Here is a 57,671-nt window from a genome sequence, read left to right as displayed (position 1 = left end):
TGATGGAATCCTCGCCGGCTATTTGCGGCTGGTGGGCATCATGGAAGAGTTCGGCGCGGATTTGCGTATGCCGCACTCGCGTGCGATGGGCGACGGTCTGTTCGAGTTGCGCCCGCGTGGCGAGGAAGGCATCGGGCGCGTGTTTTACTGCATGCATGTGAACCGGCAGGTCGTCGTTCTGCATTCCTTCGTCAAGAAGACCCAGGAAACACCGCGCAGCGAATTGCGCAAGGCTCGCAAGCGTTTAAAGGAAGTGCAACGTTCGAAGGAGGTACTACGCAATGGCTAAAGTAACTGCGCAACGCGGCAGCCATCCCGACCGGTTCAAGCCGGTCGCTCACACGAAGGCCGACACGGAACGGCTGCTCGCCAAGCCCGATGTGCGCGCCGCGTACGACGCGCTCGAAGACGAATATTCGGCGCTGCGCGTGCTGCTTTCGGCACGCCGCGAGGCGGGACTCACTCAGGCGGAAATCGCCGAACGTATGGGCACGACCGCATCCGCCGTGTCGCGGCTCGAAGCGTCGCTTTCGAGCGAAAAGCATTCGCCGTCGTTCGCAACGCTGCGCAAGTACGCGGCCGCATGCGGCAAGCGGCTCGTGATTTCATTTGCTTGACGGGCTACACGGCGGGCTGCGTAGCGAACTCACAGCGGGCTGATCGCGGACACCCCATCGTGCGGGCGCCGCAGCGCAGTTGACGCGCATGCATACGCGCAAGCCCGCGCCGGCACCCGTCGCCGCGGCGCCGACGCGATCGGCTTGTTTCCCCGCTTACTTCTTCTCCGGCTCCGGGTTCGGCGTGGCCTGCGTGAACGGGAAGGAACTGAACATCGTCTTCGCCTGGTTCTGCATCTGTTCCTGCATCTGCACGAACATGTTCTTCGACTGCTCGATGTAGCTCGTCATCATCCCTTGCATCATCGGCGCCTGCATGTTCATGAACTGCGACCACACCTCGGGGTTCATCGTCTTGCCTTCGTAGAGGCCCTTCGACTGGTCCGCGAGCTTGTTCTGGATGTCGATAAACGCCTGGATATTCTTTTCCAGGTACGTGCCCATCATGCCCTGCATCGCGTGACCATAGAAGCGGATGATCTGCGACAGCATCAGCGACGAGAACATCGGCAAGCCGCCGCTCTCTTCTTCGAGAATGATCTGCAGCAGGATGCTGCGCGTCAGGTCTTCGTTGCTCTTGGCATCGATGACCTTGAATTCCTCCTGGTCCAGCACCAGCTGCTTGACGTCGGTCAGCGTGATGTAGGTGCTGGTCTCCGTATCGTACAGTCGACGGTTCGGATATTTCTTGATGAGTCGTTCGGCTGTTTTCTTTGTAGTAGTGGTCATGTAACGCCTTTGAGCGCCAATGCAGCGCGGAAACGGCGCCTCTCACATGCAACGCAGCACAACACGGCCACGGCCTGCGCAAGACGCCGCCAGACACACCTGAAACCACGGTCCCCGCTCCTGCGAGCGGCAGAACGCATGGATCAGCCCATATGCAGGCCGCCGTTCAACGAGAAGTCGGCGCCTGTTGCGAAGCCGGATTCATCGGAAGCCAGCCACGCGACGATCGAGGCGATTTCCTCCGGCGCGCCGAGGCGGCGCACCGGAATTGTCGCGACGATCTTCTCCAGCACATCGGGGCGAATCGACTTCACCATGTCCGTGCCGATGTAGCCCGGCGAAACGGTATTGACCGTCACACCCTTCGTGGCCACTTCCTGCGCGAGCGACATCGTGAAGCCGTGAATGCCGGCCTTCGCGGTCGAATAGTTCGTTTGACCGAACTGACCTTTCTGGCCATTCACCGACGAAATATTGATAATGCGGCCCCAGCCACGCTCGACCATCCCGTCGATCACCTGCTTCGTGACATTGAAGAGGCTCGTGAGGTTCGTGTCGATCACTGCGGTCCAGTCTTCATGCGTCATCTTGCGGAACACGACGTCGCGCGTAATGCCCGCATTGTTGACGAGCACATCGATCTCGCCGCATTCGGCCTTGCATTTGTCGAACGCAGCCTTGGTCGAATCCCAGTCGCCGACATTGCCTTCCGAGGCGACGAAATCGAAGCCGAGCGCCTTCTGGTCTTCAAGCCATTTCGTGCGGCGCGGCGAGTTCGGGCCACAGCCGGCGATGACCTTGAAGCCCTGTTTGTGCAGGCGCTGGCAGATGCCGGTGCCGATGCCGCCCATGCCGCCCGTTACGTACGCAATTCGCTGTGACATAAATCTGACTCCATTATCGTTTGCGGAAGCGCCGGCCGGCGGCCTCCTTGCATGGCTACTCCCTGCTCGCTACCGGCCCGCCATCGGTCAACCCCGGTCAACCCCGGTCAACCCCCGGTCAACCTCGGTCACCATCGGTCACCATCGGCCTGCCGGCGGGCTGACCGGCAGCGTGACCCGAACGAACCCCTACCCGAACCCAACCGAACCCGATAGCGACCCGCGCCGGCGGCCACGCGTCTCGCGTGCAGCCGCGGGCGCGCACTGCATCAGGGGCGCTCGACGGCGAGCGCCACCCCCATCCCGCCGCCGATGCACAGCGACGCGAGACCGCGCTTTGCATCGCGCTTCTGCATTTCGTGCAGCAGCGTGACAAGCACGCGGCAGCCCGATGCGCCGATCGGATGGCCGATCGCGATCGCGCCGCCGTTCACGTTGATCTTCGACGTGTCCCAGCCCATCTGCTTGTGCACGGCAAGCGCCTGCGCGGCGAAGGCTTCGTTGATTTCCGCGAGGTCGAGGTCATTGATGCTCCAGCCCGCGCGTTCGAGACAGCGGCGCGACGCCGGCACCGGGCCCATACCCATGACCTTCGGGTCGACGCCCGCATTCGCGTAAGCCTTGATCCGCGCGAGCGGCGTCAGGCCGAGCGCCTCGGCCTTCTTCGCCGACATCACGACGACCGCCGCGGCGCCGTCGTTGATGCCCGACGCGTTCGCGGCCGTCACGCTGCCTTCTTTCGAAAATGCGGGCTTGAGCCCCGCGAGCGCTTCGGCCGTCACGCCGTGGCGCACGAACTCGTCGGTCGCGAACGAAAGCGGATCGCCCTTCTTTTGCGGAATCTGGATCGGCACGATTTCGTCGTTGAAACGGCCCGATTTCTGCGCGGCTTCCGCCTTGTTCTGCGAGAGCGCGGCGAACGCGTCCTGCTGCTCGCGCGTGATGCCGTATTCCTTCGCGACGTTTTCGGCAGTCATGCCCATGTGGTACTGGTTGTACACATCCCACAGGCCGTCGTAGATCATGGTGTCGATGAGCTTCGCATCGCCCATGCGGAATCCATCGCGCGAATTCGGCAGCACATGCGGCGCCGCGCTCATGTTTTCCTGGCCGCCCGCCACGACGATCTCCGCATCGCCTGCGATGATCGCGTTGGCCGCAAGCATCACGGCCTTCAGGCCCGAGCCGCACACCTTATTGATTGTCATGCCGGGCACTGCCGTCGGCAGGCCGGCCTTGATCAGCGACTGGCGCGCCGGGTTCTGGCCGGAACCGGCCGCGAGCACCTGGCCCATAATCACTTCGCTGACCTGCTCGGGCTTCACGCCCGCGCGTTCGAGTACCGCGCGAATCACCGTGGCGCCAAGTTCAGGCGCGGGAATTTTCGCGAGCGAACCGCCGAATTTGCCGACGCCCGTGCGGGCCGCCGATACGATCACTACGTCAGTCATTTCGATTTCCTCCGGTACCGCGGCCGCTTATGTCACTAAGTGCCGCATCGTGCCGTCAAGTTAAAGATCCGCTCAGTCGTCTACTGCTTCTTGCGCCTGACGTCGTGTCAGGAGTCTTGCCGCGATCCCGCTGATTCCGTGCCGGCAAGACGCACGTCGCGTCAGGCGAAAACGCACATGCCGCTCAGGCGCTACTCGCGTTGCTGCACATAACGCCCCGGCGCCGGTTCGATGACCGGGAATTCGGCCGAACCGGCCTCGGCGCGCGGCTTCACTTTCTTGCCTGCGTACTGGTCGAGCCAGGTGGTCCATTCGGGCCACCAGCTGCCCGGCGATTCAGTCGAACGTTCGAACCAGTCGCTGGCATTGCCGGGCAAGGTCCTGTCGTCGCCGTTCATGACCCAGTAGCTGCGCTTTTTCTTCGCCGGCGGATTGATCACACCTGCAATATGCCCGGACGCGCCGAGCACGAACTTGAGCGGGCCCGTGAGCAGCGGCACCGACGCATAGGCGGTTTGCCACGGCACGATATGGTCTTCGCGCGACCCATAGATAAACGTCGGCACATCGATGCGCGACAGGTCCACCGGCTCGCCGCACACCTTGAGCCGGTTCGGCTCGCGCAGACTGTTCTCGAGATACGTGTTGCGCAGATACCAGACGTACATCGGACCAGGCAGGCTCGTCGAATCGCTGTTCCAGTACAGCAGATCGAACGGCATCGGCGTGCGGCCCTTCAGGTAGTTGTCGACCACATAGTTCCAGACGAGGTCGTTCGGCCGCAGGAACGAAAACGTGTTCGCGAACTCGAGGCCGCGCATGAGTCCGGGCGGCGTGCCGTTCTTGCCGCCGATGGTCTGCTCGCGCATCTGCACGTGCGCTTCGTCGACGAATACGTCGAGTACGCCCGTATCGCAGAAGTCGAGCATGGCCGTGAGCAAGGTCATCGACGAGGCCGGATGTTCGCCGCGCGCGGCCGCAACCGCGAGCGCGGTGGCGAGCATCGTGCCGCCGACGCAGAAGCCGAGCGTGTTGATCTGCTCGCGCCCGCTGATCTGCCGCACGGTATCGATTGCGGTGAGAACGCCTTCTTCGATGTAGTCGTCCCACGTCTTGTGCGCAATCGACGTATCGGCATTGCGCCACGAAATCAGGAACACCTGATGACCGGCCTGGAGTGCATGCGCGACGAGCGAATTCTCGGGCTGCAAGTCGAGAATGTAGAACTTGTTGATACACGGCGGCACGATCAGGAGCGGCCGCTCGCGCACCGATGCGGCAAGCGGCTTGTACTGAATGAGCTGGAACAGATCGTTCTCGAAGACGACCGAACCTTCGCTCATTGCGAGATTCTTGCCGACGACGAAACTCGACTCGTCGGTCTGCGAGATCTTGCCGCGCTGCATGTCGGCAAGCAGATTCATCACGCCCTGCCGCAGGCTTTCACCGTGACTGTCGAGCAGCGTCTTTTGCGCTTCCGGATTCAGCGCGAGGAAGTTGCTCGGCGATGCGGCCGCCGTCCATTGCTGAACCGCAAAGCGAATGCGTTCGCGCGTTTTCGCATCGGTCTCGAGCGCGTCGACGAGTTCCTGCAGATAACGCGCGTTGAGCAGATACCACGCGGCCATGTAGGCGTAGATCGGCGTCGCCTTCCATGCCTGCGCGCTGAAACGTCGGTCCTTCAGTTCGGGCGCACTCGACGAAGCCTGCGTGGCCTGCTGGAATAACTGCATCGCGTCGCGCGAGTAGTCGGTCTGCAACTGCTGAAGACGTTGCGGCGGAATGGCCGCGGTGGGCAACTTCATGCCAGCAAGCGCGGTGAACGGCTGCATGAACGGCCTGGCCAGGTCGGGGCTAAATGGCTGTTGCGCAGCCTTTGCAAACGGCTCGGCGAACTGGCGGGCAAACTGTTCCGCGAATTGCGGCATGCCGGCGGCGGCCTGCGTGAAATCGGCCCCCCCCGGAGGCATACCGGCAGGCCACGCCGCCGGCATCCAGGGCACATTCGCAGGCATGCCTGCCGTCATACCGGCGGGCATGCCCGGCACCGCAAACGGATTACCGTTTGCAGCGGCCGTTGCGCCGATTGAACGCCATGCGTTCAACCACGCGTCGAATAACTGTTGAACTCCGGCGGCATTCGCGCCCGGCTGCGCTTGCGTGCGATCCGATGAAGTTTGCGTGCGTGAGGACGTCGAGGAGTGTTGAGCTGCCACCATACCTGCTTTTACCGGTGAGTCCTCGCGGACGGTTGAGAGGCAGGTGCCTTCGTGCCTAGGCGGCGAAACGCTCGCGGCCGCTTACGCCCTGTCCCATTGTTGGGGAACATTCTTGCGCCCCATTGCAAGGCATGTCAATGCTTGATCCCGATTTTGCCGCACTGCGATATTTTTTTCATTATCGTTTTCCCCATGTAAGGGAACGTGCGTTCGCAGGCGCCCTACGCACGCCGTTCGAATCCGACAGTTTGCCCGAAATATCAGGGTTTTCCGGGAGTTGGCGGCGCCTTGTCGCGATGTCGCATACTGCCTGCGCTTTCGGACGCAATATCACGCCTGAAGGTTGCCGCAGCGCAGCAAACATACGGCGTCTGCGTGCATTCTCCGGGCTTTTGCTGCAGCAGCAATCGACCGTGTGACGAGCGGTATCCGATGCGCTTGACGGCCGGTCATGAAACCATTGAACGCGCTTCGCGCGATGCGCGACATGGACAAGCCGCGCAGCAAACGGCAAGCCACACGGCACCGCAAATGTTCAATGCGCCAGCCAGATCAGCGCAGCCATACGGCCCGTCACCCGATCGCGTCGGTACGAGTAGTAACGCTCGCGCTGCGTGTATGTGCATTGGTCGCCGCCCGTCACCTGTGAGATGCCGAGTTGCGCGAGCCGCTCGCGCGCGAGCGCCGGCAAATCGGCAAGATATTTGCCCACCATCGCGCTACGCGGCACGAAAGCACGCACGATCGCGTCGCGGCGCGCAGCGGGCGCCGTGTCGACGAATGCGTGTAGCACGTCGTCGCCCACTTCGAACGCGGACGGCCCGATGCATGGCCCGAGGTACGCATGCAAGGCAGACGGTTCGACGCCCGCCAGCGCGGCAACGCGCTCTACGGTGTTCTCGACGACACCCGCGGCCAGCCCGCGCCAGCCTGCATGCGCGGCCCCGACTGCCCGCCCGGCCGGGTCGCACAGCAGGACCGGCATGCAGTCCGCGATCATGACGAGCGATACGGTGCCGGGCCGATCGGTCACGCTGGCGTCGGCGCTGACCGCCGCGCCGCCCGCGCGGGCGTTTTCGAGCACATCGTCAGCACTCACGACTTGCGCGCCGTGTACCTGCTGAAGCCACGCCGGCTCTTCGATGCCTGCAAGCGCACGCAGCCGCGCGCGGTTCTCTTCGACCCGCGTGGGATCGTCGCCCGCGCGCCGGCCAAGGTTGAGGCCGCCGGGCTGCTCGACGCCGTCGCGCCATCTGCCGTATGGCGGCAGGCTCACACCGCCGCTGCGCGTCGTGACGAGCGCGCGAACTTGCGGCGCGACGCGCCAGTCGGGTCGTAGCACATCGGCAAGCGTCAGGTCGGGGACGTTCATCGGCGGTGATCCTTGTTCTTGGGGGGCCTGTGCTTAGAGTGCCCGCTTTTATCGTGCCTGCTGTTTTCGTGCTCCTCGCCGCGGTTCTCGCGAACGGCCTCGCGCGGAGCTCCGATATCGGCATCGCGACGCGTTTCGTTGTGCGCATCGTGCGCATCGTGCGTGCTGGCGGCGTAGCCCTCGCCTGCGTCGTCGGCGTCGCCTTCGTCGTCAGCATCGCCTTCGTCGTCGAAACTGTCGTCGGCGTCGCCATCGGCTTCCATCGCCGCGATGTCGTCATCGGCTTCGTCGGCTTCGTCGGCTTCGTCGGCTTCGTCGGCTTCGTCGGCTTCGTCGGCTTCGTCGGCTTCGTCGGCTTCGTCGGCTTCGTCGGCTTCGAGCGCCGGATCGTAAGCGGTATCGTCGTCGAGATACGCGTCTTCGTCGAAATCGTCCGCTTCTTCGCGGTCGAAGCCGAGCGCTGCACATAACGCCGCGAGATCCTCGGGCACGTCGGCGCGCCATTGCATCGTGCGGCGCGTCTCCGGATGAACGAGCCCGAGGCGCCACGCATGCAGCGCCTGGCGCGCGAAGCCGCCCGGCAGCGGCGTCACCGAGCGCTTGCCGCGCGCGCGCCCGTACACGGGATCGCCGAGCAGCGGGTGGCCCGTATGCGCGCAATGCACGCGAATCTGATGTGTGCGGCCCGTTTCGAGATCGCAGTGGATCGCCGTCACGGGCTGTCGCTCCCACACGACCGTCGCCACGCGCCGGAAGTGCGTGCGCGCCGGTTTGCCCGCCGCACCGGTCACGACCGCCATGCGCGTACGCTCGCGCGGGTCGCGGCCGATCGGCGCGTCGATCGTGCCTTCTTCCGGCATGCCGCCCCAGACGAGCGCGACATAGCGGCGCTTGACCGTGCGCGCCTGCAGCTGGCGCACGAGATCGGTCTGCGCGGCAAGCGTGCGCGCGACGACCATGAGTCCCGAGGTTTCCTTGTCGAGGCGATGCACGATGCCCGCGCGCGGCAGGCCCGCCGCGGCTTCGCCGTAGCGATGCAGGAGGCCGTTGAGCACGGTGCCGCTCCAGTTGCCGGCCGCCGGATGGACGACGAGCCCCGCGGGCTTGTTGATCACGACGATCGTCTCGTCTTCGTAGACGATCTCGAGCGGCACAGGCTCGGGCGTGAAGGCAAGCTGCTCGGGCAGCAGATCGGGCACGAGCGCGATCGTCGCATTGAGCGGCACGGGTTGACGCACCTTCGCCGGCTTGCCGTCGACGTGCACGCGCTGCGCTTCGATCCAGCCTTGCAGCCGGCTGCGCGAGAACTCGGGGAAGACTTTCGCGAGCACCTTGTCGAGCCGTTCGCCCGCGAGTTCGGGCGGCACGGTCACGACGCGCGGCGCTTCGTCCGCTGCCGCGCCGTGTCCGGAAGGGGGAGAAACCGCGCGGGTCGATGCGTCGTTCGCGGCGAGTTCGTCGTCAAGCATATCGGAACTGTCTGACGTGTCGGGCGCCGCAGCGTCGGAGCGCCCTTCGCATCGGCTATAATCTTTGTCGCTATTCCGTGTGCCGGCTGCGGCGCGCGGAGTATGAGAACGGGTCATCGAGACTGGTTACCTGACGTAAAGCGCTTGACGTGAAGCTGGACTGAGAATGCGAGCCTTGAACATGATTACTCAAATGGCCCAATACGCGGAGGCCCGAAGCGTGACGCAACGCGTGGCCAGAAAAGTGGCCCGAACCATCGCGAGCCTGTGTGCGATCGCGCTCGTCGCAGCGTGCCACGGCCTGCCCGAGAAGACCGACGAAACAGCCACGTGGACGAACAACAAATTATATAACGAGGCGCAAGACGCCTTGAGCGGCGGCGACTGGGGCAAGTGCGCGAAGTACTTCGAAGCGCTCGAGGGTCGCGACCCGTTCGGCCATTTCGCGCAGCAAGCGCAGATCAATGTCGCGTATTGCAACTGGAAAGACAGCGAAACGGCCGCCGCCGACCAGGCGATCGACCGCTTTATCCAGCTTCACCCGGATCACCCCGATATCGCCTACGCGTACTACCTGAAGGGCATGATCCACTTCAACGACGACCTGGGCCTGTTCGGCCGGTTCTCGGGCCAGGACATGAGCGAGCGCGATCCGAAGTCGCTGCGCGAGTCGTATGACGCGTTCAAGGTCGTCGTCGACAAGTACCCGAAAAGCAAGTACGCGCCCGACGCCGCCCAGCGCATGCGCTATATCGTGAATGCGCTCGCGTCGCACGAAGTGCATGCGGCCGACTATTACTATCGTCGCGGCGCATATGTGGCTGCGATCAACCGCGCCCAGCTTGCGATCAAGGAATACAAGAACGCGCCGGCCATCGAAGACGCGCTGCATATCATGTGGCTGTCGTATGAGAAGCTCGACCAGCCGCAACTGGCCGACGACACCAAGCGCGTGCTCGCGGGCACTTTCCCCGATAGCCCGTACATCACGGGTCATGCGCGTCCGGGCAAGGAAAAGTCGTGGTGGCAATTCTAAGGCCGTCACGCTGACGCAAACGCGGACTGCCGACGCCATCGCGCGTCGCATGAAAAACGCCACGGCATGCCGTGGCGTTTTCCTTTTGCAGCGTTCGAACAGGCTACGCGATACGGCCTTGCGCCAATCAGTCGCGCTCGAAAAGCGCAATCGATTCAACGTGCGACGTATGCGGGAACATATTCACCACGCCCGCGCCCTTCAGCCGATAGCCGGCTTCATGCACGAGCAGCCCGGCATCGCGCGCGAGCGTCGCCGGATTGCACGAGACATAGACGATGCGCTGCGGCAAGGGGCCCTCACCGCTTTGCGCGATATCGGCGAGCGCCTTCGACACCGCCAGCGCGCCCTCGCGCGGCGGGTCGACCAGGAACTTGTCGAAGTGCCCTAACGCGCGCATATCGTCGGCGCTGACTTCGAACAGATTGCGGGATGCGAACGACGTATGGCCGTCGACACCGTTTTCCTTCGCATTGGCGAGCGCCCGCGCGGTCAGGGTTTCGCTACCTTCGATGCCGACCACTTCGCGCGCCAGTCTCGCGAGCGGCAGCGTGAAGTTGCCGATCCCGCAGAAAAGGTCGAGCACGCGGTCGGTTTTGGCCGGCGCCAGCAGCCGCAACGCGCGGCCCACGAGCACGCGGTTGATCTGGTGATTGACCTGCGTAAAGTCCGTCGGCAGAAACGGCATCCGGATACCGAACTCGGGCAGCGTGTAATCGAGTTGCACGTCGAGCGGATAGAACGGCACAACCGAGTCCGGCCCCTTCGGCTGCAGCCAGAACTGCACGTTATGTGCGTCGGCGAATTCGCGCAGCAGCTGTTCGTCGGCGGCGTTGATCGGCTCGAGCACGCGCAGCACAAGCGCCGTGACCGTCGCGCCGACCGCGAGCTCGATTTGCGGCATGCGATCGCGAATCGACAGGCCTTCAACGAGCCTGCGCAGCGGCACGAGCAGGTCCGACACATGCGGCGGCAGCACTTCGCAGCTCGTCATGTCGGCCACGTAACTGCTCTTGCGTTCGTGGAAACCGACGAGCACGCCGCCCTTCTTCACGACGTTACGCACCGTCAGACGCGCGCGGTAGCGGTAACCCCACGACGGCCCGTGGATCGGGCGGAAAATCGTCTCGGCGCGCAACCTCGCGAGATGCGCGAGGTTGTCTTCGAGTACGCGTTGCTTGACCGCGATCTGCGCGCGCACATCGAGATGCTGCATCGAACAGCCGCCGCAGGTGCCGAAGAACCGGCATTGCGGGCTGGTACGAATCACGCTTTCGCGCAGGATATCGACCGCAACGGCCTGTTCGAAACTCGGCTTCCTTCTATAACTCGAATAGGTAACGCGCTCGCCGGGCAGCGCACCTTCGACGAAGATGACCTTGCCCGGCGTGCCGTCTTCCGTGACGGTACGGCCGACGCCGCGCGCTTCCATGTCGAGCGACTCGATGTCGAGTTCGGGCAGCGCCGCGGGCGGCAGCGGCAGCGCGGTCACGCCCGCTCGCGCGGCCTTGCGTTTTGCCGCCTTGTTCGGCGCGGGGTGTGCCGCGGCGTTCGCCACGTGGTTCGGCGCAGCGCCCGCAGTCGGGCTCGCTTCGGCAGATAAGGCTTCGCGGGGAACGGTTTGAGACACCAGCAACTTCCTGACAGACGGTGAAGTGAAGGCGAGATTGTAGACGAACGGGAACCTCGAACGGAGATTTGACGATGCGACTGATTAGCTGGAATGTCCAGTGGGGACGCAGCGCGAGCGGCGACGTCAGCCTGCCGCGCATGGTGAACGAGGCGAAGCGCCTCGCCGACTTCGACGTGCTCTGCCTGCAGGAGGTGACGCGCGGTTTCAACGTGCTCGCGGGCCATCCGGGCGACGATCAGTTTGCCGAGCTCGCCGACGAGCTGCCCGGCTACACGGTGCTCGATGCGATCGGCGCCGACCTCGCGCCATTGAAGCTCGACGGGCCAGGCGCGCCGCGCCGGCAGTTCGGCAACGCGCTTGCCACGCGGCTGCCGGTCGAACGCGTGATTCGTCATTCCCTGCCGTGGCCGGCCGACGCGGATGCGCCCTCGATGCAGCGCGTCGCGCTCGAAGCCGTGCTGCGCACGCCGCGTGGACCGCTACGCGTGATCGTCACGCATCTCGAGTTTTATTCGCTGCCGCAGCGGCTCGCGCAGGTCGATGCGTTGCGGCATATGCAACAGGAGGCGGCTCAGCATGCCGCACATCCGGCGCCCGCGGAAAACGCAATCGGGCCGTTCGTCGACACCATGCGGCCTGTCAGCGCGATTGTCTGCGGCGATTTCAACAGCGCGTTCGACAGCGACGCGTATCGGCGCATGATCGCGCCGCTCGACGGCAGCCCGTCGTTTATCGATGCATGGACGACACTGCATTCGGGCGCGACACCGCCGCCCACCGCGGGCCTCTACGATACCGGCCAGTGGAAAGACGGGCCGCTCACGTGCGACTTCATCTTCGTCACCGACGATCTGCGCGGCAGGCTGCGCAGTTGCGAGATCGACGGCGCGACGCGCGCGTCCGATCATCAGCCGATCGTGCTGGAGATCGATTGAGCCGGACGGATTGAGCAACGCGTCGCTGCGGCGGTATTCCTGACCGCTCCCGCGCTGTTGCGGTGCGGGAGCGCCGGATCTGAGCGCCCAATCTAGCCGTCGAACGCAGCCAGATACTCGGCCCAGTGCGCGGCCGGCTCCTGCGCGAGCGAGTTCTTCACGAACGCGATCTCGTCAGCGTATTCTTCGGCCGAAAAGCCACCGCGCATCAGCTGAAACCGGCAATACAGCAGATACGTGTTGACCACGTCCGTTTCACAGTAGTTGCGAATCTCCTCGATACGCCCCTGCTGAAACGCCTGCCACACCTGGCCGCCGTCCATCCCGAGCTTGCCCGGAAAGCCGCACAGTTTCGCGAGCGCATCGAGCGGCGCGTTCGCGCGCGCCTGATACATCGCGAGCACGTCCATCAAATCTGTATGACGCGCGTGGTAACGGCTGATGTAGTTATTCCATTTGAACTCGCGGTCGTCTTCGCCGAGGTCCCAGTAACGGCTCGCGGTCACGCCGTTCACGAGCGCGCGATAGTGCAGCACGGGCAGGTCGAAGCCGCCGCCGTTCCATGACACGAGTTGCGGCGTGTACTTTTCGATCACGCGGAAAAACGACTGTACGAGCACGGCTTCGCCGTCGGCGGGCGTGCCGAGAGAGCGCACGCGAAAGCCGTTGTCGTCACGAAACACGCATGAAATGGCCGCGATCCGCTGCAAATGATGCGGCAGGAAATCGCCGCCCGTCTTTTCGCGGCGCGCGGCGAATGCGAAGTCGGCGACCTCGGCATCGGATAACGTGGCGGGCAGATCTTCAAGCCGGCGAATTCCGGCGACATCGGGAATGGTTTCGATGTCGAATACGAGAATCGGAGTCATCAGGTTAGAGAACGGCGTCCTTGCGCACGCCATTGGACGCGAAGAAGCGCTTGAGCCGCACCAGCGCTTCCTGCTGGATCTGCCGCACACGTTCGCGCGTCAGGCCCATTTCGTCGGCGAGTTCCTCGAGCGTGGCCGGCTCGATATGATTCAGGCCGAAACGGCGCTCGATCACATGCCGGTGCTTGTCGGACAACCGCGCAAGCCATGCGCGTGTAAGCGTTTCCAGCTCACGATGCTGCACTTCGGCGTCGGGCGACTGGCTCTGGTCGTCGGACAACAGATCGAGCAGACTGCTGGCCGGGTCGAGGTCGAGCGGCGCATCGAGCGATGCAGTGTGCTCGTTCAGCGCGAGGATATCGGTCACTTCATCGCTGGTTTTGCCGGTCAGATACGCGATGTCGTCGATGCTCGCGTCGCGGCGGTCCGCCGCTTCGCCCGAATTCATCGAGTTCTTTTCCAGATGGCGCTTCGCGCGCAGCACCTGGTTCAGTTCGCGAATGACGTGCACGGGCAGCCGCACCGTGCGCGCCTGATTCATGATCGCGCGCTCAATGCTCTGGCGAATCCACCACGTGGCGTAAGTCGAAAAACGGAAGCCGCGCGTCGGGTCGAACTTCTCGATGGCGTGCATCAGGCCGAGGTTGCCCTCCTCGATCAGATCGAGCAGCGGCACGCCGCGGTTCAGATACCCCTTCGCTATGCTCACCACGAGCCGCAGGTTGCGCTCGATCATGACCTGGCGCGCCTCGAACTCGCCGGCCTTCGCGAGGCGCGAAAAACGCTGCTCTTCCTCGACCGTCAGGAGCGGCTTGACGCTGATCCGGTTCAGATAGTGCTGGATCGTGTCCGCGGTCAGCTCGGCCTGCAGCAGCGCGCGGAAGTCGTCGGCGTCCGATGGGGAATCGGTTGCGCCTTCGCGCGCGTCGGAACCGCCCTCACCGTCGTCGCCCGAACGGCGGTCGTCGGAATCGCTGGCCCCGTTGTCGAGGTCGTCGATGCTGTCGTCATCCTGATCCGAAGCGCCCGTGTCTTCCACCGATACATGCGTGGCACGGCTGATCGTCTCAGTCTCGGCTTGCGGTGGTTGGCGCTTCGATTTCGGCATGGTCGTAATCGCTTATTGCGGCGGCAAATACTTCAGTGGGTCGACAGGCTTGCCCTGCCGGCGAACCTCGAAATGCAACATCACACGGTCCGAATCGCTGTTGCCCATCTGGGCGATCGTCTGCCCCTTGGTGACCGCGTCTCCCTCTTTTACCATCAAAGCACTGTTATGTGCATAGGCGGTAAGGTACGTTGCATCATGTTTGATGATAATGAGATTGCCGTAACCGCGCAGCCCATTTCCGGCATAAACGACCCGACCGTCCGCGGAAGCCTTGACCGGTTCGCCCATACTTCCGCCGATATTCAAACCTTTGTTTTTCGAATCGTCAAACGTGTTGAGCAGCGGACCGCGCACCGGCCACGCAAATGTCACGTTGCCCGCGGCGCCGGCCGCGTCGCTCGTCGCGGCCGGCGGCTGCGGCGGAATGGTCGTGGCCGTCGCACCGGGCGCGTTGCTGGTGGCGCCGTAGAGCGGCGGCTGCGCGACGCCCGCTGCGGCCGAAGATCCCCCTGCGGGCGCGCCGGCGAGCGGTGCGCTTTGTACCGCGCCGCCCGCGATGGGCGCCGTTGCGACGCCCGGCGTCGTCGCCGTGGGTGTCGTGCCCGGGGGCGCCACGCGCAGCAACTGGTCGACTTCGATCTGGTTCGGGTTGGTCAGATTGTTCCACGTCGCGATGTCGCGATAATTCTGGCCGTTTTCGAGCGCGATCCGATACAGCGTATCGCCCGGTTTCACCCGGTAATAACCCGGAGGCGGCGGGCCGAGCGGCACCGGCTGCTGCGCCGCCTGTTGCGCCGCTCCGGTGCCGAGCGCGCCTGAGCGATCGACGACCGGCGCATTATCCAGGCGCGTCGCGCAGGCCGCCAGCAGCGACAGCGCGAGTACGCACACACCACGTTGAGCCACGGTCAGACGGACATTCGTGCTGGTTCTTTGCATCGTGCGCAGCTTACTGATAGTCATCGGATTTAAATCACTCCGGATTTTAAGGGTACAAAGAAAACGCGATCAAGCCGCGACTCCCGCCACTGCGCGGGCCCCGTGCGTTCGACGAGCGTGAGCACTTGCGTCTGACCGTCCTGCGTGCCGACCGGCGCGACGAGGCGCGCACCGATCGCCAGTTGTTCGAGCAACGCCTGCGGCACGTCGAGGCCGGCCGCGGCAATCACGATCGCGTCGAACGGCGCCGCGGCCGGCAAGCCGATGCGGCCGTCGCCGTAATGCAAGCGAATGTTCGGAATACGCAATGGCCGCAGATTCGTCTTAGCGCGCTCGTATAACGGCCTCACGCGCTCGATCGAATACACGTCGCGCGCGACCTGGCTCAGCACCGCCGCCTGATACCCGCAGCCGGTGCCGATCTCGAGCACATTGTTGAGCTCGCGCCCCGCCGCGGCCAGTTCGATCATCCGCGCGACCACCGACGGCTTCGAAATGGTCTGGTGATGGCCGATCGGCAGCGCCGCGTCTTCGTAAGCCTGGGTCGCGAGGCCAGGATCGACGAACATGTGGCGCGGCACCGTCGCCATCGCGTTCAGCACGCGCGGGTCCGCCACCCCATTGGCTCGCAGCCGTTCGACCATGCGCTCGCGCACCCGTTCCGAGGTCAGCGCATGCGCGCGGTTCAACGGCACATTCGGCGCACCGGCGCGCTCGGGCGTGGCCGGCAGCCTCAGCGCCGGCTGCTGGCGCGTGCTCTCGGCGCGTGTGACAGAACCCTTGGCGGTCTCGTTGCGTTTGGCAGTCACTACCGCGCGTGCGCCTCGCGCACCGGCGCCGGTAGCCGAAGCGGCACCCGATTTGCCGCCCCCCCCTGAGCCACCCGACAAGCGGCCATCGATCGCCGTGGCTTTCGTGGAGCGCGAGTCACCCGAACGCGCTTCGCTTCGGCGCGGTTCGCGCACCAGGTCTTCGAGGCCCAGCGGAAAGCGCTTCGCGCGCTCGCCCGTCATGAAGCGCTGCTCCCGGTGTGCGCCCAGTCGCGTGTCGCGGACAGCATCTCGGTGTGCGTGAGGTCGAGTTGCAGCGGCGTGATCGACACATAACCCTGTGCGACCGCGTGAAAGTCTGTGCCTTCGCTTGCGTCGCGCGCGCTGCCCGACGGGCCGATCCAGTAGATCGGTTCGCCGCGCGGATTGGTCTGGCGGATCACAGGCTGCGACGGATGCCGTTTGCCGAGACGTGTAACGCGCCACTCCCGCAACGCCTCGTACGGCAGATTCGGAATATTGACGTTAAGAAGCGGATGTCCGGGCAACGGCGCGTCGAGATAATGTTTGACGATTTCGGCAGCAACGCGCGCCGCCGATTCGAGATGCGCCCAGTCTTTATCGACGAGCGAGAATGCGATGGCCGGCACATTGAACATCACGCCTTCGGTCGCGGCGGCGACGGTACCCGAGTACAGCGTGTCTTCGCCCATGTTCTGACCGTTGTTGATGCCCGACACCACGAGGTCCGGCGTATGGTCGAGCATGCCGGTCAGCGCGATGTGAACTGAATCGGTCGGCGTGCCGTTCACGTAATAGAAGCCGTTCGCGGACCGCAGCACCGACAACGGCCGCCACAGCGTCAACGAGTTCGATGCGCCGCTGCAGTTTTGCTCGGGCGCCATCACGGTGACGTCGGCAAGCGGCTTCAGCGCTTCGTAGAGCGCCGCGAGACCCGGCGCCAGGTAACCATCGTCGTTGCTGAGTAGGATTCGCATCCGGCGATTGTAACCGAGGAAACAAGGCACGCGGACGACATGGCGTGGTGCAATTGCCGATCGTGCCACGCCCGCGCGACACCTGCGCAACAGGCACACGACAGGCACACAACAGGCATGAGTCGCCTGACCGGATGCCCCGTCGCCACACCGGGCAACGCTGAACGACGCGACTGTCGACAGAACAACGCGCACGGTCGTTCGAGCGCGCTTTACACGCACCGCCCTGGCGCGCTGCGCTCGCCCATCGCGCTCAAAGCTTTTCGGTTTCGCCGCTCGACGGCTGCCACTTCATGAAGCGCCGCTCGATCACGCCGACCAGTCCGTCGAGAATCAGCGCAAACGCAGTCAGCACAAGAATGCCCGCGAACACGGTGTTGATATCGAACGTGCCTTCGGCCTGCAGAATCAGATAGCCGACGCCGCGCGCCGAACCCAGATACTCGCCGACCACCGACCCGACGAAGGCGAGCCCGACCGACGTATGCAGACTCGAAAACACCCAGCTCATCGCACTCGGCAGATACACATTGCGCAGCAGTTGCTGGCGATTCGCGCCGAGCATCCGCGCGTTCGCGAGCACGACCGGGCTCACTTCCTTCACGCCCTGATAGACGTTGAAGAACACGATAAAGAACACGAGCGTCACGCCAAGCGCAACCTTCGACCCGATGCCAAGACCGAACCAGACGCCGAAGATGGGCGCGAGAATCACACGCGGCATCGAATTGGCAGCCTTGATATACGGATCGAACAGCGCGCTCGCAACGGGCGCCAATGCAAGCCACAAGCCGACCGCAAGACCGAGCACCGTGCCGATCACAAACGCGAGCACGGTCTCGACAAGCGTGATCCACAAATGGAGATAGATTTCGCCCGATGTGAACCACTGCCAGATCCGCACGATGACTTTCTGCGGCTCGCCGAACAGGAACGCGGCCTTGTTCGGATCGTCGAAATAGAACGCGGGCAGCAGCGTCGGGCTCGTCAGCACATACCAGAGCACGAAGCACAGCACGAGCAGCAGCCATTGCCAGATCACGAGGTTCGCCCGGTTCGGACGCAGCATCTTCCACATGAGTCGTCAGGTCCTTTCGCTGTTCACGGGCGTGCCGCTCATACGGCTTTCAGCTGTTGCTGATAGCCCTTTAGCACTTCGTCGCGCAGCACGCTCCAGATCTGCGCATGCAGTTCGACGAAGCGCGCGTCCGAGCGGATTTCGGCGACGTCGCGCGGGCGTTGCAAATCGATCGCGAATTCGCCGATCGGCCGCGTCGCCGGTCCCGCCGACAGCACGACGACGCGGTCGGACATCGCAATCGCTTCGTCGAGATCGTGCGTGATGAACAGCACCGCCTTGCGTTTCGCGGCCCACAGGTCGAGCAGCTCGTTTTCCATGAGCTGCCGCGTCTGGATATCGAGCGCGGAAAACGGCTCGTCCATCAGCACGATGTCGGGGTCGAGTATCAGCGTCTGCGCCATCGCGACGCGCTTGCGCATGCCGCCCGACAACTGGTGCGGATAACGGTCGCCGAAACCGCCGAGGCCGACGCGCTTCAACCACGCTTGCGCGCGTTCGCGCGCTTCGGCGCGCGGCACGGTGTGGAATAACAGCCCCGCCATCACGTTATCGAGCGCGGAACGCCACGGCATCAGCGCGTCGGCCTGAAACATATAGCCCGCGCGACGGTTGATGCCGCTCAACGGTTCGCCGAACACGCTGACCGCGCCCGCCGAGGGCGCGAGCAGTCCCGCGCCGACATTCAGCAAGGTCGACTTGCCGCAGCCGGTCGGGCCGACCACCGAGACGAACTCGCCGGGCGCGATATGCAGCGTCGCATCTTTGACAGCCGTGTAACGCGCGCCGCGCTCGTCGCGCGAAGCGAACGTGCAGGTGATGTTATCGAGCGCGAGTGCGGGAACCGTCATCGTCGCGCACCTAGGCCTTGACCGTCTCGAGCGCCTTCTTCACGAAGTCGTTGGTCCACGCCTTCGACAGATCGATCGGCTTGCCCTGCACCGTCGCATCGAAGGCCTGCAGCGTTTTCAGCGACGTGGCCGGGCCGTCGGCCGGCATCAATCCGTCGGGCGAGATCGCCGGTTTCACATGCTGCCAGGCGGCGATATACAACGCGCGGTCGCCGAGCAGATACGACTCGGGCACGGTATTGGCCACGTCGTTGTCGCTCGCCGTTTGCAGCCATTTGAGCGCGCGCACCATCGCGTTGGTCAGCGCCTGGGTGGTGTTCGGATTCTTGTCGATAAAGCTTTGCGACGCGTACATACAACCGGCCGGCATATCGCCGCCGAACACCGCGCGCGTATCGGCGAGCGTGCGCGTATCCGAGATCACGCGGATATCGCCCGCGCGTTCGAGCTTGGTCATCACCGGGTCGAGATTCGCCAGCGCATCGATCTGCCCGGCCTGCATCGCCGCAACCGCGCCGGCGCCCGCGCCGACACCGATAAACGACACATCCTTCGCGGTCAGTCCCGCCTTGGCGAGCACGAAACTCGCCATGATCGACGTCGACGAACCGGGCGCCGTCACGCCGATCTTCTTGCCTTTCAGGTCAGCGATCGACTTGTAATTCGGCATCGTCTTCTTCGACACCGCGAGCACGATTTGCGGCGCGCGCCCTTGCAGCACGAATTCACGGAACATCTGACGCTGCGCCTGCAGCAGCAACGTGTGTTCGAACGCACCCGACACGACGTCCGCGCTGCCGCCGACGGCCGCCTTCAATGCCTGCGAGCCGCCCGCGAAATCGGAGATTTCGACGTCGAGTCCTTCGTCCTTGAAGTAATTGCGCCGCTCGGCAATCGTCAGCGGCAAGTAATAGAAGAGATTTTTTCCGCCCACCGCGATCGCGACCTTGCGCGTCTCGAGTTTCGCTTGCCCGAACGCAAACGGCATGTGGGCGGAGAGCGCCGTGCCCGCGAGCGCCGCGGTGCCGGTCAGAAAGGTTCTGCGTTGCATCGTTGCAATCTCCGGTTCTTTTTTGCTTGCGGTGCGCTCACAGAGCGATGTCACACGATCTGTTGCGCATGCAACCTTGCGATGTGGTCCGCATCATAACCCAGCGATTGCAGGACTTCATCGGTATGCTCACCGAGCTGCGGCCCGAGCCAGCGCGTGTCGCCGGGCGTGACCGAAAACTTCGGCGTCACCGCGGGCAGCGCAATCTCCTTGCCGTCCTGCCACTTGAAAGTCTGGATCATCTGACGCGCGATGTACTGCGGATCGGCGAACATGTCCGCGACGCTGTAGATGCGGCCGGCCGGCACGTCGGCTGCGTTGAGCACGGCGAGGGCTTCGTCGATCGTGCGTGTCGACAGCCATGCGGCGATCGCGCCGTCGATTTCCTGCGTGCGCGGCACGCGGCCATCGTTGTGCGCCAGTTCGGGATCGTTCGCGAGATCGTCGCGGCCGATCGCCAGCATCAGGCGTTTGAAAATCGGATCGCTATTGCCGCCGATCACGATGCTGCCGTCGCGGCACGGATACGTGTTGGACGGCACGATGCCCGGCAGCGACGCGCCCGTGCGCTCGCGCACCATGCCATAGACGCCGTACTCGGGCACGACGCTCTCCATCATGTTGAAGACGGCCTCATACAGCGCGACATCGACGACCTGGCCTTTGCCGCCGTTCACCTGCCGGTGATGCAGCGCCATCAGCGCACCGATCACGCCGTGCAGCGCCGCGATCGAATCGCCGATCGAAATGCCGATGCGCGGCGGCGGCAGATCGGGATAACCGGTTATGTGCCGCAAGCCGCCCATCGCTTCGGCAATCGCGCCGAAACCGGGCCGGTCGCGATACGGACCGCTCTGACCATAACCCGAGAGCCGCACCATCACGAGGCCCGGGTTGTCGGCCGACAGGACGTCGTAGCCGAGCTCGAGTTTCTCGAGCAGGCCAGGGCGGAAATTCTCGATGACGATGTCCGCTTCTTTCGCGAGACGCCGCACGATTTCCTTGCCCTCGTCGGCCTTCAGATTCACGGTCACCGATTTCTTGTTGCGCGCCTGCACGGCCCACCATAGCGACGTGCCGCCCGCTTCAGGGTATAGCTTGCGCCATTTGCGCAACGGATCGCCACCCTTCGGATCTTCGATCTTGATCACGTCCGCGCCGAATTCGCCGAGAAAACGCGCGGCGAACGGACCGGCGATCAAGGTGCCGAGTTCGAGCACCTTCACGCCCGCGAGCGGACCACCGGCGTGGGTGGTGTGGGTGACGCCCGTCGGGTGCGTCTCGTTCGCTGGCTTCATGGTTGTCCTTCGATCGTGGTTAACACCGAACTGCGTGGCACGACGAGCCGCATCGAACTACATCGAACGCCGGTCGAGCATCGCGCGTGCGATCGTGCCCGCATCGACATACTCGAGTTCGCCGCCGACCGGCACGCCGCGCGCCAGACGCGTCACCGACAGGCCGCGCGCCTTCAGCGTCTGCCCGAGGTAATGCGCAGTCGCTTCGCCTTCGTTCGTGAAGTTGGTCGCGAGCACGACTTCCTTGACCACGCCATCGGACGCGCGCCTGACCAGCCGGTCGAAGTGAATCTCCTTCGGACCGATGCCGTCGAGCGGACTCAGACGCCCCATCAGCACGAAGTAAAGGCCGCGATAGGTCATGGTCTGCTCGAGCATGATCTGATCGGCCGGCGTTTCGACGACACACAACAGCGTCGGGTCGCGCTCCGGATCGCTGCAGACTTCGCAGACCTGCGCTTCGGTAAAGGTATTGCACTTCTCGCAGTGCTGCAGATGCTCGGTCGCATAGAGCAGCGAACGGCCGAGCTTCTGTGCGCCGTCGCGGTCGTGCTGCATCAGGTGATAGGCGATGCGCTGCGCGGACTTCGGCCCGACTCCGGGCAGCGCGCGCAGCGCTTCGACGAGCGCCGACAAGGCGGAGGGTTGTTTCATGCGAATTCAGGGCGCAATTCTGGGCGCAAATGCCGGGCTCGGAATCAAAGCCCGGGTTAGAAAGGCAGCTTGAAGCCCGGCGGCAGCGGCATGCCCGCGGTCATGCTGCCCATCTTCTCCTGCGCGGTCGTCTCGGCCTTGCGCACCGCGTCGTTAAACGCAGCCGCGACGAGGTCTTCGAGCATGTCCTTGTCGTCGGCGAGCAAGGACGGATCGATCGACACGCGGCGCACGTCGTTCTTGCAGGTCATCGTCACCTTCACGAGACCGGCGCCCGACTGGCCCTCGACCTCGATCTGCGCGAGCTCCTCCTGCATCTTCTTCATGTTTTCCTGCATCTGCTGGGCCTGCTTCATCAGTCCCGCGAGTTGGCCTTTCATCATGGACGTGCTCCTTCTTGATCGTGTGCGCTGTTGGATGCGCGGAACGCTTCAGTGTCGCTCAAGCGCCGCAAGTTCGCTTCAGTTCGTACTTCAGGTTCGCGGTTTGGATTCGAATGCGGCCCGCTTCGGGCCGGTATTGTTTGCTTCGGGTCGCTCGGTTCTGCTGTTCGGTTCTGCCATGGCGGTGAATCAGTGCGCGGCGCTCGCGCCGCCCGCCCCGCCCTGCCCCGCGGCCGGCATCAGCGGACGAATCGAGCCCGGCACGATACTCGCGCCGAACTCGCGTATCAGCGACTGCACGAACGGGTCCGCGCCAATCTCGCGCTCGGCTTCCTGCTGACGCTGCGCGCGCGCCGCGGCGTCGAGCGCGGCCGCCGTGCGGCGCGCCGGTCCGACTTCGACGACGACATCGACCGGACGGCCGAGCCGTTCGGCCAGCGCAGCCTTCAGCTTCGCGACCTGCGCGGCATCCGCGTACTGCGGGACCGGCACGTTGAGCCTGAGCGTCGTGCCGTCGAGCGCCATCAGTTCGCTGTTGAATGCGAGCTGATACGAAATGCCCTTGAGCGGTAGACCGGCGGCGAGCGCCGGCCAGTCGCCATCGACGCCCAGTGCGTCGAGCGGCACGGCCGGCGGCAGCGGACGCGTGTCGATGACAGGCGCCGGCGCGGCGGCCGGACTCACGCGAACGTCGTGGGCGCCGCCGTCGAAAACCGGCGCGAAGCCGTCGTCGGGCGGCGCGAAAAACGCGTCGTCCGCGGACATCGGGACGTAGTCGTCGAGCGCGCCGGGCGCGTCCGGTGGAATCTCTTCCCAAGGCGGGACGGTTGTGCTGCCGCCTGCGTTCGCGTTCGCCCGCGCCGAAGCGGCACCGGACGACGCGCCATCCCGCTGCTGTGCCTGCGCCTGAGCGCGGCGCGCGGGGTCAGGCACAGGCACCACCACGCGTGGCGCGGGAGCGGGCTTCGTCACCGCCGGTGCGGGTTTCGCAGGCACCGCCGACGCGGACGCGCCCGCTCTGCCGCCGCCCGACAGCTTCATGCCGGCGTTACGCAACAGGTCGAGCGCCGCGCTCGCACCGCCGCCGCGGCGCGGCGACCCGTCCGCCGGTTGCGTTGACGATGGTGTTGAAGATGGCGTTGGCGAGGGCTCCTGTTCCTGCTGCAGCGCCGTCGCGTCGGCGAAACGCTGTTGCGCGGCCACGGCGGATGGGGCGGGAGCAGGTTTGCCCTCTGTCCCGTCGACGCCGTTCGTCGCGCCGGCATCGGCCGCAGACGCGGTCTGCACGGCGCTTTCGGCCACATCGGCGGACACCGGGGGGCCGGACATCGATGTAGCAGCGTCCGCCTGCGCCGGGACCGGAACTGCCGCGGCGTCCGCTGCACGTACCTCTTGCGCAGCGACTGCTTCCGCGGCATCGGCATGGCTGCCGGACAACGCACCGCCGGAGGCGCGCGCAGACGGCTTATCGTCGGTCACGAGCACGGCATGCGGCGCAACTGCCTGCTGCGCGGTCACCGCGGGCGCGCCCGAGCGCCGGCCGCCGGCCGCGCCGCTCTGGCCGCCGGGCCGCGCGGCGGACACCGGGCCGCCGCCTGCAGCGCCTGCGCCACCGTTGAGCGCCGGTTCGAAGGCGAGCATGCGCAGCAGCGTCATCGTGAAGCCCGCGTATTCGTCGGGCGCGAGGCCGAGTTCGCTACGGCCGATGGTCGCGATCTGATAGAACAGTTGCACCTGCTCGGGACTCAATGCATCGGCGAAACGCCGCACATCCGCGGCCTCCGGCCATTCGTCGAGCACGGACGACGGCGCAAATTGCGCCCAGCCGATCCGGTGCAGCAGGCTTGCAAGGTCTTGCAGCGCGGCCGAGAACGACAGGCTGCGCAGCGCCATTTCGTCGGCCACCGCGAGTACCGCGGGACCGTCGTTCGCCGCGAGCGCGTCGAGCAGGCGGATCAGATAGCTCTGATCGAGCGCGCCCAGCATGCCGCGCACCGCTTCTTCGGTTACCTGGTTGGCCGAATACGCGATGGCCTGATCGGTCAGCGACAACGCATCGCGCATCGAGCCGTCCGCCGCACGCGCAAGCAGGCGCAGCGCCTGCGCTTCGAACGTGATCTGCTCTTCGCCGAGAATGCGCTCGAGATGCGACACGATATGACCGGCCGGCATCTGCTTCAGATTGAACTGCAGGCAGCGCGAGAGCACTGTGACGGGAATTTTCTGCGGATCGGTGGTGGCCAGAATGAATTTGACATGCGGCGGCGGCTCTTCCAGCGTCTTCAACATCGCGTTGAACGCGTGGTTCGTCAGCATGTGCACTTCGTCGATCATATAGACCTTGAAGCGCGCATCGACCGGCGCATAGACCGCGCGCTCGAGGAGCGCCGCCATTTCGTCGACCCCGCGATTGCTCGCCGCATCCATCTCGACGTAGTCGACGAAGCGCCCCTCGTCGATCTCGCGACACGCGCGGCATACGCCGCATGGCGTGGCGGTGACGCCCGTTTCACAGTTGAGCGCCTTGGCGAAGATACGCGACAGCGTCGTCTTGCCGACGCCGCGTGTGCCGGTAAACAGATAGGCGTGATGCAGACGGCCGCCGTCGAGCGCATGCGTGAGCGCGCGCACCACGTGCTCCTGTCCGACGAGCGACGCGAAATCTTTCGGCCGCCACTTGCGTGCGAGAACTTGATAGGTCATCGGGAAATTGTATCAGCAACGCATAGGCGCAAAGCCGGTTCGGCCCTGCGCGACAAGGGAATGCGAGAAACGGGCTCGCCGCTCTATTGTATTTGGCTAATGGTCCGATAGAAAACGGCGTTTAGCGCGAGGCGGCCGCACGTGCCGCACACAAAACACGTCAAGCAAAAACCGTGAGACAGACAGAAGGAGTCAAGCGGCCGCGAAAGCGATGGCCGAAGAACTACGAAGACGCCACCACCCATAACGCCATGCGCAAACAACGCGCAAACACGCGAACAGGAAGGGCAAACAGGAGAAAAGACAAAACAGGAGGAAAAGCGAAGGTGACGAGCCCGACCCTCGGCACTGGTGGAAAACGGCTGTGGCTGCTTCGTTCCCGACCTGACCAGGTTGACCGCACCTCCATGCGAGGAGGCCCGTCACGTCGCATTCTATCATCGCGGCCGCAATTCTCCTAACCCTTGTGTTCGCCGACACCACCTCCAGATAGGCGTCGAAAGGAGTGGCGCACGACTGCGGCAAGCCCGCCGCAAGGCGCCGATCCTGCTGTCCGAATGGGTACTATCACCACGGGCAGCACATAGCGAATTAGGCTAAACTGCGTGCAAGTGACCCGTAAAGCCAAGCGCCGAGCGCCTTCGCAGGTTCTTAGCAGCCAGTCCCCGCAAACCTTCGAACGACATTCGGTTGAGCCTTTCTTTGCGGTAAAGCGAACGGAGATTTTCTTCAGTTTTGATGTATCGTGGCGAGCATTCAGGCAGGCCTCGAACCGGATGAGGTATTCAGACAATGAGCGAACAAATCAAGCACATCAGCGACGCATCGTTCGAACAGGACGTCGTGAAATCGGATAAACCCGTACTGCTCGATTTCTGGGCGGAATGGTGCGGTCCGTGCAAAATGATTGCACCGATCCTCGACGAAGTCGCGAAAGACTACGCCGACCGCCTGCAGATCGCGAAGATCAACGTCGATGAGCATCAGTCCACGCCGGTGAAGTTCGGCGTGCGTGGCATCCCCACGCTGATTCTCTTCAAGAACGGCGCGGTTGCCGCACAGAAGGTCGGCGCGCTGTCGAAATCGCAACTCACCGCGTTCCTCGACGGTAACCTTTAAGCAGTTTTTAATTGATCGATTAGCCGGTGTTTTTATTGCGACGGTTTTATTGTCGTGTTTTGTGAGCGGCTAATCTTGCGGGTGTAGTGGTTTGTAGCGCGTCGGAGCGATCGCTGGTTTCCAACCGCTCTTTCCAACCGCTGGTTTCAATGTTACTCACACCCGCCCCCACCCGGTCTGCTGCGCGATAAGCGTGCATACCGGGTGAGACGGTCTCACTGTCCGTTCTTCCGGTGCCCGTTACATGGCCGGTTGTTGTCGGCTGACAACACGGATAAAACAAAGCGGCCGGTCCGCCACGCAAGCTGAAGCAGGCGTGTGCTATGCTAGAATTCACAAATCGTCGAAAAGACGAATAAGTCCCTGAGCGGTTCCGCTCAACTCTCCTCCCAGATTTCTTTTCAGGTCGCACCTTCTCCTGCGGGTTCTCCGTATGCATTTATCCGAGCTTAAGACTCTGCACGTGTCACAGTTGATCGAAATGGCCAATGGCCTCGAGATCGAAAGTGCGAACCGCCTGCGCAAGCAGGAATTGATGTTCGCCATTCTCAAAAAGCGCGCGAAGACGGGCGAAACGATCTTCGGTGACGGCACGCTCGAAGTGCTGCCGGACGGCTTCGGTTTCCTGCGCTCGCCGGAAACGTCCTATCTCGCGAGTACGGACGATATTTACATCAGTCCGTCACAAATCCGCCGCTTCAACCTGCATACGGGCGATACGATCGAAGGCGAAGTGCGCACGCCGAAAGACGGCGAACGCTATTTCGCGCTGGTGAAAGTCGACAAGGTCAACGGCCAGCCGCCGGAGGCGTCGAAGCACAAGATCATGTTCGAGAATCTGACGCCGCTGCATCCGAACAAGGTGCTGCTGCTCGAACGTGAAATGCGCGGCGAAGAAAACGTCACCGGCCGCATCATCGACATGATCGCGCCGATCGGCAAAGGTCAGCGCGGCCTGCTCGTCGCATCGCCGAAGTCCGGCAAGACGGTGATGCTTCAGCACATCGCGCACGCGATCAAGCAGAACCATCCCGATGTCGTGCTGTTCGTGCTGCTCATCGACGAACGTCCCGAGGAAGTGACCGAAATGCAGCGCTCGGTGGCGGGCGAAGTCATTGCGTCGACGTTCGACGAACCGGCCGCACGTCACGTGCAGGTCGCCGAAATGGTGATTGAAAAAGCGAAGCGCCTCGTCGAAATGAAGAACGACGTCGTGATTCTGCTCGATTCGATCACGCGTCTTGCGCGCGCCTACAACACGGTCGTGCCGGCCTCGGGCAAGGTGCTCACGGGCGGTGTCGATGCGAACGCGCTGCAGCGTCCGAAGCGCTTCTTCGGAGCCGCGCGCAATATCGAGGAAGGCGGCTCGCTCACGATTATCGGCACGGCGCTGATCGAAACCGGCAGCCGCATGGACGACGTGATCTATGAAGAGTTCAAGGGCACCGGCAATATGGAAGTGCACCTCGAACGGCGTCTCGCGGAAAAGCGCGTGTATCCGTCGATCAACCTGAACAAGTCCGGCACGCGCCGCGAAGAACTGCTGATCAAACCCGAGATCCTGCAAAAGATCTGGGTGCTGCGCAAGTTCATTCACGATATGGACGAAGTCGAAGCAATGGAATTCCTGCTCGACAAGATCCGCCAGACGAAGAACAACTCCGAGTTCTTCGACATGATGCGGCGCGGCGGCTGACGCTCGCGTGCTTCGCATCGGCGCTGCGTGTCAGCGCTTCGAGTTCGTTGGAACGCCCGCCTTCGCGGGCGTTTTTCATTAGCGCCGGCACGTCATCGCGCCTCATCCATACGTCGCGATTCGCATGCTGAGCGCCGGCGCGATTAAAATCGTCGCTGTCCAGAATACCTGTGGCGAGGAAATCGTCATCGCGTCACCGCGTGTGACATGGCCGCCTTCAGCAATGCTCTCGAAACTCACTCAGTGGATCGACACACGCCGCCGCGAACGCGCGCTGCGCACACACGCGGTGTCCGACGCGCTGTGGCAAAAAACGCTCGCCGGCCTGCCGTTTCTCGCGCGGCTCGATGGGCAAGACCAGCTACGCCTGCGCGAGATGACGAGCCTCTTTCTCGCGCAAAAAGAATTCTCAACCGCGCATGAGCTCGAACTGACCGACGAGATCTGCGTCGCGATCGCCGTCCAGGCGTGCCTGCCGGTGCTCAATCTCGGCCTCGAACTGTATCGCGGCTGGGTCGGCATCATCGTCTATCCGGGCGAGTTCGTGATCCGCAAGACGGTCGAGGACGAAGACGGCATCGTCCATGAAGTCGAGCACGATGCGAGCGGCGAAGCATGGGAAGGCGGTCCGGTCGTGCTGTCGTGGGAAGACGCGCAAATGACCGATGGCAGCGACGCCTACAACGTCGTGATCCACGAATTCGCGCACAAGATCGACATGGTGACGGGCGACGCGGACGGCCATCCGCCCCTCTTCCGGCGGCTGCACGCGCCGCTCGACAGCACCGCGTGGGCCGGCTTGTTCGACCATGCGTACGATCATTTCTGCGCGCAGGTCGACGCGGTGCCGGAGCGCCGCTGGGCGCGCTTCGAGCGTGAATCGCTGATCGACCCGTACGCGGCGGACCATCCGTCTGAATTTTTCGCGGTCTGCAGCGAAGCGCTGTTCGTCAAGCCGCACGAATTCGAGGCCGGGTATCCGGAGCTATACCGGCTGCTGGCCTGTTACTACCGGCAGGATCCGGCCAGGACGGGCGTGCTGCAGACAACGGCAACGGGTTAGAAATATCCGACGAAATTCTCGTCAAGCGACTGATTTTCTGGCATAATCGCCGTTTTTCGACCTTAGGCAAGTGGCTTACGGATTCAGCGATTGAGCATCGACTGAGCGGAATTCGCAGGCTGGCTACCGCCCGATCAGAGGAAAGACCATGAAAGAAGGCATTCACCCCAATTACCGCGAAGTGCTGTTCGAAGACATGTCGAACGGCTTCAAGTTCGTGACGCGCTCGACCATCCAGACGCGCGACACCGTTGAGTTCGAAGGCAAGAGCTACCCGCACGCGAAGATCGAAGTGTCGTCGGAATCGCACCCGTTCTACACGGGCCAGCAGAAGATCATGGACACGGCCGGTCGCGTCGAGAAGTTCAACAAGAAGTTCGGCGCCCGCGCAACGGGCAAGGCGACCAAGTAAGCGCGCTTCGCGAACTTCGCCGCGCCGGGACGACACGCAATGCTCGGCCCGCGCAGCAAGGCACCAGAAAGGGCAGCACACGCTGCCCTTTTTTATCGTCCAGACCCAACGGACTCTCGCTCGACCCGCAACGATATGCGCCGCTCGCGAAGCGCGCGTTCTGCCTCCAGTCAAACCAGGCGAACAAAGCGGGGAAAGCGGGCAAAGCAACCCAAGCACCACAAGCAGCACGCCGATGCATACGGCATTCGCGCCCGCGGCAGGCCATGCAGTCCCAAACATCGAACGTCGACCTGGCGCACGCACGCACTCACGCCTTTGCATCAAGCCGTCCCCGTCGGTCGCCGAGCCGCAAAATGCCTCGCGTCGCGCTCCCCGGCAAAACCGCCGTCGGCGACGCGCCGTTGTCAACACCCAGTTGTCTCTACGCCATGCCCTCCGTTACACGTTCATGACGTGCAGCGCCGCGCACGTCTACAATGCCGGATGCTCAAACCGGCCGGGATTCCGCGCTGCACGCCGCGACCAAGCCAGTGGCAAACCCCGTGTTCAACGCGGAGGTTGCCTTGCTGTTCAACCGGCTGTCCGCCGTGCGTCCATCGCGTCCCGGAAAAACGCTTCATCACGATCAATAACACCGCATGAGACCCGTTGTCCGACTCACCGCCTCCGCGACCAGCGCTCTACCGCGCTCCCTGCTGCTCGCCATTTGCGTGATCTATGCGTCGTTTGGCCTGTTCGGCCGCGACCCGTGGAAAAACGAGGACGCGGCCGGCTTCGGCGTGATGTGGACGATGGCCAACGGCAATCTGCACGACTGGCTGTTGCCGAACCTCGTCGGGAAATTCATCACGTCGGATGGACCGCTCGGCTACTGGCTCGGCGCCGCCGCGATTCGCGCGCTCGCGCCGTGGGTCGATGCGAGCAACGCGTCGCGCGTCTTCACGGGCCTGCTTTTCTGCGCGGCCTGCGCGTTCGTCTGGTATGGCGCTTATCTGCTCGGCCGGCGGCCTGAAGTGCAGCCATTCAAATACGCGTTCGGCGGCGAGCCCGAACCACGCGACTATGGCCGCACGCTCGCCGACGGCGCGCTGCTGATCCTGCTCGCCTGCTTCGGCCTCGCCGAGCGCGGCCACGAAACCACGCCCGCGCTCGCGCAGTTCTTCTGTATTTCGATGCTCGTATACGGCCTCGTGCGCATGCTCGACAAGCCGAAACAGGGCACGCTGATCTGGGGCGGCGGACTCGGCCTTGTCATGCTGACGGGCAGCCCGGTGCTGGTCGGCGCGTTGCTCGTCGGCACCTTCGTCATGACGCTGATCGTGCGCGAAGCGCGCACGCGGTGGCTGCTGATCGCGGGCCTGCCGGTTGCGCTCGCGCTGTCCGTTTCCTGGCCGATCGCCGCGCTCGCCGCGTTTCCAGCCGACGCGGTCTGGTTCCTGAACCAATGGATGCGCGGCAGCCTGAATTCGTTCACGGGTCCGTTCGGACCGGTGCTGCTATACGCGCTCAAGAACCTGCCGCTGTTCACATGGCCCGCATGGCCGCTCGCGATCTGGGCATGGATCAGCTGGTCGGGGCTGCGCCGCGCGCCGCATATCGCGATTCCGCTCGCGGTAATCGGACCGCTCTTCGCGCTTGTCGTACTGCAAAGCTCGGAGACGAACCGTCTCTACATGCTGCCGCTGCCCGCGCTGTCGGTGCTCGCCGCATTCGCGCTGCCCACGTTGAAACGCGGCGCGATCAACGCATTCGACTGGTTCGCGGTGTTGAGCTTCACGGTGCTCGGCTCGTTCGTGTGGCTCGTCTGGCTCGCGTCGATGACGGGCTTCCCGTTCTTCCTCGCGCGCAACCTGTCGCGGCTCGTGCCCGGCTACGTGCCGCAATTCAAGATCGTGTCGCTGATCTGCGCGATCGCGGTCACGCTCTGCTGGATGGTGCTGGTCCAGTGGCGCGTCGCGCGGCATCCGAAGGTATTGTGGCGCAGCGTCGTGCTGTCGAGCGCGGGCACGACGCTGATGTGGGTGCTGCTCATGACGTTGTGGCTGCCGATCGTCAACTACAGCCGGACCTACAAGGACGTCGCGCAGCAGATCGCCACGCATCTGCCCGAAGACTATTCGTGCATTTCGCCGGTGCGCCTCGGCAACGCGCAGATTGCGACCTTCGCCTATTTCGGCGGCATGCACTTCTCGTTCACCGACGACGACTGCGACGTGATCCTGCGTCAGGATACGCAGGACTTCGGCGAACCGAGCGCGATGTCGAACTTCGTCTGGAAGCTGGTCTGGGAAGGCCGCCGCGCGGCCGACCGCGACGAGCGTTTCCGGTTGTACGTGCGGATCGATCGGCCGAAGCCGCCCGTCAAGCGGCGCAATGGGCGGCCTGCAACGCCGCAATAGCACCGCCATGAGCACCGCAGAGAGCAGCACGCCCTTTTTCGCCGACCTCCGCAAGATCGCGGTGCTCGCGTGGCCGGTGCTGATCGGCCAGCTCGCGATCATCGCCTTCGGCGTCATCGATACCGCGATGGTCGGCCGCTATTCGGCAACGGATCTGGCCGCGCTCGGACTCGGCGCCTCGATCTACATTTCGGTCTACATCACGCTGACCGGCATTCTGACCGCCTTGCAGCCGATCGTCGGGCTGTCGTACGGCGCGGGGCGTCTGGAGGAAGTCGGCGAAGACGTGCGGCAGGCGCTATGGCTCGCCGCGGCGCTGACCGTCATCGGCTTTCTGATTCTGTACTTCCCGGCGCCGCTGCTGCAGCTCGCGCACGCGCCCGATGCGCTGCGCGAACGCACCATCGCCTATCTGCAGATTCTCGCGTTCGGGCTGCCGGCGGCGCTCGTGTTTCGCGTCTACTCCGCGCTTGCGACCGCGGTCGGCCAGCCGCGACTCGTGATGTTTCTGCAGGTCGGCGCGCTTGCGCTGAAAATTCCGTTGAATCTGTGGCTTATTTTCGGCGGTCTTGGCATACCGGCGGCCGGCGGCCCGGGCTGCGCGCTCGCGAGCACGTGGCTGAACTGGCTGCTCGGCGCCACCGCCTTGCTGCTGCTCGTGAAGCTCGACGTGTTCCGGCCGTTCGCCATTTTCGCGCGCTTCTGCTGGCCGGTCCGGCGGCGGCAATTCGCGCTGCTGAAGCTCGGCATTCCGATGGGCGCGTCGTATCTGATCGAAGTGACCTCGTATACGTTCATGGCGCTGTTCATCGCGCGCTTCGGCACAACGACGCTCGCCGGCCACCAGATCGCCGCGAACCTCGGCGCGGTGCTGTATATGACGCCGCTGTCGATCGGCATCGCGACATCGACGCTCGTCGCACGCGCGCTCGGCGCGCGGCACGACGCGGCGGCGCGCACGCTCGCGCGACACGGCATCCTGATGGCGTGCGCGATCGCATGCTGCTTCTGCCTGATCGTGCTCGCGCTGCGCCCCCTGATCGTGGCGGGCTACACCACCGACGAGCACGTGACGGCCGCCGCGTTGCCGCTCGTGCTGATCGTCGCGATCTATCACATCTGTGACGCGTTGCAGGTCACGTCCGCGTTCGTGCTGCGCGCCTACCGCATCGTGATCGTGCCGACAGCGATCTACGCGGTCGCCCTGTGGGGCGTCGGGCTCGGCGGCGGGTATCTGCTCGGTTTCAACGTGGGCGGCATCGTGCCGCCGTGGCTGACCGGTGCGCGCGGATTCTGGGTGGCGAATACCGTGAGCCTCGCGGTGGCGGGCGTCGGGTTGCTGTTTTACTGGCACCGCGTCAGCGAGCAACCTGCGCGCGCTGACGATGCTCGCGACGCGGCGTAAAACGTCGCGCCGCAAGGCCATTCAAGCCGGTACGTTCAAGCCGCCGCGCCTGCCATGGCGTCGACATGCCCGAACACTTCGCGCGCGGCAAAGAGCGCATTCAGCGCGGCCGGAAAGCCCGCATACACGGCCATCTGAATAAACACTTCGACGATCTCGTCACGTGTGCATCCGACGTTGAGCGCCGCTTCGATATGCACTTTCAGCTGTGGCTGCGCGTTGCCCAGCGCCGCCAGCGCGGCAATCGTCGCAATCTCGCGTGAGCGCAGATCGAGCTTCGGACGACTATAAATATCGCCGAACGGGAATTCGATCAAAAGACGCGCAAAATCCGGTGCGATCGGCGCGAGCGATGCAAGCACTTTCTCTCCGGCCGATCCGTCGATTTCCTTCAGCCTGTCCCAGCCTCGTGCATAGCGCTCGTCTCGCGCGTCGCGTTCATTGTCAGTGTGTTCCATCGTGATCCTTCGCTCCGTTCAGTGTGATCGACATGTCATGTCTCACCGCACGTCATCGCGCCTGTCATCGCGCCTGTCGCCGCGCTCGATCGCTTCATAGTGGCCGATCTTGTCGCTGATCGCGGCGAGATTCGCCTGCAATTGCGCAATGTGCGCCAATACCGCCTCGCGATGCGCAACGAGCATCTCGCGACGCGCCCCGACGCTCGCCTCGCCCTGCGCACGCAATGCAGCAAATGCCTGCATCCCGGCAATCGGCATGCCGGTCGCCTTGAGCCGCATCACGAACTGCAGCCAGTCGAGGTCGGCCGGCGAATAGAGGCGATGCCCTGCCCCGCTACGCCCGATCGCGCGCAGCAGGCCGGCCTGCTCGTAATAACGCAGCGTATGCGTGGAAACGCCGCTTGAAGCGGCGACCTGACCGATTGTGAGTGGTGGGGACATGACAGAACCAAGGTTAGGACTTCGAGTGCACTCTAAGGCAAGTGCGCCGCTTCGTGAACCGTCACTCCCCAAAAGCGTAGTCCGGTTCCCCGCACCGCGTAGGCGCCCGCCCACACCGTTTGAGGGTTGGGAACCCGGCCCCGCCTCAGTTAGAATCGCCAGCGTTCTGTAAGCGATCTGGAGTGCGATCGATGCGATTGGCGATGCAACGCGGGACCCGTCGACGGACATGGCGAACAGCATGTTTGACGTTCGTCATGCTTTGCGGCCTGGCCGCGCTCGCATGGCATGCCGATGCGGCTCGCATCGCGCAGGTATCGCCGCAAGGCAAGGTCGCGCAGGTGCGCCAGGTCGTCGTCAAGTTCGATCAGGCGATGACGGCTTTCGGCGCCGCGAATGCCGCGGCGCCCGCGCGCGTGCATTGCGACGACGCATCGGCCAGTGCCGGCAGCGGCCGCTGGATCGATGCCAAAACATGGGCGTGGGACTTCAAGGCCGATCTGCCGCCCGGCATGCGCTGTTCGATCGACCTCAACGATGCGTTGAAATCGTCGTCCGGCGAGGCACTGACCGGCCCGCGCCGCTTCGCGTTCGAAACCGGCGGCCCGTTCGTGCAGAGCGTGATGCCCGGTGGCGGCGAAATCGAAGAAGACCAGGCATTTATCGTGCGTCTGAACGGCCCGGCCACCGATACTTCGGTACGCGAACATATCTGGTGCGAATCGAGCGGCCTCGGCAATCGCATTCCGGTCAAGGCGGCCGACGCCTCGGTGCGCACCGCCCTGCTCGCGCGCTTTCGCTTGCAGAAGGACGCCGCGCGCATCCTGACGCTGCAATGCCAGCAGACGCTGCCGTCGGGCACGAAGATGCAGCTCGTCTACGGCGCCGGCGTCGCAAGCCCGAGCGGCCTCGCCAACGATGTCGAGCGGCGCTTCGACTACACCGTGCGCGAACCGTTCGCCGCGAGCTTCTCGTGCGAACGCGAAAACGCGAAGGCGCCGTGCACGCCATTGCGTCCGCTGCGTGTGAAGTTCAACGCACCGATCGCGCGTGCCGACGCCGAAAAAATCCGGCTCAACGTCCGAGAAGGAAACATTCAGGAAAACAGCGCGGGCAGTACCCGGGCAAGCATCGCCCCAACTTTCGCGCCTGACGATAAAAGCACGGAGGTCGACACCGTCGAATTCGCCGCGCCCTTGCCCGAGCATGCCGAACTGACTATCGACGTGCCCGCGCATCTGAAAGACGTCAGTGGCCGCGCGCTATCGAATGCCGATCTCTTTCCGCTGAAGACCACGACCGCGCCGCTACCGCCGCTTGCGAAGTTTTCATCGGGCACGTTCGGCATTATCGAGCGCTATGCGGAGCCCGATATGCCCGCGCTCGTGCCTGTCACGCTGCGCAACGTCGAAGCGGACCTGCATGTCGAAGGACTCAACGCAGGCAGCACGCAGTTCAGCGAAATGCGCGTCGATGCGGACGCCGACATCCGCCGCTGGATGCGCGTCGTCGATCGCTTCGATCAGTATGGAATGACGCGCGAATCGATCGCGAGGCTGATGCCGGATCTCCTCGATCACAATCCGGATCCGGTGTGGGTGCCGCGTACGCCCGATGAAACCCCGGACAACGCCCAGGCAAATAGCGGGCGCGACCGTCTGATCGACGTGCGCTCGCTGTCGCTGCTCGCCGGCCAGCGCGGCGTCGAGACGCTGACCCTGCCGAAGGCCGACCCGAAAACGCTGAGGCCATTCGAAGTGGTCGGCGTGCCGATCAAAAAGCCGGGCTTCTATGTAATCGAGCTTGCCTCGCCGGCACTCGGCGCATCGCTGCTTGCGAAACCCGCACCGATGTACGTGCGTACGGCCGTGCTCGTGACAAACCTCGGCGTGCATTTCAAGCAGGGGCGCGAGAACGGCGTCGTCTGGGTAACGACGCTCGACAAGGGCCAGCCCGTGCCGAATGCCGATATCCGCGTCAGCGACTGCAACGGCAGCGAACTCGCGTCCGGTAAAACCGACGCACGCGGACTGCTCACCATCGGCAAGCCATTGCAAACGCCCGCGCGCTGCAACGACGGCAACGACGAGGGGCTGTTCGTTTCCGCGCGTATCGACGATCCGCAGACCGGCCCGGACATGGCGTTCGTGCGTTCCGAATGGAATCGCGGCATCGAGTCGTGGCGCTTCAATGTCCCGACCGATATGAGCCGCGGCGCAACGGTCCGGGCGCATACGATTTTCGATCGCACGCTGCTGCGCGCGGGCGAAACGGTATCGATGAAGCACATGTTGCGCGTCGAGACGTTAAACGGCTTCGCGTTGCCGAAGCGATACCCGGCACGCGTGACGATTCGCCACCTCGGCAGCGGGCAGACCTATCATCTGCCGTTGCGATGGGCCGCCGATCACACCGCGGACTCCACCTTCGCGATTCCAGCCGCGGCGAAGCTCGGCGAATACAGCGTCTCGCTCGACGATGGCGACCCGAGCACGCCTTCCGGCAGCGATGCAAACGATGGCGCGGACGACGATAACGCCGACAGCGATGCCAGCAGCGGCACTGCACCGCACATAAACTACGAATCGGGCAGCTTTCGCGTCGAAGCGTTCCGCCTGCCCGTATTGAAAGGCACGATCGCGGTTCGCGATGAAAAAGCGCATCCGCTGGTCGCCGCGCGCGAGGCGCCGCTCGCCTTGCAGATCGACTATGTCTCGGGCGGCGCGGCATCGGGCCTGCCGGTGCAGGTCTCGGCGCTGATCAGAAGCACCTCTCCCGCATTCGCGGACACGTATCCGGACTTCAGCTTCACGCCGTATCGCAAGCCGTCCGACGACAATGCTTCGTCATCCCGATACGAGGACGGCGACGACAGCGACACATCATCTTCATCGAATGAAGACACCGCCAGGCTCGTCGCCGACAAGGAGCCCGTCACGCTCGAGCGCAACGGTTCCGGCACGCTGACGCTGAAGAACCTGCCGCCGCTCGATGCGCCCGAACGCCTTGTGCTCGAAGCGACATTCGCCGACCCGAACGGCGAGGTGCAAACGATCAGCGGCGGCACCACGCTGTGGCCCGCCGCGGTCGTCGCCGGCGTGAAGTCGGGGCAATGGGTGTCGGTCGGCCATACGGTGCCGGTCAAGGCGCTGGCCGTCGATCTGCAAGGCAAGCCGCGCGCAGGCGTCGCGCTCGACGTGCGCGCCATCGCACGCATCACGATCAGTTCGCGCAAGCGGATGGTCGGCGGCTTCTATGCGTACGACAACCACACCGAAACACGCGACCTCGGCACGCTCTGCAGCGGCACGAGCGACGCGCACGGCTTGCTGTCGTGCGAGGCGACACTGCGCGAAGCGGGCAATATCGATCTCGTCGCGACCGCGAAAGACGGCGACGGCCGCCCGTCGACCGCAACCACCTCGGTGTGGGTCACGCGTGCCGACGAACTGTGGTTCGGCGGCGACAACACGGACCGCATCGACGTATTGCCGGAAAAAACCCGCTACGAGCCCGGCGAAACCGCACGCTTCCAGGTGCGCATGCCGTTCCGCTTCGCGACCGCGCTCGTCGCGGTCGAGCGCGAGGGCGTGATCGACACGCGTGTCGTGCAACTGAACGGCACCGATCCGACGATCGAACTCAAGGTGGAAGAGGCGTGGGGGCCGAACGTCTACGTCTCGGTGCTCGCGCTGCGCGGACGAATTCGCGACGTGCCGTGGTATTCGTTCTTCACCTGGGGCTGGAAAGCGCCGCTCGAATGGGCGCGTGCGTTCTGGTATGAAGGCCGTCACTACGAACCGCCCACGCCGCTCGTCGATCTGTCGAAGCCCGCATTCCGCTACGGCGTCGCGCAAATCAAGGTCGGCACGGCCGCGCACCGGCTCGCGGTGAGCGTGACGCCCGATGCGCAAACCTACACAGTGCGCGGCAAAGCGCACGTGAAGCTGCGCGTGCAGATGCCCGGCGGCGCGCCCGCGCCGGCCGGCACGCAAATCGCGGTCGCCGCCGTCGACGAAGCCTTGCTCGAACTGATGCCGAACCGCAGTTGGGATCTGCTCGACGCGATGCTGCAACAGCGCGCGTACGGCGTCGAGACGTCGACGGCGCAGATGGAAATCGTCGGACGCCGGCATTTCGGCCGCAAGGCGGTGCCTGCCGGCGGCGGCGGTGGACACGTGGCCACGCGCGAATTGTTCGACACCCTGCTGCTATGGAATCCGCGCGTCACGCTCGATGGTGAGGGCACGGCATCGGTCGATGTGCCGCTCAACGATTCACTGACGCGCTTCCGGATCGTCGCGATCGCCGCGGTCGGCACGGGCACGTTCGGCACGGGCAGCGCAACGATTCGCAGCACGCAGGATTTGCAGCTCATTTCCGGGCTGCCGCCGCTCGTACGCGAAGGCGATCGGTTCCGCGCGCAATTCACGGTGCGCAATACGACGGCGCGCGCAATGAAGGTGGTAGTCAATGCAAATGCGCCGGGACTTGCGTTGCCATCGCAAACGGTCGATATCGGGCCGGATTCGGCGCGCGAGGTTGCGTGGAACGTGACGACGCCCGATGGGCTTGCCGATGCGGCACTGCCGGCGCTCACATGGAACGTGAGCGCAACCGCGCTGGCGGGGTCATCATCGGCCGCACCCCATGCGTCAGACTCGTTGAAAATCACCGAGCGCGTCGCCGCGGCGATTCCGGTCACAGTCCAGCAGGCGACGCTCGCGCAAGTCGACGGCACGCTGTCGGTACCGATCGCCGCGCCGCCCGATGCGAGCGCCGGCAGCAACGGCGCCGTGCGCGGCGGCATTGCGGTGTCGCTGCAGCCGAAACTCGCGGACGGTTTGCCCGGCGTCCGGCGCTGGCTCGAACGCTATCCGTACACGTGCCTCGAACAGCAGAGCTCGCGCGCCCTCGGGCTGCGCGATGCGCAACTTTGGCAGTCGGTGATCGCGAAGATGCCTGTGTATCTCGATCGCGACGGCCTCGCGAACTACTTCCCGCCCGGCGACGATAGCCGCAATACCGGCAGCACGGTGCTGAGCGCGTATCTGCTGGCAGCCAGCGACGAGGCGGCGAAGCTCGATGCGCGCTTCGCGCTGCCGGACGACTTGCGCGGCAAGCTCGAGGCGGGCCTCACCGCCTTCGTCGAAGGCCGGATCGAACGCAACGCCTGGGCGCCGCGCAAGGATCTCGATCTGCGCAAGCTGGCCGCGCTCGACGCGCTGTCGCGCTATGGCGCGGCTACGCCGCGCATGCTCGACTCGATCGAGATCGCGCCGAACCAGTGGCCGACGTCGGCGGTGCTCGACTATTACGCGGTGCTCTCGCGCGTCAAGGATGTCGCCGGGCGCGCAGACAAACTCACTGAGCTCGAGCAGATCCTGCGCACGCGGCTCACGTACCAGGGCACACGGCTCACGTTCTCGACCGAAGCCGGCGATGACCTGTGGTGGCTCATGACCGGCCCCGAAACGAATGCGGCACGTCTTGCTCTTACATTCGTCGATGCGCCGGAATGGAAAGACGAGATGCCGCGTTTGATGAGCGGGCTGCTCGCATTGCAGCGCAACGGCGCCTGGCAAACCACAACGTCGAATGTCTGGGGCACCCTCGCCGTCGAGCGCTTTTCGCGTGCGTTCGAAAGCGCGCCGGTGACCGGACGCACGACGGTGCGGCTTGGCGCAATCGACAGAACGATTGCGTGGAACGCGGCAGCGGCTTCTGCTGTTGCGGCATCCGCCGCCTCCACTGCTGCTGCCGCTGTGCCCGGTTCCGCGGCTTCTGCCGCTCCTGGTGCGTCGCACGCGCAGGGCGCAGCCGCGAGCACCTCTCCCGGCAACGCCACACGCAGCACGCTCCTGCCGTGGCCGCCTGCCGCACCGGGTACGCAACCGCTCACGCTCACGCAGGAAGGCACCGGCAAGCCATGGGCGACCATCGAAAGCCTCGCCGCGGTCGCACTGAAAGCGCCATTCGCCGCGGGCTACCGGATCACGAAGACCGTCACGCCGCTCGATCCGGCCGTCAAAGGCGTCTACACGCGTGGCGACGTCGTGCGTGTGCATCTCGATATCGATGCGCAAAGCGATATGACGTGGGTCGTCGTCGACGATCCGGTGCCGGCCAGTGCGACAGTCCTCGGCTCGGGACTCGGCCGCGATTCGCAAACCGCGGTGCTGGGGGAAAACCGGACCGACCAAACCGACGAAAACACGCCACGCACTGCGTGGCCCACGTTTATCGAACGCGGCTTCGACGCATATCGCGCGTACTACGAGTTCGTGCCGAAGGGCCGCTTCTCGATCGAGTACACGATGCGGCTCAATAACGCCGGCACGTTCGGTCTGCCGCCGACACGCGTCGAGGCGCTTTACGCGCCATCGGCTTATGGCGCTTGGCCGAATGCGCCGGTTGTCGTGCAGCAGGCGGCGGCGACGGGCGCAACGCCTCAGGCGTCCGCGTCGGCTCCGTCTACCGCCGCTTCCGCTTCTGCGACGGCGAGGCAGTAGCAGCGAACGGGACGAACTCACCATGCGCCGCCCGCCTACCTCGCCACGAAGCCGACCCGCGCAGCCACGCGCGGTCGTGCGCGCGGTGGTTGCATGCGCAACCTTGTGCGCAGCGCTGACACCGCTCGCCGCTTACGCACTGCCGACCTTCGACGACGTGCGCACACACTGGCGCAGTTCCGACTGGCTGCTGTTATCGCGCGACGGCGAGACGCTGCAGCGCACGCGCGTCGATCTGAGCGAGCGGCGCGGCGAATGGGTTGCGCTCGCCGATGTCTCGCCGGCGCTGCGCGAAGCGATCGTCGTATCCGAAGACAAGCGCTTCTACGAGCACAGCGGCGTTGACTGGCGCGGCGCGGCCGCGGCCGCTTGGGGCAACTTGTGGAATACGCGCACGCGCGGCGCGTCGACGGTCACGATGCAATTGTCAGGGCTGCTCGACGACGACCGCCGTCGCTCGGGGCAACGCTCGCTCGCGCAGAAGGCCGGCCAGGCCTTCGATGCCTTGCGTCTCGAACGCAGCTGGCGCAAGGATCAGATCCTCGAGGCCTATCTGAATCTCGTGCCGCTGCGCGGCGAGACGGTCGGATTGTCCGCGCTGTCGCTGACGCTATTCGGCAAGGCGCCTTCGGGGCTCGACGATCGCGAAGCCGCCGTGGCCGCGGCGCTCGTGCGCGCGCCCAATGCGCCGTATCCGAAAGTCGCCGCGCGCGCCTGCCGGATTTTGCGCGACATGCACGCGGCCGCGCGCTGCACGAATCTCGACAGCTTCGTGCAGCTGGCGTTCGCCCGCCCTGCGCCCGCGTTGCTGAGCACGTCGCCCGCCGCGGAATCGCTCGCGCCGCACTTCGCGCGCCGTGTCGCGGGTGAAATGCAGCCGGCCGCGGGCGCGCGCATCCGCTCGACGCTCGATGCGAACCTGCAGCGCCTTGCCCGCGATACGCTCACGCGCACGCTTGCGGAACTGAACGCGCGCGCGCATCCGCGCAATGTGCACGACGGCGCGGTGGTCGTGCTCGACAATACGAGCGGCGACGTGCTCGCGTGGGTAGGCTCGTCCGGTGGTCTGTCGGCCGCGCCCGATGTCGATGCCGTGCTCGCGCGCCGCCAGGCCGGTTCGACATTGAAGCCGTTTCTGTACGCCGAAGCCATCGACGAGCGCCGCGTGACGACCGCGACGCTGCTCGACGATGCGCCGCTCGATCTGCCGGCAGGCGGGGGCCTCTATATTCCGCAGAACTACGACAAGGGCTTCAAAGGCTGGGTCAGCGTACGCACGGCGCTCGGTTCGTCACTGAACGTGCCCGCGGTGCGCACGCTCGTGATGGTCACGCCGCATCGCTTTGCGGACACGCTCGTCGCACTCGGCCTGCCGCTCGAACAAAGCGGCGACTACTACGGCTACAGCCTCGCGCTAGGCAGCGCGGACGTGACGCTGCTGTCGCTGACCAACGCGTATCGCGCGCTGGCCAATGGCGGTGTCGTGTCGCCGGTTGTGGATCTCGCGATGCGGCCGCGAGCGGCGGGCGGGAGCGGGAGCGGGAGCGGGAGCGGCAACGGCAACAGCGCAGCGTTTGAGCCACATCGCGTATTCAGCGTCGATGCGAGCTTTATCGTGACCTCGGTGCTGTCCGACAACAATGCACGCACGCGCACGTTCGGCTTCGACAGCCCGCTCGCCACACGCTTCTTCTCAGCGGTCAAAACCGGCACAAGCAAAGACATGCGCGATAACTGGACGATCGGCTTCACGTCGCACTACACGATCGGCGTCTGGGTCGGCAACGCGGACGGCACGCCGATGTGGGACGTGTCGGGTGTGACGAGCGCATCGCCTGTCTGGGCCGCCGTCGCCGGGTATCTGCACCGGCGCGTGACCAGCACGCCGCCTGCGCCGCCTGCTGGCGTGGTCCGCACGCATGTGACCTTCGAGCAGGCGCTCGAACCCGCGCGAGACGAATGGTTCCTGCGCGGCACGCAAATGCCGGTGGTCGCGCTGTCGGCGGGCGCGCGTGGCGACCAAGCCGCCAACTCACTCGCATTGCCGGTCACGCCGCCGGTCGCAGCAGACACGACGACAGCGGCAACCGCGTCGCCCGCCGCCGCGCCGCGTATCGGCGCACCGGCTGACGGCACGCTGTTCGCACTCGATCCCGACATCCCGCCCGCGAACCAGCGCATCGCGTTCGAACGCGCGAACGGCACATCGGAGCGCAGTTCGTGGCAGCTCGACGGCAAGCGGCTCGGCCATGCGCAACGCGTATTGTGGCCGCCGTGGCCCGGGCGTCACGTTCTCGAACTCGTCGATGCTAACGGCCGCATCGCCGATAGCGTGCGCTTCGAAGTGCGCGGTGCGACCGCGCGCGCGGTTACTGCGCGCTCACCTTCGAGCCATCCGCGCGCATCGGCCGCTGCGTCAGCCATCTCCTCCTCTGCCACCGCGGCCACCAACCCATTGCGCAGATGATTCGATCCGCATGGCCGGTCCGACATGGCATCCGACGGATCAAAGCGGACTCCCGCACCTCACAGCACCTCACAGCAGCTCACAGCAGCTCACAGCAACTGAAGGCGACTCAACGCCGCACCAAGCGGCCAGAAACGCCTTCGAGTCGCACCATATGGCATGACAAATCAACGGTTTTCGCAATAGTGCCGCATAAAGTGTCCTATGCTTGAGTCGCAGTGCTTGCTGACTGGATGCGCGGTCCGTTCCCGGCCTCATTTGCCCTCGATGGAGTGCTTGCCATGTTGAAGAAGCTCTGGATGCTGTGCGTTGCGCTCGTTCTCGTATTGTGTGCGGGCCTCGCCGCCGCGGTCGAAGTGAACACGGCCGATCAGGCCGCGCTCGAATCGGTCAAGGGTATCGGCCCTGTCCACGCGAAGGCGATCATCGACGAACGCACAAAAAATGGCCCCTTCAAGGATGCCGACGATCTGGCGGCTCGCGTCAAAGGCATCGGCTCGAAGTCGGTGAAAAATCTCGAAGCGGCGGGTTTGACGATCAACGGCTCGGGCGCGCCGCCAACAGGCGCGGCAAAGTCGACGTCGAAATCGACGAAGTCCGCACCGCAATCCGCCGCGACCACGGCCGAAGCGCCTGCTGCCAATGCACCCGCGTCCGCGTCGGGCACCAAGGCATCGAAATCGAAGAAGAAGGGCAAGGCCGCGGCATCAGCGCCTGCGGCATCGGGCGCTTGACGATAGCCTGCGTATCGACGCGCAACCGTCTTTTACGATTGACTTGATGTTCAGGTGTACTGTGTCGTCCTTTGCTGGCCAGCGTCGTTCCGCGACGTTGCTTTGATGGCCAGTGCCGCCGCGCCGCTCGTTGCATGCGCAACGAACTTTGCGGAGGTTTCCGTGCCGCGCGTTGCTCGCGGCGTTTTCCCCCAACCGGCCGCATGACGTGCGCCGGCCTTCAGGAGAGACAGTCATGAGCCTACTCGACACGATCGGTTCGATGTTCGGCAAATCGCCACAAGGCGGTGGAAGTCAGCAGGCGCTCGTCGCCAGCGTGCTCGAATTCATCAACAACCAGCCGGGCGGTCTGAACGGGTTGATCCAGCGCTTCCATGAAAATGGCGCCGGCGAGATTATCAGTTCGTGGATCGGCACCGGCGAAAACAAGGCCATCAGCGCCGATATGCTGCACAACGTGCTCGGTTCGGAAACCGTCACGAATCTCGCGGCAAAGACTGGCGTCGAACCCGAGCAGGTAACGGGGCTGCTGTCGCAAGTCCTGCCGCATGTGGTCGACGCCGCGACGCCGAACGGCGAAGTGCCCGCCGACGGCAAGGTCGAACCGTCGAACCTGACGGGCGCGTTGAGCGCGCTGTCAGGGTTGTTCGGCAACAGGAACGCGTAGCCCTGCGACCCGATCGCGTGCGAGGCGGCACCTGAACAGCACGCCGCCTCGCGCCTCGATCGCGCGCGAGCCCATCCTCGCGAATCGAGGCGAAGCTACGGGTTCTGTTGCAGGAGTGGCTGAAGTTGCTGCAACTCGCGCTCGATATCATCCACGCGCGCTCGTACGCGTGCGAGTTCCGGTGCGATCTGACTCAACTCACGTTCGATCGCGGACCGGTCAGCGGCAAGTCGATCGATTTGTTGCCTCATCTGCGCAAGGTCTCGCGACACTTGCTCTGCTGGCGCATGTCTTCGGTATGCGTCCGCCCCCTCGCTGCCCCCGGGCGGTTGCCCCCCGAGCGCGGACAGGCGCGATGTCAGGTCGGCCACATTGCGTGAAACTTCGTCCTGCCTGGCCCTCAGTTCGTAAAGTTGCTGACGGAATTGGGCTTCACGACTCACAGCCCGGTCCAGCTCATGCAGCAAGCTCTGGCGGTGGTCCTGCAAGCCATGCACTCTTGCAGTGATGCCCGCGCGGTCGGGGGCATCGCCGAACCCGCCTCCCTTGAGGCCCGTCCAATCGCCGAACTGCCAATCGCCGTTCTCTGCCGGAACCACGTAAAACGATCGCCCTTGCGGATCAGCCGGACCGGTAACGCGGCAAGCGCCGTTAGCGTCGATCGCGACCGCATACGCTTTACCGTCGTGCACGATAAATTTCTGACCGCTGTGCGCGTCCGCGAACACACCGGGGCGCACTGACGTGTTGTATTCCGCGGGCATTGCGGACATGTCAAACCCCGCGGGCCAGGCAGGCTGGCGCGGCATACCCCACGCGTCCGTTCGCGGCGTCGATCCGTTCACGCGCCCGCCCGCTCCGACGATTGCCAATGGCGGGCCGCTGGCCGTTCCGGTCGGGCCGGTGCGAATGCGCGGCGCCTCCGTACCGCCGTCGGGTCCATTGCCCCGTTGCGACTCGACGTTCATCGGATGTTCGCCGCGGCCGGAAGAGACCGGCGGCACGGGATGGGTAGCCGGATATTCATGATATCCGTCATATGAAATCGACAAAGGCATAGATTCCTCCCGTCAATAGGTGACGACGTTTGCGACGCGCGATACCATTCGCGCCTCGACGCTGATGCGAGAACGGGCATCGCGCCACGCAAGACACTTGAGCTGCGGATGCGCTTGCGGCACATGTGTCGCACTGTCATGTGTCAGCGAGCGGAACATCGAGCATCTCCACGCGTGGCGATAGACAAATGCTAGAGCCTCGCAGGCGGCCATGTGCAATGCCGGGGCATCGATACAAAAAAAGCGGGCAACGAATCGCTTCGTTGCCCGCCCTGGCGGCCGCGTAAGAGCTCGCCTCGGAAGATCGTGGTTCAGGACGCGGCCCGAACCCGTCCGGACTCAATGCACGACGCGCTCGAACACCAGCTTGCCGTTTCTCACATCGACCGGAATCACATCCTTCGGTCCGAATTTGCCCGCGAGAATCAGCTTCGCGACCGGATTCTCGATCTCCTGCTGGATCGCGCGCTTGAGCGGCCGCGCACCGAACAGCGGATCGTAGCCGACCTTGCCGATCAGCTCGAGCGCCTCGTCGGAGACAACGAGCTGCATATCGAGCTTCGCGAGCCGGTCATGCACACGCTCGAGCTGGATCTTCGCGATCGACTCGATATTCGAGCGATCGAGCGCGTGGAACACGACGACATCATCGATCCGGTTCAGGAACTCGGGTCTGAAGTGCAGCTTCACCTCTTCCCACACGGCGTCCTTCACCGCCTCCTGCGGCTCGCCGACCATCGACTGAATGACCTGCGAACCGAGATTCGACGTCATCACGATCACCGTGTTCTTGAAGTCGACGGTGCGACCCTGGCCATCGGTCATGCGCCCGTCGTCGAGCACCTGCAGCAGCACGTTGAACACATCCGGATGCGCCTTTTCGATCTCGTCGAGCAGGATCACGCTATACGGCTTGCGCCGCACCGCTTCGGTCAGGTAGCCGCCTTCCTCGTAGCCGACATAACCCGGCGGCGCGCCGATCAGCCGCGCGACGCTGTGCTTCTCCATGAATTCGCTCATGTCGATCCGGATCAGATGCTCTTCCGAATCGAACAGGAACGAGGCGAGCGCCTTGCAGACTTCGGTCTTGCCGACGCCCGTCGGTCCGAGGAACAGGAATGAACCGTACGGACGGTTCGGATCCGACAGACCGGCGCGCGAACGGCGGATCGCATCGGCGACCGCGCTGATCGCTTCGTCCTGGCCCACGACGCGCTGATGCAGCTTTTCTTCGATCTGCAGCAGCTTCTCGCGTTCGCCCTGCATCATTCGCGCGACCGGAATGCCCGTCGCGCGCGACACGACCTCGGCGATTTCCTCGGCGCCGACCTGCGTGCGCAGCAGACGCGGACGCGTCGGGTTGTTCTGCTCCTGCGCTTCGGCCTGCGTGACCTGTTTGAGCCGTGCCTCGAGTTGCGGCAGCTTGCCGTACTGCAATTCGGCGACCTTCTCGAGCTTGCCTTCGCGTTGCAGCCGCGCGATTTCGGCGCGCGTCTTCTCGATCTCTTCCTTGAGCTGCGCGCCGCCCTGCACCGCCGCCTTTTCGGCGGTCCAGATCTCTTCGAGATCCGAATATTTGCGGTCGAGCTGCTCGATCTCTTCCTCGATCAGCTGCAAACGCTTCTGCGACGCTTCGTCCTTCTCCTTCTTCACCGCTTCGCGCTCGATCTTCAGCTGGATGCGGCGGCGATCGAGCCGGTCCATTTCTTCGGGCTTCGAATCGATTTCCATCTTGATCTTCGACGCCGCTTCGTCGATCAGGTCGATCGCCTTGTCCGGCAGAAAGCGGTCGGTGATGTACCGATGCGACAGCTCCGCGGCGGCGACGATCGCCGGGTCCGTGATATCGACGCCGTGGTGCAGCTCATAGCGCTCCTGCAAGCCGCGCAGAATCGCGATCGTCGCTTCGACGCTCGGCTCGTCGACGAGCACTTTCTGGAAGCGCCGTTCGAGCGCCGCATCCTTCTCGATGTACTTGCGGTATTCGTCGAGCGTGGTCGCGCCGACACAGTGCAGTTCGCCGCGCGAAAGCGCCGGCTTCAGCATGTTTCCCGCGTCCATCGCGCCCTCGGCCTTGCCCGCGCCGACCATCGTGTGGATTTCGTCGATAAACACGATGGTCTGGCCTTCGTCCTTCGCGATATCGTTGAGCACGGCCTTCAGGCGTTCTTCGAATTCGCCGCGGTACTTCGCGCCCGCCAGCAGCGCCGCCATGTCGAGCGACAGCACACGCTTGCCCTTCAGCGTCTCCGGCACTTCGCCGTTGACGATGCGCTGCGCGAGCCCTTCGACGATCGCCGTCTTGCCGACGCCCGGCTCGCCGATCAGCACCGGGTTGTTCTTCGTGCGGCGCTGCAGGATCTGGATCGAGCGGCGGATTTCATCGTCGCGGCCGATCACGGGGTCGAGCTTGCCGGCGCGCGCGCGTTCGGTCAGATCGATCGTGTATTTCTTCAACGCTTCGCGCTGGCTCTCGGCGTCCTGGCTGTGCACCTGCGAGCCGCCGCGCACGGCAACGATCGCCGCTTCGAGCGATTTGCGCGTGAGGCCATGTTCGCGCGCGAGACGCCCTGCTTCGCCTTTGTCGTCGGCGACGGCAAGCAGGAACATTTCGCTGGCGATGTACGTGTCGTTGAGCTTCTGCGCTTCCTTGTCGGCCTGATTCAACAGGCCCGTCAGTTCGCGGCCGATCTGCACGTTGCCGTCGGTGCCCTGCACCTGCGGCAACCGCGCGATCGCGTCGTTCAACGCGCTTTGCAGCGCCTGCGCATGCACGCCCGCCCGCGAAAGCAGCGAACGCGCGGAGCCGTCGGGCTGCGCGACGAGCGCCGCGAGCAAATGAACGGGCTCGATGTACTGATTGTCATGGCCGACCGCAAGGCTTTGCGCGTCCGCCAACGCTTCCTGGAACTTGGTGGTGAGTTTGTCGATTCTCACAGAGACCTCCAATTTCGAATGTCACCAAAGTGAGGGAGGTTATTCGCGTTTCAAGCGGTTTTTTGCGGCGGGAGACAACAATTGGCTCGATTGGGGGCGCCGGCGGCGCTAATCCGCCGCCGACGCCCAGCGCACGGGCTTCGGGCTACGGCCGGCGCGCGGCCTGCGGCTTGATGCCGCGTCGCGTGCGGGCGAGCGCCGTGGCGGCGCTTACGCGTCGGGAGAGACCGGGACGATCGATGCGACCGGCACCACGGCGGGCATCAGACCAAGCAATCTCAGCAGCGGATCGCTCGGCTGGGCGATATCGCCGATCGTATGGCGGTCGAGCTCGGCGAAAAAAGCATCGCGCGCGCTCTCGAACACGCCCTTCAGGCGGCAGTTAGACCGGATCGTACAGTCGCGATGCGAGCCGTCGCCATCGGGCAGACAGGCGACGAGCGCGAAGTCGCTCTCGGCCGCGCGCACCACCTCGCCAACCGTCAGCGCCGACGAGTGCTCGTACAACCGCAGCCCGCCATTGCGCCCGCGCACCGTCTCGACCCATCCGAGTTCAGCGAGTCGCTGGACGACCTTCATCAGATGATTCTTGGAGATTCCGTACGAATCGGAAATGTCCTGGATCGTTGCAAGCCCCTCAGGGCGTACGGCGAGGTACAGCAGCACACGCAACGAGTAGTCGGTATAGTCTGTCAGTCTCATGTATGCCAAGTCGCGATCGGCGAAGGCGGGGCCGCACAAAAGCCGGGTCTCGTCCTTTCCAAGGTTGCCGTGAACGCTGTTTATCGCATGCTGTATCGCACGTCTGATTACAATAAGATGCTTGCAATACGCATCTTATTGCTGCGTTTTGCGTGTTATTTCGCGTAACTATAAACGTTATGGTTTCTTTGCATACGGTCTTTTTTACCAGATTGATGATGTCTTTTTGCATTTGACCGCCCAATATGGGTCGTCCGCCTGACTTGTGATCGTTGAATGAACCCGTCTTTCGAGCCTGCCGCGGCCGTCGTGCGGCAATCCGAACCAACTGAAGCGAACATCCGCGCACTCGTCTACGCGTTCTACGACCGCGTGCGCGCCGATGCGCTGCTCGGGCCGGTCTTCGAGCAGAAGATCGCGGGGCGCTGGGACGAACATCTGCCGAAGATGTGTCTGTTCTGGGGCAGTCTCGTGCTCGGCTCGAAGCAGTACCGCGGTAATGTGCAGCAGGCGCATCAGCCGCTGGAGGGCATCGAGCCGCGGCATTTCAGCCGGTGGCTCTACCTGTTTCTCGACACGGTCGAGGCGCGCTACGCGCCCGCCGCGGCGGTGCGCTTCATGGAGCCCGCGCTGCGTATCGCGCAGAGCCTGCAGTTGAGCAGGTTCGGGTGGGACTACGAAATTCCCGCGGAGCAGAAGGCCTTGCTCGAGCGGGTGGCGCCGGGACGGCAAAAGAAGGACGACGACGCGGCGCACGCGTTACCGTCGCGGCCGAGCGGCGAGCCGTTTCCGGCGAAGTTCATCGGACGCGGACGGGATGACGGGTAAGCGCCGTCTGAATGTGCGCTAGGGGGTGCGTTAGTGGGTGCATTAGCAGGCGCATTAGCAGGCGCCGCCAGCACGCAGCGTGATCAGCGGGCGCGCCGCAGCGAAGCACGCATCCCGGCGTGTCACTCCGGCTTCGTGTTGCCCGAAGCCAAACCCCAGCGCTCGAGCGCCTTATCGTCGGTCACGCGCGCATCGACCCAGCGCTCGCCGTGTTCGGTTTTCTCTTTCTTCCAGAACGGCGCGTGGGTCTTCAGATAATCCATCACGAACTCGCACGACGCGAATGCGTTGCCGCGATGCGCCGACGTCGTGGCGACGAGCACGATCTGGTCGAGCGGATAAAGCTTGCCGACGCGATGCACGATCAGCACGTCGGTGCCCGGCCACCGCTCGCGCGCGGCATCGACAATGCCTTCGAGCGACTTCTCGGTCATGCCCGGGTAGTGCTCGAGCTCCATCGTCTCGACCGTGCTGCCCTCGTTGAGGTCGCGCACGGTGCCGATAAAGCACGCGACCGCGCCGACTTTCGGATTTTGCGCGCGCAGCGCGGCAAGCTCCGTCGAGACGTCGAAGTCTTCGGTCTGAACGCGCACCGTCATCGCCTGCTCCTAACCGCCCGTGACCGGCGGGAAAAACGCGACTTCGCAGCCGTCGGTGATACGCGTGCCGGCATCGGTCATCACATGATTGCAGGCCATGCGCAGCGCGCGCCCTTCGGCGAGCGTATCGGCCCAGATGCCGCCGCGTACGCGCAACCATGCGCGCACGTCGCCGACGGTCGCGACTTCAGCCGGTACGTCGACCGCTTCGTCGGACCGGCCGAGCGCTTCGCGCACACTTGCAAAATATCTGAGCTGGATTTTCATCGGCGGCTTCGGTTCAATCGGGACGGACCTCATAGGTCCTAGTTCAGCAGTTCGGAAAACGGAATAAAGCGCACGGTCTCGCCGGCGCTGATCGCATGATTCGGCGGATTGTCGATGAGCCCGTCGCCCCAGACGGTGGACGTCAGCACCGCGGAACTCTGGTTCGGGAACAGGTCCAGGCCGCCCGCCGGATTGACGCGCGCGCGCAGGAACTCGTTGCGGCGATCGCCCTTCTGCTGCGTGAAATCGGCGCGCAGCGACAGCGCGCGCGGTGTCACGGTGCGCACGCCGGCAAGGCGCAGCACGAACGGCCGCACGAACAGCAGGAAAGTCGCGAAGCTCGAGACCGGGTTGCCCGGCAGGCCGATGAAGAATGTCTCGGTACGTGCGCTCGCCGTGCTCGTGGCGCGTGCGGCGCTTGCCGCCTCGGCACCACCGGCACCACCAGCATCAACGCCACCCGCAGCGCGCCGCACGGCGCCGAACGCAAGCGGCTTGCCCGGCTTCATCGCGATCTGCCACATCGACAGCCGTCCCTCCGCCTCGACCGCCGGCTTCACGTGATCCTCCTCGCCCACCGACACGCCGCCGCAGGTCAGAATCAGATCGTGTTCGCGCGCGGCATCGCGCAGCGTCGCGCGTGTCGCATCGAGCTGGTCGGGCACGATGCCGTAGTCGGTCACGTCGCAGCCGAGCCTGTCGAGCAGCCCGCGCAGCGTGAAGCGGTTCGAGTTGTAGATCGCGCCCGGCTTCAACGGCTCGCCGGGCATCGTCAATTCGTCGCCGGTGAAGAACACCGCGACTTTCACCCGGCGCATCACGCGCAGCTCCGCGCAGCCGACCGAGGCGGCCAGCCCGAGCGCCTGCGGCGTAAGGCGCGTGCCGGCCGGCAGGATCACCGCGCCGCGGCGAATATCGGCGCCTTGCTGCGTGATCCATTCGCCGGCCTTCGGCGTATGCAGCAGCGTCACTTCGTTGCCGGCTGTTTCGGTTTGCTCCTGCATCACGATCGCGTCGGCGCCGGGCGGCACGGTCGCGCCGGTGAAGATGCGCGCCGCGGTGCCCGCCGCGAGCGGCTGCGGCGCGTGGCCGGCCGGAATACGCTGCGACACGGCGAGGCGCCGGTCGCCGTGCGCGAGATCGGCAATGCGCACCGCGTAGCCATCCATGGAGCTCGTGTGCATCGGCGGCACGTCGAGCGGCGAGATCACATCCGCCGCCAGCACGCGGTTGAGCGCATCGAGCGTGGGCAGCGTTTCTTCGCCGTCGATCTGCACGGCGGCGCCGAGCAGGGTGGCGAGGGCATCGGCGGTCGACAGCATCGGGGCGCGAGGTACGGCAGGCGTGGGCGTGGACATCGGCTGATTGGCGCGGGCGGGGACGGAAAGGTTATTTATTGTAGTGCGCCCGTCTAAGGCGTGACAGACCCGGCGACAGACCGTGCCACAAACGCCTTGACGCGTTCGGCGTCGGCCGGCAGCACATCGAAGCGCTGCGGCAATGCCTCCAGCCCGACGAACGCCGCGGGCCGCTCCGGCTCGCGCAACAGCGCCTCGCGAATCGTTTCGCCGAATTTGATCGGCTGCGCGGTCTCGAGCACGATCATCGGAATGCCCGCCTGCAGATGCTCGCGCGCCACCTTGAGGCCATCGGCCGTATGCGTGTCGATCATCGTGTCGTAGCGTTCGAACACATCGCGAATCGTCTCGACGCGGCTCGCATGCGTGCTGCTGCCCGACACGAAGCCGAACTGCCGCACGCGCGCGAAATCGCCGCTTGCCGCGAGATCGAAACCGCCCTTTTCCTCGACATCGCGGAATAGCTGCAGCACGCGCGCCGGGTCGCGGCCGAGCAGATCGAACACGAAGCGCTCGAAGTTCGACGCCTTCGAGATATCCATGCTCGGGCTGCTCGTGTGATACGTCTCGGCGGACTTGCGCACGCGATAGATACCGGTGCGGAAGAATTCGTCGAGCACGTCGTTTTCGTTGGTCGCGACGACGAGCTTCTCGATCGGCAGGCCCATCATCCGCGCGATATGCCCGGCGCAGACGTTGCCGAAGTTGCCCGACGGCACGGTAAACGACACGCGCTCATCATTGGACTTCGTCGCGGCAAAATAGCCCTTGAAGTAATAGACGACCTGCGCCACCACGCGCGCCCAGTTGATCGAATTGACGGTGCCGATTTTGTGTGCGGCCTTGAACGCGTGATCGTTCGACACGGCCTTCACGATATCCTGGCAATCGTCGAACACGCCCTCGACGGCGATATTGAAGATGTTCGGGTCCTGCAGGCTGTACATCTGCGCGGTCTGGAACGCGCTCATCTTCTTGTGCGGCGACAGCATGAAGACGCGAATGCCCTGTTTGCCGCGCATCGCGTATTCGGCCGCGCTGCCCGTGTCGCCCGAGGTCGCGCCGAGAATATTCAGCGTTTCGCCGTGCCTGGCGAGCGTGTACTCGAACAGGTTGCCGAGCAGTTGCATCGCCATGTCCTTGAACGCGAGCGTCGGCCCGTTCGACAGTTCGAGCAGCGCGAGCGGCGCGCCGTCTTCCATGCCAAGCGTTTTCAGGGGCGTAATCTGCGCGGCCTGTTCGTCGTCGCGCACGTTGCAGTAGGTCTGCGCGGTGTACGTGCGGCGTGTCAGTTCGTGCAGATCCGCGGCGGGGATGTCGTCGCTGAATTTCGACAGGATCTCGAACGCGAGGTCGGCGTACGGCAGCGTGCGCCAGCGCGCCAGTTCCTCGCCGGACACGCGCGGATACGCGGACGGCAGATACAGGCCGCCGTCTTTCGCGAGGCCGCCGAGCAGAATGTCGGAAAACGAATGGCGCTCGCCTGCTCCGGCGCCGCGCGTGGAAATGTAGTTCATGAGAAAAGTCCGCTCGAATTCAGTTCAACGATTCCATGCGCAGTTTCGTCACCTTCGAGACGACGGTACGCAATGCCTCGATGCCCGCGATCGCCGCATTGACGTTCTTTTCGACCGTCTCGTGCGTGATCAGGATGATGTCCGTTTCGCCCTTGCCGTGATCGTCGACCTGCTCCGACTCTTTTTGCAGCAACGCGTCGATCGAAATGCCCGTGTTCGCGAGAATGCGCGTGATATCGGCCAGCACGCCCGTCACATCGGCCACGCGCAGACGCAGATAGTAGCCGCTCGTCACTTCGTCGATCGGCAGGATCGGGGTGTCGGAGAGCCGGTCGCGCTGGAACGCGAGATGCGGCACGCGATGCTCGGGATCCGCCGTGTGCAGCCGCGTCACATCGACGAGGTCCGCCACCACCGCCGACGCCGTCGGCTCCGCGCCCGCGCCCTTGCCATAGTAAAGCGTCGTGCCAACCGCATCGCCATGCACGACCACCGCGTTCATCGCGCCTTCGACATTCGCCAGCAGGCGCTTGGTGGGAATCAGCGTCGGGTGCGTGCGCAGTTCGATGCCCTTGGCGGTGCGGCGCGTGATGCCGAGCAGCTTGATCCGGTAGCCGAGCTCTTCCGCATAACGGATGTCGATGGCCGCGAGCTTGCTGATGCCTTCGACGTACGCCTTGTCGAACTGCACGGGCACGCCGAACGCGATCGCGCTCATGATGGTCGCCTTGTGCGCGGCATCGACGCCTTCGATATCGAACGTCGGATCGGCTTCGGCATAGCCGAGATCCTGCGCCGCCTTCAGCGCCGTGGCGAAATCGAGGCCGCGATCGCGCATCTCCGACAGAATGTAGTTCGTCGTGCCGTTGATGATGCCGGCGATGTACTCGATGCGGTTCGCCGTCAGGCCTTCGCGCAGCGCCTTGATGATCGGGATGCCGCCCGCCACCGCGGCTTCGAACGCGACCATCACGCCGTTCTTGTGCGCGGCCTCGAAAATCTCGGTGCCGTGCACGGCGAGCAGCGCCTTGTTCGCCGTCACCACATGCTTGCGATTCGCGATCGCGCGCAACACGAGTTCGCGCGCAATCCCCGTGCCGCCGATCATTTCCGCCACGATGTCGATCGACGGATCGTCGACGAGCGCGTTGAAGTCGTCGGTCACCGCGACGCTCGACGCACTGGCGCCATCCGCGTTCGCGAGCGCGCTTTTCGCCTTCGCCGGATTACGCACGGCAATCCGCGCAATCTCGATGTCGCGGCCGGCCCGCCGTTTGATTTCTTCCTGATTGCGGCGCAGCACCGTATAGGTGCCGCAGCCGACGGTGCCGAAGCCCAGCAATCCAACTTTGATCGGTTCCATGCAGCGTGTGTGTTTCTAGTGAGAGTTTGAGGGAACGGGTAAGCGCCGGTTGTGTATTTTAGGCCGCCCCGTCAGGCCGCGTGCCGCTTGCGGTAGCCGTCGAGAAAGCGCGCGATCCGGTTGATCGAGTCCGCGAGGTCATCGACGTTCGGCAGGAACACCACACGGAAGTGATCCGGCGACTTCCAGTTGAAGCCTGTGCCCTGCACCAGCAGCACGCGCTCTTCGAGCAGCAGGTCGAGGATGAATTGCTGGTCGTTGTGGATCGGATAAAGCTTCGGATCGAGCCGCGGAAACATGTAAAGCGCCGCTTCCGGTTTCACGCAGGTCACGCCTGGAATGGCGGTCAGCATGTCGTAGGCGAGTTCGCGCTGCCTGAAAAGCCGCCCGCCCGGCGCAATCAGTTCGTTGATGCTCTGATAGCCGCCAAGCGCGGTCTGAATCGCGTATTGGCCCGGCACGTTCGGGCACAGCCGCATCGAAGCGAGAATGCCCAAGCCTTCGAAATAGTCCTTCGCGCGGCGCCGGTTATCGCCCGCCAGGCCCGACACCCACATCCAGCCGGCGCGGTAACCGCACGACCGGTAGCTCTTGGACAGACTGTTGAACGTGACCGTCAGCACGTCTTCGGACAGCGACGCGATGGCCGTATGCTCGCGGCCGTCGTAAACGATCTTGTCGTACACCTCGTCCGCGAAGATCACGAGGCCATGCTGGCGCGCGATGTCGATCAGCTCGAGCAGCAGCTCGTTCGAATACAGCGCGCCCGTCGGGTTATTCGGGTTGATCACGACGAGCGCGCGCGTGTTCGGCGTGATCTTCGCGCGGATATCGTCGGGGTCCGGCATCCAGCGGTTCGACTCGTCGCAGATGTAGTGCACGGGCGTGCCGCCGGACAGGCTCACGCCCGCCGTCCACAGCGGGTAATCGGGGGCGGGCAGCAGCACTTCGTCGCCGTCGTTGAGCAGGCCCTGCAGCGCCATCACGATCAGTTCGGATGCGCCGTTGCCGATGTAGATATCGTCGAGTTCGACGCCGTGCACGCCCTTCTGCTGCGCGTAATGCATGATCGCTTTGCGCGCCGCGAACACGCCTTTCGAATCGGAGTAACCGGACGATGTCGGCAGATTCAGGATCATGTCCTGAATGATCTCGTCCGGGGCGTCGAAGCCGAACGGCGCGAGGTTGCCGATGTTCAGCTTGATGATGCGATGGCCTTCCTCTTCGAGCCGCTTCGCGTGTTCGAGAACGGGCCCGCGAATGTCGTAGCAGACATTCAGAAGCTTGTTGGATTTGAGTATAGGTTTCACGGCGGGCACTTCGTCCTGGTGAGGGTGCTGCCCCGGACGCCGCTGCCGTCTTGCCGGGTCTTGCCGGTCGCGGACCGCGCCGCGCGGGCTGCCGCGGCCCGGCAACGCTTGATGGAACGCAGCGATATCGCGGGAGTAAAGCGCGCGAAACTGACCACGCGCGCAACAAAAATGGAACAAACGAACCGCAAAAACGCCCGGAACGCTCTGGAACACGCGCGCGGAACAAACGCGCAGGCAATCAGCCAAACCCGATGAAGGCGCGATTCAGGCGCTGCGTACCTCGCCTGCCTGGCTCGCTGATGAGAGACGCGCGCGGCGCTGATGGCGACGCACACAGCGCAAAGGGCCGCCGGGCGGCTGTAGGGTAGCCCCCTTTCCTCTCGGAAAAGGGGCCCCCTTGGAACTGTACGTGCGGCTTTCACCGCATACAGCTCGAGCCTACAAACAATGCCTCGTCTATAACGGAGCCGGCTTCGATACTACAAGTTTACCAGCGTGCACTTGCTGATGGCAGTGCGGGTGAAGCAGCACCCGGTTAGACAACGCGTCCGACCCGCCATGCATCCGATATTCAAGATGATGGTCATGCCAGCCGGTGTCGTCCGTCAAGGCGCAGCCACAGTGCGCACACAACCCACTCTGTGACATATATAGCGTCGCCCATTGCTTCCGGTAGCGCACCGATTGCCACATGCGCTCCTGACGCAACTGTTCGCCATACTGCTCCCACGTCGGATCAAAGGGGTGGTAATCCCCTTTCACCTTCTTGTGCCGTTTGATAACCGTACCGTTGATCTGGTACAGCTCAAACAGTCCTTTGCTGCCGTCTTTCCAAACCACGGGAGCAGCGAACACCCACTGACGCTCGCCAACTGAGTGGAAGTACTTCTGCCCCACCCAGCGGGCGTTCTTCTGCGGATGCCGCCTCTTTGACCACCACCAGAGTCTCCGAAAAACCAGATACTCCATGCGGTTGTACGCCTGCTTGGCAACCACCGGACTGTGATACTGCGCCCAGCCCCGTAGCATCGGGTTCAGCAAGCGGATCAGATCCTCCTGCTTCACCGTCTTGTTACCGCTGATCGTTTCCGACACCTTGCGATAGAACGTCTGCACGTTCTTCTTACTCGGCTTGATAAGTAGTTTTCCCGAGTATTTCCGGAAATTCCACCCCAGGAAATCGAAGCCGTCGTCGATGTGGGTGATCCGCGTTTTCTCCTCCGACAGTTGCAGTCCCCGAACAGCAAGGAATGCTTCCACCCAAGGCCTGATCTCGCTTTCCAGCACCTCTTTCGAGTCA

44 protein-coding genes, 1 other RNA gene and 3 pseudogenes (1 of these 48 running past the window's edge) are annotated in these 57,671 nt (G+C 64.3%); 16 read left to right on the top strand and 32 right to left on the bottom strand.

The window, feature by feature from the left end:
• On the top strand, window positions 1–289 hold the 3' portion of the coding sequence (locus ACYPXD_RS23940) for a type II toxin-antitoxin system RelE/ParE family toxin (protein WP_459716878.1). It extends 59 nt beyond the left edge of the window; the window shows 289 of its 348 coding nt (coding positions 60–348); the start codon falls outside the window, past its left edge; its stop codon occupies window positions 287–289.
• Window positions 282–617 carry a helix-turn-helix domain-containing protein gene (locus ACYPXD_RS23935; RefSeq protein ID WP_459716875.1) on the top strand — a complete coding sequence of 112 codons (336 nt, stop codon included), beginning with the start codon at window positions 282–284 and terminating at the stop codon, window positions 615–617. Before ACYPXD_RS23940 ends, ACYPXD_RS23935 begins: the two co-directional genes overlap by 8 nt.
• A 156-nt stretch (window positions 618–773) precedes the next feature.
• Here ACYPXD_RS23935 and phaR read toward each other — a convergent pair whose 3' ends face one another.
• From phaR to phaC, 4 genes are all read right to left on the bottom strand, one after another.
• Complete coding sequence (phaR, locus tag ACYPXD_RS23930) at window positions 774–1,346, bottom strand: polyhydroxyalkanoate synthesis repressor PhaR (protein ID WP_175225583.1); 573 nt, start codon at window positions 1,344–1,346, stop codon at window positions 774–776.
• A gap of 143 nt (window positions 1,347–1,489) precedes the next feature.
• Window positions 1,490–2,230, bottom strand: a complete 741-nt coding sequence (locus ACYPXD_RS23925) for a 3-ketoacyl-ACP reductase (protein WP_459716870.1) — start codon at window positions 2,228–2,230, stop codon at window positions 1,490–1,492.
• A gap of 269 nt (window positions 2,231–2,499) precedes the next feature.
• A complete protein-coding gene (locus ACYPXD_RS23920) occupies window positions 2,500–3,681 on the bottom strand; it encodes an acetyl-CoA C-acetyltransferase (protein WP_459716867.1) in 1,182 nt (393 codons plus the stop codon).
• A 191-nt stretch (window positions 3,682–3,872) separates the two neighbouring features.
• On the bottom strand, window positions 3,873–5,900 hold the full coding sequence (gene phaC / locus ACYPXD_RS23915) for a class I poly(R)-hydroxyalkanoic acid synthase (protein ID WP_459716865.1): 2,028 nt from the start codon (window positions 5,898–5,900) through the stop codon (window positions 3,873–3,875).
• Between the two features lie 137 nt (window positions 5,901–6,037).
• Between phaC and ACYPXD_RS23910 the strand changes: the two genes are divergently transcribed.
• The gene (locus ACYPXD_RS23910) at window positions 6,038–6,319 is read left to right on the top strand and encodes a hypothetical protein (protein ID WP_459716862.1); all 282 of its coding nucleotides are present in this window, start codon (window positions 6,038–6,040) and stop codon (window positions 6,317–6,319) included.
• 116 nt (window positions 6,320–6,435) lie between these two features.
• Here the strand turns inward: ACYPXD_RS23910 and pgeF are convergent, their stop codons facing one another.
• Window positions 6,436–7,272, bottom strand: coding sequence for a peptidoglycan editing factor PgeF (pgeF, locus tag ACYPXD_RS23905; RefSeq protein WP_459716860.1), 837 nt, complete (start codon window positions 7,270–7,272; stop codon window positions 6,436–6,438).
• Window positions 7,273–7,559: 287 nt separating this feature from the next.
• A pseudogene (locus ACYPXD_RS23900) lies at window positions 7,560–8,858 on the bottom strand (RluA family pseudouridine synthase); the annotation flags it as partial.
• 49 nt (window positions 8,859–8,907) lie between these two features.
• Between ACYPXD_RS23900 and ACYPXD_RS23895 the strand changes: the two are divergent.
• Entirely contained in the window at window positions 8,908–9,777 is an 870-nt protein-coding gene (locus ACYPXD_RS23895; RefSeq protein WP_459716857.1) for an outer membrane protein assembly factor BamD, read from the top strand.
• A 127-nt stretch (window positions 9,778–9,904) separates the two neighbouring features.
• On the opposite strand, the gene rlmD is transcribed toward ACYPXD_RS23895, so the two are convergent.
• The gene (gene rlmD, locus ACYPXD_RS23890) at window positions 9,905–11,335 is read right to left on the bottom strand and encodes a 23S rRNA (uracil(1939)-C(5))-methyltransferase RlmD (RefSeq protein WP_459717061.1); all 1,431 of its coding nucleotides are present in this window, start codon (window positions 11,333–11,335) and stop codon (window positions 9,905–9,907) included.
• A 146-nt stretch (window positions 11,336–11,481) separates the two neighbouring features.
• Between rlmD and ACYPXD_RS23885 the strand changes: the two genes are divergently transcribed.
• Entirely contained in the window at window positions 11,482–12,345 is an 864-nt protein-coding gene (locus tag ACYPXD_RS23885; RefSeq protein ID WP_459716854.1) for an endonuclease/exonuclease/phosphatase family protein, read from the top strand.
• 92 nt (window positions 12,346–12,437) lie between these two features.
• Here the strand turns inward: ACYPXD_RS23885 and ACYPXD_RS23880 are convergent, their stop codons facing one another.
• From ACYPXD_RS23880 to ffs, 13 genes are all read right to left on the bottom strand, one after another.
• On the bottom strand, window positions 12,438–13,214 hold the full coding sequence (locus ACYPXD_RS23880) for a 3'-5' exonuclease (RefSeq protein WP_459716851.1): 777 nt from the start codon (window positions 13,212–13,214) through the stop codon (window positions 12,438–12,440).
• A 4-nt stretch (window positions 13,215–13,218) separates the two neighbouring features.
• Window positions 13,219–14,322 (bottom strand): RNA polymerase sigma factor RpoS, encoded by a 1,104-nt coding sequence (gene rpoS / locus ACYPXD_RS23875; RefSeq protein WP_459716849.1) that lies wholly within the window; start codon window positions 14,320–14,322, stop codon window positions 13,219–13,221.
• Between the two features lie 12 nt (window positions 14,323–14,334).
• Window positions 14,335–15,282 (bottom strand): peptidoglycan DD-metalloendopeptidase family protein, encoded by a 948-nt coding sequence (locus ACYPXD_RS23870; protein WP_459717059.1) that lies wholly within the window; start codon window positions 15,280–15,282, stop codon window positions 14,335–14,337.
• An 11-nt stretch (window positions 15,283–15,293) separates the two neighbouring features.
• Window positions 15,294–16,277: a protein-L-isoaspartate(D-aspartate) O-methyltransferase gene (locus tag ACYPXD_RS23865; protein WP_459716847.1), complete on the bottom strand. Its 984-nt coding sequence runs from the start codon at window positions 16,275–16,277 to the stop codon at window positions 15,294–15,296.
• The gene (gene surE, locus ACYPXD_RS23860; RefSeq protein WP_459716845.1) at window positions 16,274–17,032 is read right to left on the bottom strand and encodes a 5'/3'-nucleotidase SurE; all 759 of its coding nucleotides are present in this window, start codon (window positions 17,030–17,032) and stop codon (window positions 16,274–16,276) included. Before surE ends, ACYPXD_RS23865 begins: the two co-directional genes overlap by 4 nt.
• Before the next feature lie 253 nt (window positions 17,033–17,285).
• Window positions 17,286–18,110 carry an ABC transporter permease gene (locus ACYPXD_RS23855; RefSeq protein WP_459716842.1) on the bottom strand — a complete coding sequence of 275 codons (825 nt, stop codon included), beginning with the start codon at window positions 18,108–18,110 and terminating at the stop codon, window positions 17,286–17,288.
• A 38-nt stretch (window positions 18,111–18,148) separates the two neighbouring features.
• Window positions 18,149–18,961 (bottom strand): ABC transporter ATP-binding protein, encoded by an 813-nt coding sequence (locus tag ACYPXD_RS23850; protein ID WP_459716839.1) that lies wholly within the window; start codon window positions 18,959–18,961, stop codon window positions 18,149–18,151.
• A gap of 10 nt (window positions 18,962–18,971) precedes the next feature.
• A complete protein-coding gene (locus ACYPXD_RS23845; RefSeq protein WP_459716836.1) occupies window positions 18,972–20,012 on the bottom strand; it encodes an ABC transporter substrate-binding protein in 1,041 nt (346 codons plus the stop codon).
• A gap of 50 nt (window positions 20,013–20,062) precedes the next feature.
• The gene (locus tag ACYPXD_RS23840; protein WP_459716833.1) at window positions 20,063–21,310 is read right to left on the bottom strand and encodes a CaiB/BaiF CoA transferase family protein; all 1,248 of its coding nucleotides are present in this window, start codon (window positions 21,308–21,310) and stop codon (window positions 20,063–20,065) included.
• A 57-nt stretch (window positions 21,311–21,367) separates the two neighbouring features.
• Window positions 21,368–21,964 (bottom strand): recombination mediator RecR, encoded by a 597-nt coding sequence (gene recR / locus ACYPXD_RS23835; protein WP_459716831.1) that lies wholly within the window; start codon window positions 21,962–21,964, stop codon window positions 21,368–21,370.
• 56 nt (window positions 21,965–22,020) lie between these two features.
• The gene (locus ACYPXD_RS23830; RefSeq protein ID WP_075157314.1) at window positions 22,021–22,347 is read right to left on the bottom strand and encodes a YbaB/EbfC family nucleoid-associated protein; all 327 of its coding nucleotides are present in this window, start codon (window positions 22,345–22,347) and stop codon (window positions 22,021–22,023) included.
• A 189-nt stretch (window positions 22,348–22,536) separates the two neighbouring features.
• Window positions 22,537–25,050: a DNA polymerase III subunit gamma/tau gene (locus ACYPXD_RS23825; RefSeq protein WP_459716828.1), complete on the bottom strand. Its 2,514-nt coding sequence runs from the start codon at window positions 25,048–25,050 to the stop codon at window positions 22,537–22,539.
• A gap of 325 nt (window positions 25,051–25,375) precedes the next feature.
• Window positions 25,376–25,474: signal recognition particle sRNA small type (ffs, locus tag ACYPXD_RS23820), an RNA gene on the bottom strand.
• Window positions 25,475–25,842: 368 nt separating this feature from the next.
• Between ffs and trxA the strand changes: the two genes are divergently transcribed.
• From trxA to ACYPXD_RS23790, 6 genes are all read left to right on the top strand, one after another.
• Window positions 25,843–26,169, top strand: a complete 327-nt coding sequence (gene trxA, locus ACYPXD_RS23815) for a thioredoxin TrxA (RefSeq protein WP_006048864.1) — start codon at window positions 25,843–25,845, stop codon at window positions 26,167–26,169.
• Window positions 26,170–26,602: 433 nt separating this feature from the next.
• The gene (gene rho / locus ACYPXD_RS23810) at window positions 26,603–27,865 is read left to right on the top strand and encodes a transcription termination factor Rho (protein WP_075157316.1); all 1,263 of its coding nucleotides are present in this window, start codon (window positions 26,603–26,605) and stop codon (window positions 27,863–27,865) included.
• A gap of 223 nt (window positions 27,866–28,088) precedes the next feature.
• Entirely contained in the window at window positions 28,089–28,928 is an 840-nt protein-coding gene (locus ACYPXD_RS23805) for a M90 family metallopeptidase (RefSeq protein WP_459716824.1), read from the top strand.
• A 148-nt stretch (window positions 28,929–29,076) separates the two neighbouring features.
• Window positions 29,077–29,340 carry a type B 50S ribosomal protein L31 gene (locus ACYPXD_RS23800; protein WP_459716821.1) on the top strand — a complete coding sequence of 88 codons (264 nt, stop codon included), beginning with the start codon at window positions 29,077–29,079 and terminating at the stop codon, window positions 29,338–29,340.
• 641 nt (window positions 29,341–29,981) lie between these two features.
• Window positions 29,982–31,742, top strand: a complete 1,761-nt coding sequence (locus ACYPXD_RS23795; protein ID WP_459716817.1) for an ArnT family glycosyltransferase — start codon at window positions 29,982–29,984, stop codon at window positions 31,740–31,742.
• Between the two features lie 7 nt (window positions 31,743–31,749).
• The gene (locus tag ACYPXD_RS23790; RefSeq protein WP_459716815.1) at window positions 31,750–33,147 is read left to right on the top strand and encodes an MATE family efflux transporter; all 1,398 of its coding nucleotides are present in this window, start codon (window positions 31,750–31,752) and stop codon (window positions 33,145–33,147) included.
• A gap of 35 nt (window positions 33,148–33,182) precedes the next feature.
• Here ACYPXD_RS23790 and ACYPXD_RS23785 read toward each other — a convergent pair whose 3' ends face one another.
• Entirely contained in the window at window positions 33,183–33,605 is a 423-nt protein-coding gene (locus ACYPXD_RS23785) for a carboxymuconolactone decarboxylase family protein (RefSeq protein ID WP_459716811.1), read from the bottom strand.
• A 42-nt stretch (window positions 33,606–33,647) separates the two neighbouring features.
• The gene (locus ACYPXD_RS23780; protein ID WP_459716807.1) at window positions 33,648–34,049 is read right to left on the bottom strand and encodes a MerR family transcriptional regulator; all 402 of its coding nucleotides are present in this window, start codon (window positions 34,047–34,049) and stop codon (window positions 33,648–33,650) included.
• Window positions 34,050–34,252: 203 nt separating this feature from the next.
• Between ACYPXD_RS23780 and ACYPXD_RS23775 the strand changes: the two are divergent.
• The 4 genes and pseudogenes from ACYPXD_RS23775 to ACYPXD_RS23760 form a co-directional block, all read left to right on the top strand.
• Window positions 34,253–40,486 (top strand): annotated as a pseudogene (locus ACYPXD_RS23775) (alpha-2-macroglobulin family protein); the annotation flags it as partial.
• A gap of 97 nt (window positions 40,487–40,583) precedes the next feature.
• Window positions 40,584–43,028 carry a penicillin-binding protein 1C gene (gene pbpC, locus ACYPXD_RS23770; RefSeq protein ID WP_459716803.1) on the top strand — a complete coding sequence of 815 codons (2,445 nt, stop codon included), beginning with the start codon at window positions 40,584–40,586 and terminating at the stop codon, window positions 43,026–43,028.
• 281 nt (window positions 43,029–43,309) lie between these two features.
• A pseudogene (locus tag ACYPXD_RS23765) lies at window positions 43,310–43,759 on the top strand (ComEA family DNA-binding protein); the annotation flags it as partial.
• Between the two features lie 238 nt (window positions 43,760–43,997).
• Window positions 43,998–44,429 carry a YidB family protein gene (locus tag ACYPXD_RS23760; protein WP_459716800.1) on the top strand — a complete coding sequence of 144 codons (432 nt, stop codon included), beginning with the start codon at window positions 43,998–44,000 and terminating at the stop codon, window positions 44,427–44,429.
• 95 nt (window positions 44,430–44,524) lie between these two features.
• Here the strand turns inward: ACYPXD_RS23760 and ACYPXD_RS23755 are convergent, their stop codons facing one another.
• The 3 genes from ACYPXD_RS23755 to ACYPXD_RS23745 all read right to left on the bottom strand — a co-directional run bounded on the left by ACYPXD_RS23755 (window position 44,525) and on the right by ACYPXD_RS23745 (window position 49,126).
• Window positions 44,525–45,487: a hypothetical protein gene (locus ACYPXD_RS23755; RefSeq protein WP_459716798.1), complete on the bottom strand. Its 963-nt coding sequence runs from the start codon at window positions 45,485–45,487 to the stop codon at window positions 44,525–44,527.
• Window positions 45,488–45,826: 339 nt separating this feature from the next.
• Window positions 45,827–48,424 carry an ATP-dependent chaperone ClpB gene (gene clpB / locus ACYPXD_RS23750; protein ID WP_459716794.1) on the bottom strand — a complete coding sequence of 866 codons (2,598 nt, stop codon included), beginning with the start codon at window positions 48,422–48,424 and terminating at the stop codon, window positions 45,827–45,829.
• 210 nt (window positions 48,425–48,634) lie between these two features.
• Complete coding sequence (locus ACYPXD_RS23745) at window positions 48,635–49,126, bottom strand: Rrf2 family transcriptional regulator (protein WP_459717056.1); 492 nt, start codon at window positions 49,124–49,126, stop codon at window positions 48,635–48,637.
• Between the two features lie 276 nt (window positions 49,127–49,402).
• Here ACYPXD_RS23745 and ACYPXD_RS23740 point away from each other — a divergent pair, with 276 nt between their 5' ends.
• Entirely contained in the window at window positions 49,403–49,954 is a 552-nt protein-coding gene (locus ACYPXD_RS23740) for a group III truncated hemoglobin (protein ID WP_459716791.1), read from the top strand.
• 122 nt (window positions 49,955–50,076) lie between these two features.
• On the opposite strand, the gene moaE is transcribed toward ACYPXD_RS23740, so the two are convergent.
• The 7 genes from moaE to ACYPXD_RS23705 all read right to left on the bottom strand — a co-directional run.
• Window positions 50,077–50,553 (bottom strand): molybdopterin synthase catalytic subunit MoaE, encoded by a 477-nt coding sequence (moaE, locus tag ACYPXD_RS23735; protein ID WP_459716789.1) that lies wholly within the window; start codon window positions 50,551–50,553, stop codon window positions 50,077–50,079.
• 9 nt (window positions 50,554–50,562) lie between these two features.
• Window positions 50,563–50,820, bottom strand: coding sequence for a molybdopterin converting factor subunit 1 (moaD, locus tag ACYPXD_RS23730; RefSeq protein ID WP_459716786.1), 258 nt, complete (start codon window positions 50,818–50,820; stop codon window positions 50,563–50,565).
• A 38-nt stretch (window positions 50,821–50,858) separates the two neighbouring features.
• A complete protein-coding gene (locus ACYPXD_RS23725; RefSeq protein ID WP_459717054.1) occupies window positions 50,859–52,142 on the bottom strand; it encodes a molybdopterin molybdotransferase MoeA in 1,284 nt (427 codons plus the stop codon).
• Window positions 52,143–52,231: 89 nt separating this feature from the next.
• On the bottom strand, window positions 52,232–53,695 hold the full coding sequence (gene thrC, locus ACYPXD_RS23720; protein WP_459716784.1) for a threonine synthase: 1,464 nt from the start codon (window positions 53,693–53,695) through the stop codon (window positions 52,232–52,234).
• A gap of 19 nt (window positions 53,696–53,714) precedes the next feature.
• Complete coding sequence (locus ACYPXD_RS23715) at window positions 53,715–55,058, bottom strand: homoserine dehydrogenase (protein WP_459716782.1); 1,344 nt, start codon at window positions 55,056–55,058, stop codon at window positions 53,715–53,717.
• A gap of 71 nt (window positions 55,059–55,129) precedes the next feature.
• Window positions 55,130–56,377 (bottom strand): pyridoxal phosphate-dependent aminotransferase, encoded by a 1,248-nt coding sequence (locus ACYPXD_RS23710; RefSeq protein ID WP_459716780.1) that lies wholly within the window; start codon window positions 56,375–56,377, stop codon window positions 55,130–55,132.
• A gap of 450 nt (window positions 56,378–56,827) precedes the next feature.
• Window positions 56,828–57,671: group II intron reverse transcriptase (locus tag ACYPXD_RS23705; RefSeq protein WP_459716778.1), on the bottom strand; the 844-nt coding region annotated here is incomplete at its 5' end.

The organism is Paraburkholderia sp. 2C, assembly GCF_054589215.1.
This window is presented reverse-complemented; position numbering and strand designations above follow the sequence as displayed.

Bases quoted from the DNA above. Each gene is read 5' to 3' on its own strand.
- ACYPXD_RS23935 (WP_459716875.1), top strand. From the start codon at position 282: ATGGCTAAAGTAACTGCGCAACGCGGCAGCCATCCCGACCGGTTCAAG.
- phaR (WP_175225583.1), bottom strand. From the start codon at position 1,346: ATGACCACTACTACAAAGAAAACAGCCGAACGACTCATCAAGAAATAT.
- ACYPXD_RS23925 (WP_459716870.1), bottom strand. From the start codon at position 2,230: ATGTCACAGCGAATTGCGTACGTAACGGGCGGCATGGGCGGCATCGGC.
- ACYPXD_RS23920 (WP_459716867.1), bottom strand. From the start codon at position 3,681: ATGACTGACGTAGTGATCGTATCGGCGGCCCGCACGGGCGTCGGCAAA.
- phaC (WP_459716865.1), bottom strand. From the start codon at position 5,900: ATGGTGGCAGCTCAACACTCCTCGACGTCCTCACGCACGCAAACTTCA.
- ACYPXD_RS23910 (WP_459716862.1), top strand. From the start codon at position 6,038: ATGCTTGATCCCGATTTTGCCGCACTGCGATATTTTTTTCATTATCGT.
- pgeF (WP_459716860.1), bottom strand. From the start codon at position 7,272: ATGAACGTCCCCGACCTGACGCTTGCCGATGTGCTACGACCCGACTGG.
- ACYPXD_RS23895 (WP_459716857.1), top strand. From the start codon at position 8,908: ATGCGAGCCTTGAACATGATTACTCAAATGGCCCAATACGCGGAGGCC.
- ACYPXD_RS23885 (WP_459716854.1), top strand. From the start codon at position 11,482: ATGCGACTGATTAGCTGGAATGTCCAGTGGGGACGCAGCGCGAGCGGC.
- ACYPXD_RS23880 (WP_459716851.1), bottom strand. From the start codon at position 13,214: ATGACTCCGATTCTCGTATTCGACATCGAAACCATTCCCGATGTCGCC.
- rpoS (WP_459716849.1), bottom strand. From the start codon at position 14,322: ATGCCGAAATCGAAGCGCCAACCACCGCAAGCCGAGACTGAGACGATC.
- ACYPXD_RS23865 (WP_459716847.1), bottom strand. From the start codon at position 16,277: ATGACGGGCGAGCGCGCGAAGCGCTTTCCGCTGGGCCTCGAAGACCTG.
- surE (WP_459716845.1), bottom strand. From the start codon at position 17,032: ATGCGAATCCTACTCAGCAACGACGATGGTTACCTGGCGCCGGGTCTC.
- ACYPXD_RS23855 (WP_459716842.1), bottom strand. From the start codon at position 18,110: ATGTGGAAGATGCTGCGTCCGAACCGGGCGAACCTCGTGATCTGGCAA.
- ACYPXD_RS23850 (WP_459716839.1), bottom strand. From the start codon at position 18,961: ATGACGGTTCCCGCACTCGCGCTCGATAACATCACCTGCACGTTCGCT.
- ACYPXD_RS23845 (WP_459716836.1), bottom strand. From the start codon at position 20,012: ATGCAACGCAGAACCTTTCTGACCGGCACCGCGGCGCTCGCGGGCACG.
- ACYPXD_RS23840 (WP_459716833.1), bottom strand. From the start codon at position 21,310: ATGAAGCCAGCGAACGAGACGCACCCGACGGGCGTCACCCACACCACC.
- recR (WP_459716831.1), bottom strand. From the start codon at position 21,964: ATGAAACAACCCTCCGCCTTGTCGGCGCTCGTCGAAGCGCTGCGCGCG.
- ACYPXD_RS23830 (WP_075157314.1), bottom strand. From the start codon at position 22,347: ATGATGAAAGGCCAACTCGCGGGACTGATGAAGCAGGCCCAGCAGATG.
- ACYPXD_RS23825 (WP_459716828.1), bottom strand. From the start codon at position 25,050: ATGACCTATCAAGTTCTCGCACGCAAGTGGCGGCCGAAAGATTTCGCG.
- trxA (WP_006048864.1), top strand. From the start codon at position 25,843: ATGAGCGAACAAATCAAGCACATCAGCGACGCATCGTTCGAACAGGAC.
- rho (WP_075157316.1), top strand. From the start codon at position 26,603: ATGCATTTATCCGAGCTTAAGACTCTGCACGTGTCACAGTTGATCGAA.
- ACYPXD_RS23805 (WP_459716824.1), top strand. From the start codon at position 28,089: ATGCTCTCGAAACTCACTCAGTGGATCGACACACGCCGCCGCGAACGC.
- ACYPXD_RS23800 (WP_459716821.1), top strand. From the start codon at position 29,077: ATGAAAGAAGGCATTCACCCCAATTACCGCGAAGTGCTGTTCGAAGAC.
- ACYPXD_RS23795 (WP_459716817.1), top strand. From the start codon at position 29,982: ATGAGACCCGTTGTCCGACTCACCGCCTCCGCGACCAGCGCTCTACCG.
- ACYPXD_RS23790 (WP_459716815.1), top strand. From the start codon at position 31,750: ATGAGCACCGCAGAGAGCAGCACGCCCTTTTTCGCCGACCTCCGCAAG.
- ACYPXD_RS23785 (WP_459716811.1), bottom strand. From the start codon at position 33,605: ATGGAACACACTGACAATGAACGCGACGCGCGAGACGAGCGCTATGCA.
- ACYPXD_RS23780 (WP_459716807.1), bottom strand. From the start codon at position 34,049: ATGTCCCCACCACTCACAATCGGTCAGGTCGCCGCTTCAAGCGGCGTT.
- pbpC (WP_459716803.1), top strand. From the start codon at position 40,584: ATGCGCCGCCCGCCTACCTCGCCACGAAGCCGACCCGCGCAGCCACGC.
- ACYPXD_RS23760 (WP_459716800.1), top strand. From the start codon at position 43,998: ATGAGCCTACTCGACACGATCGGTTCGATGTTCGGCAAATCGCCACAA.
- ACYPXD_RS23755 (WP_459716798.1), bottom strand. From the start codon at position 45,487: ATGCCTTTGTCGATTTCATATGACGGATATCATGAATATCCGGCTACC.
- ACYPXD_RS23745 (WP_459717056.1), bottom strand. From the start codon at position 49,126: ATGAGACTGACAGACTATACCGACTACTCGTTGCGTGTGCTGCTGTAC.
- ACYPXD_RS23740 (WP_459716791.1), top strand. From the start codon at position 49,403: ATGAACCCGTCTTTCGAGCCTGCCGCGGCCGTCGTGCGGCAATCCGAA.
- moaE (WP_459716789.1), bottom strand. From the start codon at position 50,553: ATGACGGTGCGCGTTCAGACCGAAGACTTCGACGTCTCGACGGAGCTT.
- moaD (WP_459716786.1), bottom strand. From the start codon at position 50,820: ATGAAAATCCAGCTCAGATATTTTGCAAGTGTGCGCGAAGCGCTCGGC.
- ACYPXD_RS23725 (WP_459717054.1), bottom strand. From the start codon at position 52,142: ATGCTGTCGACCGCCGATGCCCTCGCCACCCTGCTCGGCGCCGCCGTG.
- thrC (WP_459716784.1), bottom strand. From the start codon at position 53,695: ATGAACTACATTTCCACGCGCGGCGCCGGAGCAGGCGAGCGCCATTCG.
- ACYPXD_RS23715 (WP_459716782.1), bottom strand. From the start codon at position 55,058: ATGGAACCGATCAAAGTTGGATTGCTGGGCTTCGGCACCGTCGGCTGC.